52 protein-coding genes, 2 tRNA genes and 1 pseudogene (2 of these 55 only partly in view) are annotated in these 56,424 nt (G+C 64.3%); 26 read left to right on the top strand and 29 right to left on the bottom strand.

Annotation, left to right across the window (positions count from 1 at the left end; translation table 11 throughout):
* The 4 genes in view from ihpA to ACNJX8_RS19780 are tightly spaced (at most 2 nt apart) and all read left to right on the top strand, a layout consistent with a single transcriptional unit that may run on beyond the window.
* Positions 1 to 513, top strand: the 3' portion of a protein-coding gene (ihpA, locus tag ACNJX8_RS19795) for a divalent metal ion exporter subunit IhpA (protein WP_439361735.1). 762 nt of this gene lie to the left of the window's left edge; the window shows 513 of its 1,275 coding nt (coding positions 763–1,275); its start codon lies off the left edge, out of view; the stop codon is at positions 511 to 513.
* Positions 510 to 1,487, top strand: a complete 978-nt coding sequence (gene ihpB, locus ACNJX8_RS19790; protein WP_439361734.1) for a divalent metal ion exporter adaptor subunit IhpB — start codon at positions 510 to 512, stop codon at positions 1,485 to 1,487. The genes ihpA and ihpB overlap by 4 nt, the downstream gene beginning before the upstream one ends.
* Complete coding sequence (locus ACNJX8_RS19785) at positions 1,480 to 4,698, top strand: efflux RND transporter permease subunit (protein ID WP_439361732.1); 3,219 nt, start codon at positions 1,480 to 1,482, stop codon at positions 4,696 to 4,698. The genes ihpB and ACNJX8_RS19785 overlap by 8 nt, the downstream gene beginning before the upstream one ends.
* 2 nt (positions 4,699 to 4,700) lie before the next feature.
* Entirely contained in the window at positions 4,701 to 5,693 is a 993-nt protein-coding gene (locus ACNJX8_RS19780; protein ID WP_164940345.1) for a cation diffusion facilitator family transporter, read from the top strand.
* A 125-nt stretch (positions 5,694 to 5,818) separates the two neighbouring features.
* On the opposite strand, the gene ACNJX8_RS19775 is transcribed toward ACNJX8_RS19780, so the two are convergent.
* On the bottom strand, positions 5,819 to 6,679 hold the full coding sequence (locus ACNJX8_RS19775; protein ID WP_439361731.1) for a class I SAM-dependent methyltransferase: 861 nt from the start codon (positions 6,677 to 6,679) through the stop codon (positions 5,819 to 5,821).
* A gap of 169 nt (positions 6,680 to 6,848) precedes the next feature.
* On the opposite strand from ACNJX8_RS19775, the gene ACNJX8_RS19770 reads away from it, so the two are divergent.
* From ACNJX8_RS19770 to ACNJX8_RS19755, 4 genes and pseudogenes are all read left to right on the top strand, one after another.
* Entirely contained in the window at positions 6,849 to 7,940 is a 1,092-nt protein-coding gene (locus ACNJX8_RS19770) for an acyltransferase family protein (RefSeq protein ID WP_439361730.1), read from the top strand.
* A gap of 430 nt (positions 7,941 to 8,370) precedes the next feature.
* Positions 8,371 to 8,735: pseudogene (locus tag ACNJX8_RS19765) on the top strand (caspase family protein); the annotation flags it as partial.
* A gap of 231 nt (positions 8,736 to 8,966) precedes the next feature.
* Positions 8,967 to 9,323: a hypothetical protein gene (locus tag ACNJX8_RS19760; RefSeq protein ID WP_128933421.1), complete on the top strand. Its 357-nt coding sequence runs from the start codon at positions 8,967 to 8,969 to the stop codon at positions 9,321 to 9,323.
* A gap of 227 nt (positions 9,324 to 9,550) precedes the next feature.
* Positions 9,551 to 9,627 (top strand) — tRNA-Val (locus ACNJX8_RS19755).
* A 140-nt stretch (positions 9,628 to 9,767) separates the two neighbouring features.
* Here ACNJX8_RS19755 and ACNJX8_RS19750 read toward each other — a convergent pair.
* From ACNJX8_RS19750 to clpX, 3 genes are all read right to left on the bottom strand, one after another.
* Positions 9,768 to 10,172 (bottom strand): GFA family protein, encoded by a 405-nt coding sequence (locus tag ACNJX8_RS19750; protein ID WP_439361729.1) that lies wholly within the window; start codon positions 10,170 to 10,172, stop codon positions 9,768 to 9,770.
* A 70-nt stretch (positions 10,173 to 10,242) separates the two neighbouring features.
* Positions 10,243 to 12,666 (bottom strand): endopeptidase La, encoded by a 2,424-nt coding sequence (gene lon / locus ACNJX8_RS19745; RefSeq protein ID WP_091899076.1) that lies wholly within the window; start codon positions 12,664 to 12,666, stop codon positions 10,243 to 10,245.
* Between the two features lie 325 nt (positions 12,667 to 12,991).
* A complete protein-coding gene (gene clpX / locus ACNJX8_RS19740; protein WP_008547851.1) occupies positions 12,992 to 14,263 on the bottom strand; it encodes an ATP-dependent Clp protease ATP-binding subunit ClpX in 1,272 nt (423 codons plus the stop codon).
* A gap of 178 nt (positions 14,264 to 14,441) precedes the next feature.
* Between clpX and ACNJX8_RS19735 the strand changes: the two genes are divergently transcribed.
* Positions 14,442 to 14,648, top strand: coding sequence for a hypothetical protein (locus ACNJX8_RS19735; RefSeq protein WP_128933418.1), 207 nt, complete (start codon positions 14,442 to 14,444; stop codon positions 14,646 to 14,648).
* Positions 14,649 to 14,710: 62 nt separating this feature from the next.
* Here the strand turns inward: ACNJX8_RS19735 and ACNJX8_RS19730 are convergent, their stop codons facing one another.
* The 3 genes from ACNJX8_RS19730 to ACNJX8_RS19720 form a co-directional block, all read right to left on the bottom strand.
* A complete protein-coding gene (locus tag ACNJX8_RS19730) occupies positions 14,711 to 15,349 on the bottom strand; it encodes an ATP-dependent Clp protease proteolytic subunit (RefSeq protein ID WP_128946185.1) in 639 nt (212 codons plus the stop codon).
* A gap of 277 nt (positions 15,350 to 15,626) precedes the next feature.
* Positions 15,627 to 16,988, bottom strand: coding sequence for a trigger factor (tig, locus tag ACNJX8_RS19725; protein WP_128933416.1), 1,362 nt, complete (start codon positions 16,986 to 16,988; stop codon positions 15,627 to 15,629).
* A 172-nt stretch (positions 16,989 to 17,160) separates the two neighbouring features.
* A tRNA-Leu gene (locus ACNJX8_RS19720) sits at positions 17,161 to 17,245 on the bottom strand.
* Between the two features lie 153 nt (positions 17,246 to 17,398).
* Between ACNJX8_RS19720 and ACNJX8_RS19715 the strand changes: the two genes are divergently transcribed.
* Entirely contained in the window at positions 17,399 to 18,715 is a 1,317-nt protein-coding gene (locus ACNJX8_RS19715) for a multicopper oxidase family protein (RefSeq protein WP_439361728.1), read from the top strand.
* 9 nt (positions 18,716 to 18,724) lie between these two features.
* Here ACNJX8_RS19715 and ACNJX8_RS19710 read toward each other — a convergent pair whose 3' ends face one another.
* From ACNJX8_RS19710 to ACNJX8_RS19700, 3 genes are all read right to left on the bottom strand, one after another.
* The gene (locus ACNJX8_RS19710) at positions 18,725 to 19,012 is read right to left on the bottom strand and encodes an addiction module antidote protein (protein WP_007603498.1); all 288 of its coding nucleotides are present in this window, start codon (positions 19,010 to 19,012) and stop codon (positions 18,725 to 18,727) included.
* 148 nt (positions 19,013 to 19,160) lie between these two features.
* The gene (locus ACNJX8_RS19705) at positions 19,161 to 19,601 is read right to left on the bottom strand and encodes a GNAT family N-acetyltransferase (protein WP_128946187.1); all 441 of its coding nucleotides are present in this window, start codon (positions 19,599 to 19,601) and stop codon (positions 19,161 to 19,163) included.
* Positions 19,601 to 21,100 (bottom strand): NAD(P)H-hydrate dehydratase, encoded by a 1,500-nt coding sequence (locus ACNJX8_RS19700; RefSeq protein WP_439361726.1) that lies wholly within the window; start codon positions 21,098 to 21,100, stop codon positions 19,601 to 19,603. The genes ACNJX8_RS19705 and ACNJX8_RS19700 overlap by 1 nt, the downstream gene beginning before the upstream one ends.
* Positions 21,101 to 21,480: 380 nt before the next feature.
* Here ACNJX8_RS19700 and ACNJX8_RS19695 point away from each other — a divergent pair, with 380 nt between their 5' ends.
* Both ACNJX8_RS19695 and glnA read left to right on the top strand, forming a co-directional pair.
* Positions 21,481 to 21,819, top strand: coding sequence for a P-II family nitrogen regulator (locus ACNJX8_RS19695; RefSeq protein WP_091893396.1), 339 nt, complete (start codon positions 21,481 to 21,483; stop codon positions 21,817 to 21,819).
* A gap of 151 nt (positions 21,820 to 21,970) precedes the next feature.
* Positions 21,971 to 23,380 carry a type I glutamate--ammonia ligase gene (gene glnA / locus ACNJX8_RS19690; protein WP_128933412.1) on the top strand — a complete coding sequence of 470 codons (1,410 nt, stop codon included), beginning with the start codon at positions 21,971 to 21,973 and terminating at the stop codon, positions 23,378 to 23,380.
* 92 nt (positions 23,381 to 23,472) lie between these two features.
* Here glnA and ACNJX8_RS19685 read toward each other — a convergent pair whose 3' ends face one another.
* The 4 genes from ACNJX8_RS19685 to ACNJX8_RS19670 all read right to left on the bottom strand — a co-directional run bounded on the left by ACNJX8_RS19685 (position 23,473) and on the right by ACNJX8_RS19670 (position 27,270).
* Complete coding sequence (locus ACNJX8_RS19685) at positions 23,473 to 24,612, bottom strand: asparaginase (RefSeq protein WP_439361724.1); 1,140 nt, start codon at positions 24,610 to 24,612, stop codon at positions 23,473 to 23,475.
* Positions 24,613 to 24,694: 82 nt separating this feature from the next.
* Positions 24,695 to 25,456, bottom strand: a complete 762-nt coding sequence (locus ACNJX8_RS19680; protein WP_128933410.1) for a slipin family protein — start codon at positions 25,454 to 25,456, stop codon at positions 24,695 to 24,697.
* Positions 25,453 to 26,835, bottom strand: a complete 1,383-nt coding sequence (locus tag ACNJX8_RS19675) for an NfeD family protein (RefSeq protein WP_439361722.1) — start codon at positions 26,833 to 26,835, stop codon at positions 25,453 to 25,455. Before ACNJX8_RS19675 ends, ACNJX8_RS19680 begins: the two co-directional genes overlap by 4 nt.
* 180 nt (positions 26,836 to 27,015) lie before the next feature.
* On the bottom strand, positions 27,016 to 27,270 hold the full coding sequence (locus tag ACNJX8_RS19670; RefSeq protein WP_128933408.1) for a tautomerase family protein: 255 nt from the start codon (positions 27,268 to 27,270) through the stop codon (positions 27,016 to 27,018).
* Positions 27,271 to 27,419: 149 nt separating this feature from the next.
* On the opposite strand from ACNJX8_RS19670, the gene ACNJX8_RS19665 reads away from it, so the two are divergent.
* On the top strand, positions 27,420 to 28,397 hold the full coding sequence (locus ACNJX8_RS19665; protein ID WP_439361720.1) for a GlxA family transcriptional regulator: 978 nt from the start codon (positions 27,420 to 27,422) through the stop codon (positions 28,395 to 28,397).
* A gap of 830 nt (positions 28,398 to 29,227) precedes the next feature.
* On the opposite strand, the gene ACNJX8_RS19660 is transcribed toward ACNJX8_RS19665, so the two are convergent.
* A complete protein-coding gene (locus ACNJX8_RS19660; RefSeq protein WP_249756362.1) occupies positions 29,228 to 30,001 on the bottom strand; it encodes a gamma-glutamyl-gamma-aminobutyrate hydrolase family protein in 774 nt (257 codons plus the stop codon).
* Between the two features lie 260 nt (positions 30,002 to 30,261).
* Between ACNJX8_RS19660 and ACNJX8_RS19655 the strand changes: the two genes are divergently transcribed.
* Entirely contained in the window at positions 30,262 to 31,401 is a 1,140-nt protein-coding gene (locus ACNJX8_RS19655) for an AI-2E family transporter (RefSeq protein ID WP_439361718.1), read from the top strand.
* A 9-nt stretch (positions 31,402 to 31,410) separates the two neighbouring features.
* Here ACNJX8_RS19655 and ACNJX8_RS19650 read toward each other — a convergent pair whose 3' ends face one another.
* The 6 genes from ACNJX8_RS19650 to ACNJX8_RS19625 all read right to left on the bottom strand — a co-directional run bounded on the left by ACNJX8_RS19650 (position 31,411) and on the right by ACNJX8_RS19625 (position 35,100).
* Complete coding sequence (locus ACNJX8_RS19650; protein ID WP_091893338.1) at positions 31,411 to 31,707, bottom strand: antibiotic biosynthesis monooxygenase family protein; 297 nt, start codon at positions 31,705 to 31,707, stop codon at positions 31,411 to 31,413.
* Between the two features lie 116 nt (positions 31,708 to 31,823).
* Positions 31,824 to 32,060, bottom strand: coding sequence for a hypothetical protein (locus ACNJX8_RS19645; protein WP_091893392.1), 237 nt, complete (start codon positions 32,058 to 32,060; stop codon positions 31,824 to 31,826).
* A 59-nt stretch (positions 32,061 to 32,119) separates the two neighbouring features.
* Complete coding sequence (locus tag ACNJX8_RS19640; protein ID WP_439361717.1) at positions 32,120 to 33,340, bottom strand: diguanylate cyclase; 1,221 nt, start codon at positions 33,338 to 33,340, stop codon at positions 32,120 to 32,122.
* Between the two features lie 229 nt (positions 33,341 to 33,569).
* Positions 33,570 to 34,049: a 30S ribosomal protein S9 gene (gene rpsI, locus ACNJX8_RS19635; protein ID WP_027559530.1), complete on the bottom strand. Its 480-nt coding sequence runs from the start codon at positions 34,047 to 34,049 to the stop codon at positions 33,570 to 33,572.
* A gap of 1 nt (position 34,050) precedes the next feature.
* Positions 34,051 to 34,515, bottom strand: a complete 465-nt coding sequence (gene rplM, locus ACNJX8_RS19630) for a 50S ribosomal protein L13 (RefSeq protein WP_018642440.1) — start codon at positions 34,513 to 34,515, stop codon at positions 34,051 to 34,053.
* A gap of 156 nt (positions 34,516 to 34,671) precedes the next feature.
* Positions 34,672 to 35,100 (bottom strand): PaaI family thioesterase, encoded by a 429-nt coding sequence (locus ACNJX8_RS19625; RefSeq protein WP_128933403.1) that lies wholly within the window; start codon positions 35,098 to 35,100, stop codon positions 34,672 to 34,674.
* Positions 35,101 to 35,185: 85 nt separating this feature from the next.
* Between ACNJX8_RS19625 and ACNJX8_RS19620 the strand changes: the two genes are divergently transcribed.
* From ACNJX8_RS19620 to ACNJX8_RS19605, 4 genes are all read left to right on the top strand, one after another.
* Positions 35,186 to 36,010, top strand: a complete 825-nt coding sequence (locus ACNJX8_RS19620) for an enoyl-CoA hydratase (protein ID WP_176945864.1) — start codon at positions 35,186 to 35,188, stop codon at positions 36,008 to 36,010.
* Between the two features lie 19 nt (positions 36,011 to 36,029).
* The gene (locus tag ACNJX8_RS19615; protein ID WP_091893390.1) at positions 36,030 to 36,614 is read left to right on the top strand and encodes a CoA-binding protein; all 585 of its coding nucleotides are present in this window, start codon (positions 36,030 to 36,032) and stop codon (positions 36,612 to 36,614) included.
* Between the two features lie 139 nt (positions 36,615 to 36,753).
* Entirely contained in the window at positions 36,754 to 38,034 is a 1,281-nt protein-coding gene (locus ACNJX8_RS19610) for an O-acetylhomoserine aminocarboxypropyltransferase (protein WP_128933401.1), read from the top strand.
* Positions 38,035 to 38,154: 120 nt separating this feature from the next.
* Positions 38,155 to 38,499, top strand: coding sequence for a hypothetical protein (locus ACNJX8_RS19605; RefSeq protein ID WP_128933400.1), 345 nt, complete (start codon positions 38,155 to 38,157; stop codon positions 38,497 to 38,499).
* On the opposite strand, the gene ACNJX8_RS19600 is transcribed toward ACNJX8_RS19605, so the two are convergent.
* Positions 38,500 to 39,582 (bottom strand): COX15/CtaA family protein, encoded by a 1,083-nt coding sequence (locus ACNJX8_RS19600; protein ID WP_439361715.1) that lies wholly within the window; start codon positions 39,580 to 39,582, stop codon positions 38,500 to 38,502.
* Between the two features lie 93 nt (positions 39,583 to 39,675).
* On the opposite strand from ACNJX8_RS19600, the gene ACNJX8_RS19595 reads away from it, so the two are divergent.
* Entirely contained in the window at positions 39,676 to 39,897 is a 222-nt protein-coding gene (locus ACNJX8_RS19595; protein WP_027529931.1) for a DUF2842 domain-containing protein, read from the top strand.
* 17 nt (positions 39,898 to 39,914) lie between these two features.
* Here ACNJX8_RS19595 and ACNJX8_RS19590 read toward each other — a convergent pair whose 3' ends face one another.
* Entirely contained in the window at positions 39,915 to 40,958 is a 1,044-nt protein-coding gene (locus ACNJX8_RS19590) for a polysaccharide deacetylase family protein (protein ID WP_439361713.1), read from the bottom strand.
* Positions 40,959 to 41,084: 126 nt separating this feature from the next.
* Here ACNJX8_RS19590 and ACNJX8_RS19585 point away from each other — a divergent pair, with 126 nt between their 5' ends.
* Entirely contained in the window at positions 41,085 to 42,266 is a 1,182-nt protein-coding gene (locus ACNJX8_RS19585; RefSeq protein WP_439361712.1) for a GNAT family N-acetyltransferase, read from the top strand.
* A gap of 170 nt (positions 42,267 to 42,436) precedes the next feature.
* Here the strand turns inward: ACNJX8_RS19585 and ACNJX8_RS19580 are convergent, their stop codons facing one another.
* Positions 42,437 to 44,683, bottom strand: coding sequence for a GumC family protein (locus ACNJX8_RS19580; protein WP_439361711.1), 2,247 nt, complete (start codon positions 44,681 to 44,683; stop codon positions 42,437 to 42,439).
* Between the two features lie 203 nt (positions 44,684 to 44,886).
* On the opposite strand from ACNJX8_RS19580, the gene ACNJX8_RS19575 reads away from it, so the two are divergent.
* From ACNJX8_RS19575 to ACNJX8_RS19565, 3 genes are all read left to right on the top strand, one after another.
* Positions 44,887 to 46,020: a glycosyltransferase family 4 protein gene (locus ACNJX8_RS19575; RefSeq protein ID WP_439361710.1), complete on the top strand. Its 1,134-nt coding sequence runs from the start codon at positions 44,887 to 44,889 to the stop codon at positions 46,018 to 46,020.
* Positions 46,021 to 46,138: 118 nt separating this feature from the next.
* Positions 46,139 to 47,689, top strand: coding sequence for an undecaprenyl-phosphate glucose phosphotransferase (locus ACNJX8_RS19570; RefSeq protein WP_439361709.1), 1,551 nt, complete (start codon positions 46,139 to 46,141; stop codon positions 47,687 to 47,689).
* A gap of 155 nt (positions 47,690 to 47,844) precedes the next feature.
* Positions 47,845 to 49,098, top strand: coding sequence for an O-antigen ligase family protein (locus ACNJX8_RS19565; protein ID WP_439361708.1), 1,254 nt, complete (start codon positions 47,845 to 47,847; stop codon positions 49,096 to 49,098).
* On the opposite strand, the gene ACNJX8_RS19560 is transcribed toward ACNJX8_RS19565, so the two are convergent.
* Positions 49,073 to 49,543, bottom strand: coding sequence for a MarR family transcriptional regulator (locus ACNJX8_RS19560; protein WP_164935052.1), 471 nt, complete (start codon positions 49,541 to 49,543; stop codon positions 49,073 to 49,075). The genes ACNJX8_RS19565 and ACNJX8_RS19560 overlap by 26 nt on opposite strands.
* 147 nt (positions 49,544 to 49,690) lie before the next feature.
* Between ACNJX8_RS19560 and ACNJX8_RS19555 the strand changes: the two genes are divergently transcribed.
* Entirely contained in the window at positions 49,691 to 50,887 is a 1,197-nt protein-coding gene (locus ACNJX8_RS19555) for an FAD-dependent monooxygenase (RefSeq protein ID WP_439361707.1), read from the top strand.
* Between the two features lie 103 nt (positions 50,888 to 50,990).
* Here ACNJX8_RS19555 and ACNJX8_RS19550 read toward each other — a convergent pair whose 3' ends face one another.
* From ACNJX8_RS19550 to ACNJX8_RS19535, 4 genes are all read right to left on the bottom strand, one after another.
* Entirely contained in the window at positions 50,991 to 52,160 is a 1,170-nt protein-coding gene (locus ACNJX8_RS19550) for an IS481 family transposase (RefSeq protein ID WP_128936665.1), read from the bottom strand.
* A 133-nt stretch (positions 52,161 to 52,293) separates the two neighbouring features.
* Complete coding sequence (locus ACNJX8_RS19545; RefSeq protein WP_439361706.1) at positions 52,294 to 53,472, bottom strand: saccharopine dehydrogenase family protein; 1,179 nt, start codon at positions 53,470 to 53,472, stop codon at positions 52,294 to 52,296.
* Positions 53,473 to 53,481: 9 nt separating this feature from the next.
* A complete protein-coding gene (locus ACNJX8_RS19540; RefSeq protein WP_439361705.1) occupies positions 53,482 to 54,264 on the bottom strand; it encodes a DUF169 domain-containing protein in 783 nt (260 codons plus the stop codon).
* A gap of 56 nt (positions 54,265 to 54,320) precedes the next feature.
* The gene (locus tag ACNJX8_RS19535) at positions 54,321 to 55,088 is read right to left on the bottom strand and encodes a YdcF family protein (protein ID WP_439361941.1); all 768 of its coding nucleotides are present in this window, start codon (positions 55,086 to 55,088) and stop codon (positions 54,321 to 54,323) included.
* Between the two features lie 168 nt (positions 55,089 to 55,256).
* Here ACNJX8_RS19535 and ACNJX8_RS19530 point away from each other — a divergent pair, with 168 nt between their 5' ends.
* Together ACNJX8_RS19530 and ACNJX8_RS19525 are read left to right on the top strand one after the other, a co-directional pair.
* On the top strand, positions 55,257 to 56,198 hold the full coding sequence (locus ACNJX8_RS19530) for an acetamidase/formamidase family protein (RefSeq protein ID WP_130213374.1): 942 nt from the start codon (positions 55,257 to 55,259) through the stop codon (positions 56,196 to 56,198).
* A gap of 199 nt (positions 56,199 to 56,397) precedes the next feature.
* Positions 56,398 to 56,424, top strand: partial view of a hypothetical protein gene (locus ACNJX8_RS19525; RefSeq protein WP_007603456.1) — the beginning only. The gene runs 171 nt beyond the window's last position; the window shows 27 of its 198 coding nt (coding positions 1–27); the start codon lies at positions 56,398 to 56,400; its stop codon lies off the right edge, out of view.

Genomic DNA, 56,424 nt, shown 5'->3' with positions numbered 1-56,424 from the left:
ATCTATGCTCAGCGCAATGCCGAGCTGTTGCTGGCACGGCTCAAGCCCTACCCCGACGTGCGGATCGCGGCTGGCTGGCGCCATTACAACGAAACCAATGACGATGCTGTGCGCCTCACGCTCTCGGTGCCAATTCCCGTGTTCGACCAGAACCAGGGCAACATCCTCTCGGCACAGGAAAGCCTCGCCAAGACCAAAGCCGAGCGCGAGGCCAACCGCAACGCGCTGATCGTGATCGCCGGCCGGGCCCATGACTCGCTGCAAGGCTCGCTGCGCGAGCTCGCGGTCCTGCGCGAGACCGCGATTCCGAAAGCCGTTGAGGCGTCCGAGGCGATCTCGCAAGGCTACGGTCAGGGCCGCTTCACCCTGCTCGAAGTGCTGGACGCCCAGGCAAGCGTCACCCAGGCGCGGCTGCGTGAGCAGGAGGCGCTCCAGAACTTTCATGCGGGGGTGGCGACCATCGAAGGCCTGGTCGGCAATCCCTTCACGCTGGCGCGGGAGAGCGCACGATGAAGACGTCCTCCACCATTGTCGTCGCTGTCGTTGCCGCCGCTCTCGGCGCTTGTGGCTATGCCCTGCTGGCGCCGGCCAGGGTCCCGCCCGCCGAGCATGCCGCGGACAAGAAGCCGGAGAAGCCGAACGACCATGTCGAGCAGGACGAGCATGGCGCCGACCGCATCCGCATCTCCGACGTCAAGCTCGCTGCCGCCGGCGTGGTGCTGGCGGAGGCCGCGAGCGCGACGCTGACCGACACGCTCGCCTTCAACGGCATCCTGCGCGCCAACCAGGAAGCCGTGGTGCAGGTGACGCCGCGCTTTCCGGGCATCGCCAAATCGATCCTGAAGCGCATCGGCGACAAGGTCGCCAAGGACGATCTGCTCGCCGCGATCGAGAGCAACCAGAGCCTTACCGTCTACGAGCTGAAGGCGCCGATCGCCGGCACCATCATCGAGCGGCAGATCTCGCTCGGCGAATACGCTTCCGAGCAGAAGCCGGCCTTCGTCGTCGCCGACCTCTCCACCATCTGGGTCGATCTGTCGATCTACCGGCAGGATCTGCGGCGCGTCCACCTCAACGACGAGGTTCTGATCGATCTCGACGATGGCCGCGGCGAGATCAAGGGCACGATTTCCTACATGGCGCCGATCGGCAGTAGCGAGACCCAGACCGCGCTGGCCCGCGTAGTGCTGCCAAATCCGGACGGACGCCTGCGTCCCGGCTTGTTCGTCACGGCGCGGCTGATCCTTGCCGCGCGCAATGTCGCGGTTGCCGTGCGCCGCAGCGCGATCCAGACGCTGGAGAACAAGACGATCGTGTTCGTCCGCGAGGACGGCGACAAGATCGAGGCGCGCCCCGTGGAGCTTGGGGATTCCGATCCGCGCCATGTCGAGATCAAGGCGGGCCTTGCGGCCGGCGAGCATTACGTCGCCGAGAACAGTTTTGTGGTCAAGGCGGAGATGGGCAAAGGAGACGCCGAGCATGATTGAGCGTCTCATCGCCGCCTCACTGCATCAGCGCTGGCTGGTCCTGCTGCTCGCGCTTGGCGCCCTCGCCTTCGGCGGCTGGAATTTCCAACGCCTGCCGATCGACGCCGTGCCAGACATCACCAACGTTCAGGTCCAGATCAACACCCGCGCGCCCGGCTATTCGCCGCTCGAGACCGAGCAGCGCATCACCTTCCCGGTCGAGACCGCGATGGGCGGCCTGCCGAAGCTCGACTACACCCGCTCGCTGTCGCGCTACGGCCTCAGCCAGGTGACGGTCGTTTTCAAGGACGGCACCGACATCTACTTCGCCCGCCAGCTCGTCGGCGAACGCATCCAGCAGGTGAAGGACCAGCTTCCGGCCGGCGTCGAGGTCGCAATGGGCCCGGTCTCCACCGGGCTCGGCGAAATCTTCATGTACACCGTCGAGGCCAAGGCGGGCGCCAAGACGCAAGGCGGCCACGACTATTCGCTGACCGATCTACGCACCGTGCAGGACTGGATCATCCGGCCGCAGCTTCGCAACGTGCCGGGCGTGATCGAAGTCAACACCATCGGCGGCTTCGAGCGCCAATTCCACGTGCTGCCGGACCCCGGCAAGCTGATGGCCTACCGGCTCGGCTTTCGCGACGTCATGACCGCGCTTGCCGCCAACAACGCCAATGTCGGCGCCGGCTATATCGAGCGCAACGGCGAGCAGTATCTGGTTCGCTCCCCAGGCCAGGTCGGCAACGTCAACGAGATCCAGGACATCGTCATTGGCTCGCGCGGCGGCAATCCGGTCAGGATCAGGGACGTCGCGACCGTAACCGAAGGCCGCGATCTGCGCACGGGCGCCGCGACGTGGAACGGCGAGGAAACCGTGCTCGGCACCGCGATGCTGCTGATCGGCGAGAACAGCCGGACCGTGGCGCGCCGCGTCGCGGCCCGTCTCGAGGACATCGCCAAGTCGCTGCCCGAAGGCGTCATGACGCGGACGGTCTACGACCGCACCGATCTGGTCGAAGCCACCATCCGCACCGTCCGGAATAACCTGCTGGAAGGCGCGGCGCTGGTGGTGGCCGTGTTGTTCCTGATTCTCGGCAACATCCGTGCCGCCCTCGTCACCGCCTGCGTCATTCCGCTGTCCATGGCCATGACCATCACCGGCATGGTCGCGACCAAGGTCAGCGCGAACCTGATGAGTCTCGGCGCAATCGACTTTGGCATCATCGTCGATGGCGCCGTGATCATCGTCGAGAATTGCCTGCGCATGCTGGCCGCGGCCCAGCGCGACAAAGGCGGGCTGTTGACGACGTCCGAGCGCCTGCGTGCGATTCTGCGCGGCTCGCGCGACGTCATCAAGCCGAGCCTGTTCGGAACGCTGATCATTGCGGTGGTCTATCTGCCCGTGCTGACGCTGACCGGCGTCGAAGGCAAGATGTTCACGCCGATGGCGCTGACCGTGCTGATGGCGCTGGGCGCTGCCGTGCTGTTCTCAATCACCTTCGTGCCGGCTGCCATTGCCATCTTCGTCACCGGCAGGGTGTCGGAGCACGAAAACCTGTTCATGCGGGCAGCGAAACGCGCCTATCTTCCCCTGCTCCGATTTGCCATCGACAACCGGCTCGCCGTCGCAATCATGGCCGTCGTCATCGTGGTCGCCAGCGGTATCGCCGCCGCGCGCATGGGCGGCGAGTTCATTCCGAGCCTCGACGAAGGCGACGTCGCGCTGGCCTCGATCCGGATTCCCGGCACCAGTCTCACGCAGTCGCTTGAGCTTCAGAAAGCGCTGGAGAAACGCATCAAGCAGATCCCTGAAGTGAAGGAGTTCTTCACCCGCATCGGCACCGCCGAGATCGCAACCGACCCGATGTCGCCCGCACAGACCGATGGCTACATCATGCTGAAGCCGCGCGCCGAATGGCCCGACCCGGACAAGCCGAAATCGGAGGTGATCGAGGCCATCGATCACGCCGCTGACGACATTCCCGGCAGCGCCTATGAAATCTCCCAGCCGATCCAGTTCCGGGTCAACGAGCTGATCTCCGGCGTGCGCAGCGACGTCGGCGTCAAGATCTTCGGCGATGACCTCGACATCCTGCAAGGCGCGGCCAAACAGGTGGAGGCCGCGATCCGCGGCATCCGCGGCGCCAGCGACGTCAAGATCGAACAGGTCGCAGGCCTGCCGATCCTCACCGTCCGGCTCGACCGTCAGGCGCTCGCCCGCTACGGCCTCAGCGTCGGTGAGGTGCAGGGCATCGTCGAGATCGCGGTGGGCGGCAAGTCGGCCGGCAAGCTGTTCGAGGGCGACCGCCGCTTCGACATCGTCGTGCGCCTGCCGGAGCATCTGCGCGGCAATCTCGAAGCGATCCGGGCGATCCCGATCCCGCTGCCGCCCGGTGAGGAGGCCGGCTCCGGCACGGCCATTCGGACCGCGCTGGCCGCCTCCCCGCTCACCCAGATGCGTTATGTGCCGCTGTCGTCGGTCGCCACCGTCGATGCGACGCCCGGTCCCAACCAGATCAGCCGCGAAAATGGCAAGCGGCGCATCGTCGTCACCGCCAATGTCCGCGCGCGCGACCTCGGCTCCTTCGTCGCCGAGGCCGAGGCGGCCGTAGCCGAGAAGGTCAAGCTGCCGCCCGGCTACTGGATCGGCTGGGGCGGACAGTTCGAGCAGCTGGTCTCCGCGACCAAGCGGTTGACGATCGTGGTGCCGGTGGCGCTGCTGCTGGTGTTCCTGCTGCTCTTCATGGGCATGGGATCGGCTGCGGATGCGGCGCTGGTGTTCTCCGGCGTGCCGCTGGCGCTGACCGGCGGCGTTGCGGCACTGCTGCTGCGCGACATTCCTTTATCCATCAGCGCCAGCGTCGGCTTCATCGCGCTGTCGGGCGTGGCCGTGCTCAATGGGCTCGTCATCATCGCGTTCATCGAGCGGTTGCGCCGCGAGGGACGGTCTGTCGTCGATGCCGTACACGAGGGCGCGCTGACGCGGCTGCGGCCGGTGCTGATGACGGCCCTCGTCGCCTCCCTCGGCTTCGTGCCGATGGCGCTTGCAACCGGCGCCGGCGCCGAGGTGCAGCGGCCGCTCGCAACCGTGGTGATCGGCGGCATCATCTCCTCGACCGTGCTGACGCTTTTGGTGCTGCCGGCGCTCTACGTGCTGTTCCGCCGTGACGCAGGCGCCGAAACGCTTACAATGGCGCCTGATTTGACAGCGTCAGCGGAGCGCTAGAGGTGGCCGGCCACGACCATCACGGACATCACCACCATGATCATGCCGGCCATTCGCATGATCATGGTCACGACCATGGCCATGCTCATGGCCACAGCCACGGACACGCGCATGTCCATGCGCCGGCCAGCTTTGGCAAGGCGTTCGCGATCGGAATTTCGCTCAACACCGCGCTGGTGGTGGCCGAGGCGGTCTATGGCTATATCGGCAACTCCACCGCCCTGCTCGCGGACGCCGGCCATAACCTGTCCGACGTGCTCGGCCTGGTCGTGGCCTGGGGCGCGTCGATTGCGGCAAGGCGCGCGCCGAGCGGCCGCTTCACCTATGGCCTGCGTGCCTCCACGATTCTTGCCGCGCTGGCGAATGCGGTGTTCCTGCTGGTCGCAACCGGTGCCATTGGTTGGGAGGCGATTTTGCGCCTGCGCGCGCCGGAGCCGGTCGCCGGCGTCACGGTGATGGTGGTGGCCGGCATCGGCATCCTCATCAACGGCTTCACCGCCATGCTGTTCGCGCGCGGGCGCAAGGACGACATCAACATCGAAGGCGCGTACTTGCACATGGCCGCCGATGCCGCGGTCTCGCTCGGCGTGGTGGTCTCGGCGGCGCTGATCATCTGGACCGGCTGGCTCTGGCTCGATCCCTTAACCAGCCTCGTCATCTGCGCCACCATCCTCTGGAGCACGACCAGCCTGTTGCGCGGCTCCATCGACATGTCGATGGCAGCCGCACCCAAGGGCACCGACCTTGCCGCGATCAGGACATTCCTGCTGGCGCGACCGGGTGTCTCCGGGATCCACGATCTCCACGTCTGGCCGATCTCGACCACCGAGACGGCGCTCACCTGCCATCTCGTGATGCCCACTGGGGCCGGCGACGCATTCCTGATGGAGACCGCGCAGCTGCTCAAGACCTCATTCCGCATCGGCCACACCACGCTTCAGGTCGAGACGCATCCCGAAAATGGCTGCGCGCTGGCGCCGGATGATGTGGTGTAGAATTCACACGCCCATCCACATCGTCATTGCGAGGAGCACTTGCGACGAAGCAATCCAGACTGTCTCTGCTGAGACAGCCTGGATTGCTTCGCTGCGCTCGCAATGACGATGGGGAAGCAACGCGCCTACGCCGCCTTCGCCGTCACGATCCAGATCGCGCCCTGCAACGTCACTGACTGCCCCTTCAGGAACGGGGCGAGCATGTCGCGGATCGAAGCCTTGGCTGCGTCATAGGTCTCCGGCGGATGCCCTTGCAGCGCGCGGCTGGCGGGGCCGATCTGGAGCGCGCCGTCGACGGCGGCATCGAGGCCACCGCCGATCGCGATGTCCATCGCAAGATTATGCGGCTGCATCGCCGCGTCCACGAAGCCGGCACCCTTCAGGATGCGCATCACGCGCTCTTCTGATGCAAAGGCGAACGGGCCCGGCTCCTCCGGTCCGACCGGCGGCATTTTCGGCACGTGCTTGTAGACCGCCATCAGCGGCGCCATCATCCACGGATTTTCCTTCGGCTCGCGCCAGCAGGCGAAGGCAAGCCGCCCGGACGGCTTCAGCGCACGGCGGAGATTGGTGAAGGACGCGATGGGATCGGCGAAGAACATCACGCCAAAGCGCGAGGCGAGCAGATCAAAGCTCGCCGACTCGAACGGATGAACCGTCGCATCCGCCAGCACGAAATCGAGCGGCAGCCCCTTCGGCGCCGACGCGCGCGCCTGCGACAGCATGGGCTCGGACACGTCGAGGCCGAGCGCAAAGCCACCAGGCGCCACCGCCTTCGCGAACGCGACCGTCGTTGCACCCGAGCCGCAGCCGACGTCGATCACGCGCTCGCCCGGCTTCGGCTTGGCGCGATCGATCAGCACGTCCGCGATTGGCCCGAGCAGCGTCTCCTGCACCGCATGACGATCAGCCCAGCGCTGTCCACTTGGGCCGTTCCAATAGGCGATCTGGTCGGCGTTGAGCTCGTGTCCGCTAGGCTGTTCCATCACCCTCTCCGCGACAGGGCCGAGCGTCCGCGCCCGGCCCAAGACGCTTATCCACATGTCCTTCCCTGCTGCAAGGCCGATTTCAACGCTGCGGCCGAGGCTGATGTGCCAAGCCAAGTTGACACAGCCAAGCGGCCCTGCGCTAACTCAGGGAACAGGAGAACACCCCTTGAAGTCGGAACGATCAGTCGGCATCGATTGCCTGCGCGCCATCTCGATCATCTGGGTGCTGCTCTATCATTTCGTCCCGGGTCAGGCTTTCAGCCGGGGCACGTTCGGTGTCCTGCTGTTCTTCATCATCAGCGGCTATTGCATCGCGTTCAGCGTCGAGACGTCGCAATCGGCATGGCACTTCTATGCCAAGAGGCTCGGCCGCCTGCTGCCGGCGTTGATTATCTGCGGCCTGCTGACGACGCTGTTCAAGAATCTCATGCCCGAGCTGGTCGAAGCGGGCCGCGAGGTGAACTGGTTCGACTACGCCTATACGCTGGTAGCTCTTCCGACGCTCAACGTCCTCCACGTCGACCACCATCTGCCCGACGGCGCCTATTGGTCATTGCAGATCGAGTTTCAGTTCTACCTCTTCTGCTTCATGATGATGGCGCTGGGGCTCAAGCAACGTCTGCTGGCATTGCTCTGCGTGGTGACCATCTTCCGGACCCTGACCACCAGCACGGACTATTCCACGTCCAACGATTTCTTCCCGTTCTTCATTGCCGGCATGAGCGTGGCGGCCCTCGTCAGGGGGCGCAGCGGGGAAGCGATCATGGGAATAGTCGTGGCGTTCTCGCTCGAGCTCTATCATCTTTATTTCAACGTCAAGCAGCCGTCGGTCGCGATCGAGATGTACCGGTCGCTGTTGCTGTGGTCCGGCACCGCCGCGGTCTATCTTGCCGCGCGGTATGACCATGTTCTGCTTCGATCGTTTCGCGCCTTGGCCGTTCCCTTGGCCTTCATCGGCGTCATCAGCTATCCGCTCTACCTGCTGCACCAGGACATCGGGAACATGATCCTGCATTGGGCTCACATTGGCCGGGACTACAGGTCGGCCCTGCTGGTTCGAGCTTTCGTGCTGCCGGGTTTCCTCGCCGGCATAGCCTGGCTGGTCTATGCACTTGTCGAGAGGCCAACGATCAAGCCGCTGACCGCCTTCCTGACCCACCCGCTCGCCTGGCTTCGCCAATGGCAGCCCGCGGCAGTCAAATCCTCCGCCGCTGCCAACGCCGGCGACGTCATGCCCCAGGACTTGCCAATCCGATAGCGTCCTTGCCAGTCCGATAGCGTCGGCTTTCGCGCAGGCAGGCGCGGCAGCAATCTCGATAGATGAGATCCAGCAGAGTACGCATCGGCCGACCCTCCGTTGTCGCTAGCGGCTTGATATGGCCCACCTCGACGGAGGCTCCTGTGACATTGGTCACATAGGAGGCTTTGCCTTGGTGGCATGCTCCGACTACTCTGATCATATTGCGATTTGGGGCTGCAATGCGCATCGAAGCTCGCCAGCTTGGCGTCGAGCTTCGTGCCGGCGTACTTGTTGAACAGCGTCAGCGAGCGCTGTGACGAAGCGTTCCAGTCGCCGCCCGCCGAAGCCGTCAGACAGCCGACGCGGCGGAGTTCTGACTGCACCAGCTTCGTCATTTCCTGCGGCGACAAGCTCGGCTGCGACGAAATCGGGGCGACGGCGGCGACCGCTGGACGCGATCAAGGCCAAGCCGGGCCGCGTCTGCCCGCTGGTTTGCGATCACGGCTTCAAGGCCGACGGCGACGCCTGCGTGAAGATCGCCTGCCGCGCGGGCTATCGCGTCAATGACGAGAACGAGTGCGAGAAGGTGCAGGAGAAAAGCCGATAGCGACGCGCGATAATTCGAAAGGGCGGGATAGCGAGCGGAAACAAACGGAGGCTGCGCCACCATCTCCGCAAGCCAAATCGTCAGGACAGATAATTTGCAATGCAGCCGGTTGCCGTCCAATTCGATCGGGCTGCAGGCTCGAGGCAAATAGAGCCGGGGTACGTGGCTACGGCAGTGGACCTGGCGACGTCGAAGTTTGCAACTGACAGCGGTGTAACCGTCCAGCAGTACTGCTTAACTTGAAGCTAGCCCCAACGAGAACGACGCTGCCTCGCTCGACCTGCGAGCGCAGACTGGTGGGCGGTCACGGATTCGAACCGCGGACCCTCTGTGCGCATTGCGGCCGCATTGGTTTCACCGAACGGCCACATCGGAATCAGATGCCAACCAGATTTCCTCGATAGCTTCGCCGTTCCTCAAACTGGAAAGGCAAGACCATGCGCAGCTTCACGGCATCCGTCATCGTTGCAGCTCTCTCGCTCGGAACACCTACTCTGGTGCAGGCACAGGGCGCATCGTCGCAACCCGGCGCGGAACAGCCGTCCACTCAGTCGAGCACGGTGATCCGGAGCATACAGGTCGTGGACGTCAAGGAATTGCAGCCGGCGGTGCGCGCGAAAGTCGATGAACTCGTGGCGCACACAAGCGATAAAGACATCCAGTCGCTTCGGCAGTCCATCGACGCTACACCGGAGGCAGCCTCCGTGCTCAAGGCCAAGGGCTTGAGTTCGTCCCAAGTCGTTGCGATCAACATCGCCGACGGAGTCCTGACGATGTTCACCAAGACCGCCTGATATCGGACGGGAGTTGAGACGCCGCCCGGCGGCCGCGAGCACGATCGCCGCCTCCTCGGCCGGACGACGAGATCCACGCGACGATAGAGGGTCGCCCTGCGGCGGGCCTGCTGCAGGGCTGCTCGTGTCCAGCATGAAAACCCGGACCAGGCCGCAAATTGCGACGCGCTCGGCCCTTGCTTCGGCACCCGCCGGGGCGCTAAAGAGGCGCACTTGAAGGCGCACTTGGGCGGTTAGCTCAGCTGGTTAGAGCATCTCGTTTACACCGAGAGGGTCCGCGGTTCGAATCCGTGACCGCCCACCAGCCTTCGCTCGCTTCGCGAGCTACGGCTCGGCAGGCCAGCACAGCACGTCATGAGCGCGAAGTGAGCGAAGGCTGCCGCGCCGAAACCCATCGGGCGAAGGCGGGCCCTCAGACGCGAGCCACGGCTCGGCAAGCCAACCTCAATCCTTCGGCCTTCCTGGCAGCCCCGGCACCGCATCGATCCAGACCACCGCCGACTGGCACCAGATCTGCCGGACCGGCCTAAGAGCGTTGCGCTGGCGGATGCTGCCCCAGCGGATACCCCAATCGTCGGCGTCATCGCCCTCGCCGCTCGTGAACAGCGGGGAACCGCAATCGGCGCAGAAATGCTGGAAGCGCATGCGGCCGTTGTCGCCGCGCTTGCCGTAGATCTTGGGCGTGCCGCCGGTCAGGCGGACGTCCGCTCCGGAACAGACGGCCGTCACCCGAAACGGCGAGCCGGTCAGCGTCTGGCAGTCGGTGCAGTGGCAGACCGAAACCTCCTCGGGGTCGATGTCGGCCTCGAAGGTGATCTTCCCGCAATGGCATTGCCCATCGATCTGCATCGCCCTCTCCCCTCGGCCCGAAAACAAAAACGGCGCCCGAAGGCGCCGTTCTATCATCTTTCGTTGAGCCTTAGTGAGCGGTCAGGCCGCCGGCGGCCTCATCCCCATCCGGCTTCACCGTCACCTTGGTGTCTTCTTCCCAGACGATCGGCACCGGCTTCTTCACCAGCGCCTTGGCGACGACGTCGTCGAGGCGCGAGACCGGGATGATCTCCATGCCGCCCTTGATCGCATCGGAAATCTCCGTGAGATCCTTGGCGTTGTCCTCGGGGATCAGCACCGTCTTGATGCCGCCGCGGGCAGCTGCCAGCAGCTTCTCCTTCAGACCACCGATCGGCAGCACGCGGCCGCGTAGCGTGATCTCGCCGGTCATCGCGACATCGTGGCGGACCGGAATGCCGGTCATGACCGAGATGATCGCGGTGGCCATGGCGACGCCAGCGGACGGACCGTCCTTCGGCGTCGCGCCCTCCGGCACGTGCACGTGGATGTCGCGCTTGTCGAACAGCGGCGGCTCGACGCCGTAGTTGATCGCACGCGAGCGGACGTAGGACGCCGCCGCCGAGATCGACTCCTTCATGACGTCGCGCAGATTGCCCGTGACCGTCATCTTGCCCTTGCCGGGCATCATGACGCCTTCGATGGTCAGCAGCTCGCCGCCGACATCGGTCCAGGCAAGGCCGGTGACGATGCCGACCTGCGGCTCGCTCTCGATCTCGCCGAAGCGGTATTTCGGAACGCCGAGCAGCTCTTCCAGAGTCTTCTCGGTGACCTTGACCGACTTCTTCTTGGAGATCATCAGCTCCTTCACCGCCTTGCGGGCGAGTGTGGAGAGCTCACGCTCCAGATTGCGCACGCCCGCTTCGCGAGTGTAGCGGCGGATCAAAAGCAGCAGCGCGTCGTCGTCGATCGAGAACTCCTTGGAGTCCAGGCCGTGCTTGGACACCGCGTTCGGGATCAGATGCTTGCGCGCGATCTCGACCTTCTCGTTCTCGGTGTAGCCCGCGATCCGGATGATCTCCATGCGGTCCATCAACGGCCCCGGAATATTGAGCGTATTCGCGGTCGTGATGAACATCACGTTGGACAGATCGTAGTCGACCTCGAGATAGTGGTCGTTGAAGGTCGCGTTCTGCTCGGGATCGAGAACCTCGAGCAGCGCCGAGGACGGATCGCCGCGGAAATCGGCGCCCATCTTGTCGATCTCGTCCAAGAGGAACAGCGGATTGGACGACTTCGCCTTGCGCATCGACTGGATGATCTTGCCGGGCATCGAGCCGATATAGGTGCGGCGGTGACCGCGGATCTCGGCCTCGTCGCGCACGCCGCCGAGCGAGACGCGCACGAATTCGCGCCCCGTCGCCTTCGCGATCGACTTGCCGAGCGAGGTCTTGCCGACGCCGGGAGGCCCGACGAGGCACAGGATCGGACCCGTCAGCTTGTTGGCGCGCGACTGCACCGCGAGATACTCGACGATACGTTCCTTGACCTTCTCGAGCCCGTAATGATCGGAGTCCAGGATGGCTTGCGCCGCTTCCAGGTCCTTCTTGACCTTGGACTTCTTGTTCCACGGGATCGACAGCAGCCAATCCAGATAGTTGCGCACGACGGTCGCTTCCGCGGACATCGGCGACATCTGGCGCAGCTTCTTCAATTCGTGCTGCGCCTTCTCGCGCGCTTCCTTGGAGAGCTTGGTTTTGGAGATCTTCTCTTCGAGATCGGCGAGCTCGTCGCGACCATCGTCGTCGCCGAGCTCCTTCTGGATCGCCTTCATCTGCTCGTTGAGATAATACTCGCGCTGGGTCTTCTCCATCTGGCGCTTGACGCGCGAGCGGATGCGCTTCTCGACCTGGAGCACCGAGATCTCGCTCTCCATCAGGCCCAGCACCTTCTCCAGGCGCGTGGTGACGGACAGCGTTTCCAGGATACCCTGGCGGTCCGCGATCTTGACCGCGAGATGCGAGGCGACCGTGTCGGCGAGCTTGGCGAAATCAGTGATCGCCTGCACGACGCCGACGACCTCGGCCGAGATCTTCTTGTTGAGCTTCACATAGCTCTCGAAGTCGGACACGACCGAGCGCGCCAGCGCCTCGGCCTCGACCGACTTCGCGTCGGTGTCGGCGAGCGCGACGGCGGTCGCTTCGTAATAGTCGGCGCGATCGGTGTATTTCTGCACGCGCGCACGCTCGAGCCCTTCGACCAGCACCTTCACGGTGCCGTCGGGAAGCTTCAGGAGCTGGAGCACGCTGGCAAGCGTACCGGTCTCGTAAATCGCATCGGGCGCCGGATCATCGTCGGACGCGTTCTTCTGCGTCGCCAGCATGATCAGCGCATCGTTCTTCATCACCTCTTCGAGCGCGCGGATCGATTTCTCGCGGCCGACGAAGAGCGGCACGATCATGTGCGGGAAGACGACGATATCGCGCAGCGGCAGCACGGGATAAGCGTGCGTTGCGCCATGAACGATGGTTGGCCGGGGTTTGGGATTAGTCATGGCCTTTTCCTTTTGCTTTGCCCCCTCGCACGCAGCCCGCTGATCATGCGCAACCGCCACGAGGTGCCGAGGTGATCCGCAGAACCGGTCGGTCCTTTTGCGAGTTGGACCGGCTTGCCGGATCGGAACTGAGGCGAATCTTGAAGAGAATTTTCGCTCGCCCGCCGACATTAGGTGGCTATCGACCCGGGGGGTGTCAAGTCATCGAAAAACGCGCGCCATCAGGCGCTTACGCACGCAGGTAAGCGACGCAACACCGGCTGCGGAGATACATTTCCGCAGCCCTCCTTGATCAGACAATTGGAGCGTTCCAGCGCCGAAAAAATCAGGCGCTGGCATTCTCGACGGCGCGATCGGACCGATCGGCGTAGATGTAGAGCGGACGCGCCGTGCCTTCCACGACTTCTCGCGAAATCACGACCTCTTCCACACCTTCCAGGCCCGGCAAGTCGAACATGGTCTCGAGCAGGATCGCCTCGAGGATCGAGCGCAGGCCGCGCGCGCCGGTCTTGCGCTCGATCGCCTTGCGGGCGACCGCGCCAAGCGCCTCGTCAGCGAAGGTCAGCTCGATGTTCTCCATCTCGAACAACCGCTGGTACTGTTTCACCAGCGCGTTCTTCGGCTCGGTGAGGATCTTCTTCAGCGACGTCTCGTCCAGGTCCTCGAGCGTCGCCACGACCGGCAGACGACCGACGAACTCAGGAATGAGGCCGTACTTCAGGAGGTCCTCAGGCTCGACGTGACGGAAGATCTCGCCGGTACGGCGGTCCTCCGGCGCGAGCACCTGGGCACCGAAGCCGATCGAGGTCGACCGTCCGCGCGCCGAGATGATCTTCTCGAGGCCGGCGAAGGCGCCGCCGCAGATGAACAGGATGTTGGTGGTATCCACCTGCAGGAACTCCTGCTGCGGATGCTTGCGGCCGCCCTGCGGCGGGACCGAAGCCACCGTGCCTTCCATGATCTTGAGCAGCGCCTGCTGCACGCCCTCACCCGACACGTCGCGCGTGATCGACGGATTGTCGGACTTGCGGCTGATCTTGTCGATTTCGTCGATGTAGACGATGCCGCGCTGGGCGCGCTCGACATTGTAGTCGGCGGCCTGAAGCAGCTTCAGGATGATATTCTCGACGTCCTCGCCGACATAGCCGGCTTCGGTCAGCGTCGTCGCGTCGGCCATCGTGAACGGCACGTCCAGGATGCGGGCGAGCGTCTGCGCGAGCAGCGTCTTGCCCGAACCGGTCGGACCGATCAGCAGGATGTTCGACTTCGCGAGCTCGACGTCGTTGTGCTTGGTCTGGTGGTTGAGGCGCTTGTAGTGGTTGTGCACCGCGACCGACAGGACCTTCTTCGCATGGCTCTGGCCGATCACGTAGTCGTCCAGCACCTTGCAGATTTCCTTCGGCGTCGGAATGCCGTCGCGCGACTTAACCAGCGAGGATTTGTTCTCCTCGCGGATGATGTCCATGCAGAGCTCAACGCACTCGTCGCAGATGAAGACCGTGGGACCCGCGATCAGTTTGCGGACTTCGTGCTGGCTCTTGCCGCAGAACGAGCAATATAGCGTGTTCTTGGAGTCGCTCGTGCCGACCTTACTCATTCATGTCTCCGTCCGCGGTTCGATCCCGTTCCGCTCGATCGCTCCACTCCGACACGATGGCCGGCATGAAGCTTAAGTAGAGCAAATTCCGTACCAAAAAAGACCCTACGCGTTACATCCCGTGCGAATCACGGTCGCTCGATTCTCCGCGATCATAGCCGATCAATCGTAGCCAACCATGCTGTCACCCGACTATCAAGAATTCGCTAATCGGGGCTCGCCGGCTACCCGTGACAATACCGTGATTTCCGGTCTTGGCACGAGCGAAGTGATCGAAATCACCCCGGCGTTGCTGGATTGCCACGAAAAACAAGCACGAAAGCGGAACTTTCCGCCTGCCGCAGGGCGCAAAACCGCGTTGTGCGGCGCGCGCACGCGCCCTTAACGTGAACACCGCCCTGACGCTACGCGGCGATCCCGAGGGATCGCCGTAACGCCCCGGTAGTGCTACAATGGCGCTTTCGCCGGCGTCGGCTCCTCGGCGCGCTTGTCAATGACCTTGTCGACCAGACCGAACTCCTTGGCGTCGTTCGCAGTCAGGAACTTGTCGCGTTCCAGCGCGTCCTCGATCGACTTGTAGGTCTGGCCGGTGTGCTTCACGTAGATCTCGTTCAGCCGCTTCTTCAGGTTCAGGATTTCCTGAGCGTGCAGCATGATGTCGGTGGCTTGGCCCTGGAAGCCGCCGGAGGGCTGGTGGACCATGATGCGCGCGTTCGGCAGCGAGAAGCGCATGTCCTTCTCGCCGGCGGCAAGCAGCAGCGAGCCCATCGAGGCCGCCTGCCCCGTGCACAGCGTCGAGACCGGCGGACGGATGAACTGCATGGTGTCGTAGATGGCAAGGCCCGACGTCACCACGCCGCCCGGCGAGTTGATGTACATCGAGATTTCCTTCTTCGGATTTTCCGCCTCAAGGAACAACAGCTGCGCGACGATCAGCGTCGACATGCCGTCCTCGACCGGACCGGTCACGAAGATGATGCGCTCCTTCAACAGGCGCGAGAAAATGTCGTAGGCGCGCTCGCCACGGTTGGTCTGCTCGACCACCATGGGCACGAGGTTCATGTAGGTTTCAACCGGATCGCGCATGAGTCACCTAGGGTTTCGGAGACGGACATCGCCAGTTTGGCTGGATTTGCCGGAAGGCGGATGGACGTCCTGTGATGCAGGAACTTGGTAGAGGTAGAACATTGAGTACAGGGTGTACCGACAGATATAGCCCAATTCGCGCCTGACAAGTGCGGAGCGCATTAAGGCTTAACCCGTCGGGCAGTTGAAGCTGATTCGCGCAAAGAGGCCCAGCCGGCCATCTGGCTAGCTGAGCCCCTTCGCTGATCATCCTTAATGAAGGGCTTTCTCAACGCCTTCAGGCAGCGCTCTTTTCCGCCTCGTCATCCTTGTAGAGCTCCTCGCGCGAGACCTTCTTCTCGGTCACCTTGGCGAGCTCGAGGATGAAGTCGACGACCTTGTCCTCATAGATCGGTGCACGAAGCTGGGCCAGCGCCTGGGCGTTGTTGCGGTAATAGTCCCACACTTCCTTCTCACGGCCAGGCATCTGGCGCGCCCGCTCGATCACGGCGCGGCCGACCTCGTCGTCGGTCACGGTGATCTTGTTCTTCTCGCCGATCTCGGAGAGCACGAGGCCGAGGCGCACGCGGCGGTCGGCGATCTTGCGGTACTCTTCCTTGGCGGCGTCTTCAGTGGTGTTCTCGTCGGCAAAGGTCTTGCCGGCCGAAGCCATCTCGGCCTTGACCGAGTTCCACATCAGATTGAACTCCTCGTCGACCAGCGAGGGCGGCGCATCGAAGCGATGCGCTTCGTCGAGGCGATCAAGCAGCGCGCGCTTGACGCGCTGACGCGTCGCGGTCGCGAATTCGGCGGCCAGCCGCTCGCGCGCGGCTTCCTTGAGCTTGTCGAGCGATTCGAGGCCGAGCGTCTTGGCGAACTCGTCGTCGATCGCGAGATCCTGCGGCGCCTCGATCAAGGTCGCTGTGGTCTCGAACTCGGCCGGCTGGCCGGCAAGCTTGTCGTTCATGTAGTTCTTCGGGAACGACACTTTCAGCGTGCGCGACTCGTTGGCGCCGATGCCCGTCAGCTGCTCCTCGAAGCCCGGGATGAAGGTGTTGGACCCGATCAGGACCTGGATGCCCTCGCCGGTGCCGCCCTCGAAGGCTTCGCCGTTGATGGTGCCCTTGAAGTTGATGGTGACACGATCGCCGGAGGCGGCCTTGGCGCCCTCGCCTTTGGCGGCAAAGGTGCGGTTGGAATCGGCGATGCGCTTGATCGCCTCGTCGACGTCGGATTCGGTGACGTCGACGACGGGCTTCTCGACCTCGAAGGTCTTGAAATCGGCGAGCGCAATGGCCGGCACCACCTCGATCGCGACCGTGTAGGTCAGATCGGTCTTGCCGCTCAGCAGCTCCTCGACCTCGGCCTGCTCGGTCGGCATGGTGATCTTCGGCTCGGTCGCGAGGCGGAAGCCGCGCTCGGAGAACAGCTGCGTGTTGGTGTCGCGGATGGTCTGGTCGATGGTCTCGGCCATCACCGAGCGGCCATAGACCTTCTTCAGGTGACCGACCGGCACCTTGCCGGGACGGAAGCCGTTGAGACGGACCTTGTCCTTGAGATCGACGAGCTTGGCATCGGCCTTGGCGTCGAGATCTGACGCAGGGACGCTGATCTTGAACTCGTGCTTCAAACCTTCCGAGAGGGTCTCTGTGACCTGCATGGCGTCCAATCTTCTTCTCGTTCGGTCCCGGCGCGCATGCGTCGGGACGCTGTCATTAATCGATCCGACGCGAGGCAAACGCCTCAACGCCGGTGGTTCATTGGACCGGCTCCAAGCGGACAACATCCGCGCGGAAGCAGGTCTCGTAATCCGTGCAAACGCTGAAAGCGCTTGGTGCGGGCGGAGGGACTCGAACCCCCACAACTTTCGTCACTGGAACCTAAATCCAGCGCGTCTACCAGTTCCGCCACGCCCGCGTGAATTTGCATCAAGACCGGCCGCGATGCCGCGGGCGGCCGGGCTTATAGCATGTGCCTGACTGTTCGCAGCAAAAAAATGGCCGGTTGGAGGCAAGCTTCAAGTAGGCACGACGGCTGGACTTATCCAGCGCGGCGTGGTCCGGATCGGCCATGACAACGCGGATTTTTGACCCGAGCCGACGCGAGGTTTTGGCCGGACTTTTGACTGGACTTGGCGCCTCGGCGGCCGGGCTGCTCGGCGGTGGCGCAGGCCCGCTCGTGACCGCCCAGCTCGCGCTCCAGGCACGACCGGCCACGTTGGCCTTGAAGCCGGGTCAGCCGCCGACACCAATCTGGGAGCTGGCCGCCGTAAGCCACCTGGGAAACGTCCGTCTCAAGCGCGGCAACCGCTGCGAGGTGGTGTTCCGGAACGAGCTGCCTGTGCCGCTTGCACCAGTCTGGTACGGCCTGACCGGCCCGGCCACTTCCGACCCGCTCCGGGGGCGCGCGCCGACGGCCCCGGACGCGACTGAAACATCAATTATTTCAATACCTAATGCAGGAACCCTGCTGGCCGACTTCCGCCTCTTCGAGGACGGCCTGAAGCAACCCGCGCGCCCGCTTCCGATCATCGCCGAGGAGACAGACCGGGTCGCTGTCGATCGTGACGAGGTTTTGCTGATCGAGGAATGGCGCGTGCGGCCGGATGGGACCGCGCTTCCCCCGGGGCGCGATCCCAAGGACACGACGCCGCTCTATACGATCAACGGACAGACTTCATTCGAACTCTCAGCCGCGGCCAATGAGCGGCTGCGGCTGCGCTTCATCAACGGCTCCCAACGTACTGTTCTGGCGATCAAATTGGAAAGCCACGACGTCCGCGTGATGGCCCTGGACGGACAACCCGCCGAGCCGTTTTCGGCGCGCAGCGGGGCGCTGGTGCTAGCCCCGGGCGCGCGGGTCGATGTCTTTGTAGACGCGGCCACGTCGGCCCCATTCCTGCTGCATGACGGCAAGGAGGCCCGCCAGGTCGGCAGCCTCTCGGTCACAGGCAGGCTGGAGCGGCGCGCGCCGCCAGTGCCGCCACAGCCGCTCCCTTCCAATGACCTGCCCGATCAACTCGATCTGAGAGGCGCCCTGCGGTTCGATGTCGCGCTCGGCGCAGCCGACGCCGGCTGGACCCGGCCGGCAAATTTCTCCACCGCCTCCGCCCCGACCTTCCGCGCCAAGGCCGGCCGCACGATCGTGCTGGCCCTGAAGAACCCAGCCCCCATCACGACCGTGTTCCACCTGCACGGCCACCATTTCCGCCTGCTCGACAAGCTCGACGACGGCTGGAAGCCCTACTGGCTTGATACGCTCGCGATCGAGCCCGGCCAGACCCAGCGCATCGCATTCGCCGCAACCTCACCCGGACGATGGCTGATCGAATCGGTTCTGACTGACTGGGCGGCCCCGCGGCTGGTGCGCTGGTACGCGGTGGAGTGAGCGCTCCGGCTAAGCGTGCGGTTTGGCCGTCAGTTCGATTCCGAGGGCCTTCATCACCGCGATCGTCGTTTTGAGCGTCGGATTGCCGTTGGTGCTGAACGAGCGATAAAGCTGCTCGCGAGAAAGACCGGTCTCCTTGGCGATCTGCGTCATCCCCTTGGCACGGGCAACGACGCCAAGCGCGTGCGCGATGTAGGCGGCGTCCTCAGTCTTGAACGCCTCTTCCATGAACACGGCAATGGCTTCGTCGGACTGAAGGTCTTCGGCCGGATCGTAAGTCGTCAGCTTCTCGCCCATCTCATTCGCTCCAGATCTCGGCAAGGCGCTTGGCCGCCGAAATGTCTTTGGCCTGCGTGCTCTTGTCGCCGCCACACAGCAAAACAATGCTCGTGTTGCCCCGCTTCTGAAAAACCACATGTAGTTTATAAACTACTATAATCGTGGATCAATGCCTGCGCGTCCAGAGGTACCGAGCGTCGGGCTCCCGTTCCTCGTTCCGCACCCCATCGGTCTGCTCGACCAGCGCAAATCCGCGAGCTTCATAGAAGCGCCGGGCCGACGCATTGCGCTGGAAGGTCCAGAGCTCGAGCCGATCGCAAGCACCTTTGGCGATGTCGAGGAGTTCAGTGCCAACGCCGCGCCCCTGCGCCGTAGGAAGCACATAGAGCTGCTCGATCCAGCCCTTACGGAACGCAATGATCCCGCTGAGCACTGCGTCGTCGAAGCGTCCCCACACGCGGCAGGTCGGAAAAACACGCTCGCGATAGAACCAGCGGTCCTCGTCCGGCCTGTGCAACCCGGCGAGCCACGGCATCGCCTGGTCGAACGCAATCCGATGGACCTGGGCGGCCGCATCCATGTCCGCGAGCGCGAGCTGCCGCAGCACTAGTACTCCACCCCGAGCGCGTCATAGACACGCCGGTGCACGGCCGGCAGCGTCTCGGTGAGGTCTTCCGCGATCAGCCCCGGCCCCGCTTCGCTTCCTGCCTCGCCGTGCATCCAGACGCCGATGCTGGCGGCCTCAAAGGCCGGCACGCCTTGCGCCAGGAGGCCAGCGATGATGCCCGAGAGCACGTCGCCGGCACCGGCGGTGGCGAGCCAGGGCGGCGCGTTGGCGGCGATGGTGGCGCGGCCGTCAGGGGCCGCGACCGTCGTGTCCGGTCCCTTCAGCAGCACGACAGCGCCGCAGCGCCCGGCGGCGGCGCGCACGCGCTCGAGCTTGGACCGGCCGGGATGCTTGTTGCTGAGATCCGAGAACAGCCGCGGAAACTCGCCCTCGTGCGGGGTCAGCACCACCGCATTGTCCTGCGAGGACTTGATCGATTCGAACAGCCGCTCGGGCTTTGCGGCAAAGCTCGTCAGCGCGTCCGCGTCCAGCACCAGATGCCGCTGCGCCGTCAGCGCGGTATGAACGAGATCGCAGGTGCGCTCGCCAATGCCCGCGCCGGGGCCGATCATGCAGGTGTTATAGCGCTTGTCGCCGAGGATCTCGCCGAACTCGATTGCGGTGTCGACCGGGCGAACCATCACCGCAGTCAGCGCGCCCGCATTGATCGCGAGCGCATCGCGCGGGGTCGCCAGCGTCACGAGGCCCGCGCCGGCCCGCAGCGCCCCGCGCGCGGCGAGCCGCGCAGCGCCGGTCGCGGCTGCGTCACCGGAGACGGCCAGCACATGGCCTCGCGCGAATTTGTGGCCGTCGATGCGCGGCACCGGAAAGGCGGCGCCCCAGAAATCCGGATCGTTCTCGAAGAGCTGCGGGGCGATCTCGTCCAGTACGCGCGCGTCGATGCCGATGTCGGCGACGCGCACGCGGCCGCAATGCATGCGGCCGGGCAGCAACAGATGCGCCGGCTTCTTGCGGAAGAAGGTCACGGTCTCGGTGGCATTCACGGCCGCGCCCATCACGGCGGCGCTGGTTCCGTTGATGCCGCTCGGCAGGTCGACGGCCAGCACCAAGGCGCCGTTGGCGTTGATCGCCTCGATCATGGCGCGCGCCTCGCCGTCGACGGGACGGCCGAGGCCCGCGCCGAACAGGGCATCGATGATCAGCGCCGGCCTTCCGATCGCCTGCGGATTGAACGGGAGCACCGGGTGCTTCCAGCCGCGTGCGGCGGAAGCGGCGTCACCCTGGAGCTGGTCGCGCTCGCACATCAGGATCACCGAGACCTCGCGGCCCTGGGCGGCGAGCTCGGCGGCTGCGACAAAACCGTCGCCGCCATTGTTGCCCGGGCCGGCGACGATCAGGATCGGCCCCTCCTCGACCAGCGCATTGGCCGCCTCGGCGACCGCCTGGCCGGCGCTGAGCATCAGCTTGAAGCCGGGCGTGCCTGCCGCGATACTGAGCTGATCGGCGCGCTGCATTTCAGTGTTGGTCAGAACTTCCATGCCACTTCCCTGGTCCAAACGCCCGTTCAACGGGCACGTTCCGTGCCGACCCATCCCACGGAACAATGATCTGCACACATATTGAACCGTTTGCCTATTTCGTAGTCTTCGGTATTTTGGGCCGGTCGGCGCCACCTATCAGATTGTGCTCGTTAAAAGGCTGATAACGCTCCAATAATCAGGGCATTTGCAACTTGGCATAGACCCTGCTTTCGAGGAAGCCGCTTCGGTTTGTCGTGCTCACTGGCATTCATCAGGGTGTGGCCGGCCGTCGTTGCCGGGCTGGTCAGGCATCCCGGCATAGCGAAGACAAGATCGTGCGTGACAAAGCGCATCCTGACGAAGACGTTGCTATTTGATCGAGAGGCCGGAGGCGCGCAGTGAAGAAAATCGAAGCCATCATCAAGCCATTCAAGCTCGACGAGGTGAAGGAAGCGCTTCAGGAAGTCGGCCTTCAGGGCATCACCGTCACCGAGGCCAAGGGCTTTGGCCGGCAGAAGGGTCACGCCGAACTCTACCGCGGCGCAGAATACATCGTCGACTTCCTGCCCAAGGTGAAGATCGAGATCGTGATCGGCGACGATCTGGTCGAGCGCGCCATCGAGGCGATCCGCCGCGCCGCGCAGACCGGGCGCATCGGGGACGGCAAGATCTTCGTCTCCAACGTCGAAGAGGCGATCCGCATCCGAACCGGCGAATCCGGGCTGGACGCTATCTGAGCCGGGTGCTATCCCGCGTTTTGCGACACTCTGACAGGAAATAAGGCTGCTTCGGCGGCCTGATTTCGTTTGTGCGGTCGCGCCAAACTCGCCCAAGCGAGAATAATCTTGCTCATCTGGAAACCGACCCGCAGAGCCAAAAGGGGTATGCATGAAGACCGCCAAAGACGTCCTGAAATCGATCAAGGACAACGACGTCAAATACGTCGACCTGCGCTTCACCGATCCGCGCGGCAAGTGGCAGCATGTGACGTTCGACGTCAGCATGATCGATGAGGACATTTTCGCCGAAGGGACGATGTTCGACGGCTCCTCGATCGCCGGCTGGAAGGCGATCAACGAGTCCGACATGTGCCTGATGCCCGATCCGGTGACTGCGACGATCGATCCGTTCTTCGCCGAGACCACGATGGTCATCACCTGCGACGTGCTCGAGCCGACCACCGGCGAGCCCTACAACCGCGACCCCCGCGGCATCGCCAAGAAGGCCGAGGCGATGGTGAAGTCGATGGGCGTGGGCGACACCGTCTTCGTCGGACCCGAGGCCGAGTTCTTCGTGTTCGACGACGTGCGCTTCTCCTCGACCCCCTACAACACCGGTTTCCGCCTCGACTCCTCGGAGCTGCCGACCAACTCCGACACCGAATATGAAGGCGGCAATCTCGGCCACCGCGTCCGCACCAAGGGCGGCTACTTCCCGGTTCCGCCGCAGGACTCCGTGCAGGACATGCGCTCGGAGATGCTCGGGGCCATGGCCAAGATGGGCGTCAAGGTCGAGAAGCATCACCACGAGGTCGCCTCCGCCCAGCACGAACTCGGCATGAAGTTCGACACGCTGACGCTGATGGCCGACCACCTCCAGATCTACAAGTACTGCATCCACCAGGTTGCGCACATCTACGGCAAGACCGCCACCTTCATGCCGAAGCCGGTCTATGGCGACAACGGTTCGGGCATGCACGTGCACCAGTCGATCTGGAAGGAAGGCAAGCCGGTGTTCGCCGGCAACAAATACGCCGACCTGTCGGAGACCTGCCTCCACTACATCGGCGGCATCATCAAGCACGCCAAGGCGATCAACGCCTTCACCAATCCCTCGACCAACTCCTACAAGCGCCTGGTCCCGGGCTATGAGGCCCCCGTGCTGCTCGCCTACTCCGCGCGCAACCGCTCGGCCTCCTGCCGCATCCCCTACACCGCTTCGCCGAAGGCCAAGCGCGTCGAGGTGCGCTTCCCCGATCCGCTCGCCAACCCCTATCTCGGCTTCGCCGCGATGCTGATGGCCGGTCTCGACGGCATCAAGAACAAGATCGATCCGGGCCCGGCGATGGACAAGGATCTCTACGACTTGCCGAAGGAAGAGCTGAAGCAGATCCCGACGGTGTGCGGCAGCTTGCGTGAAGCCCTCGAGAATCTCGACAAGGACCGCGCGTTCCTCAAGGCCGGCGGCGTGTTCGACGACGATTTCATCGACGCCTATATCGAGCTGAAGATGACCGAAGTCGAGCGCTTCGAGATGACCCCGCACCCGATCGAGTTCGACATGTACTATTCGGGCTGATCAGCTCGAACAGAATACGACAAGCAAAAGGCGCTCCGAAAGGAGCGCCTTTTCGTTTGGGCCGTTGGGCCCTACAAGATACGAGCCAGCCGCTACCACGTTGCCGTGAACGCCCGCTGCAGCTCAGCCGGCGCCGTCACACCGCTCGCGATCAGCAATTGGGTGAGAACGCGCGCCTTCTGGGGATTGAGGTCCTCGGACACGACGAATCCGTTCTTGTCGTCGTCGACCTCGACGTTTCGCGTCACGAAGCCGGATCGAACCCGCGTGGAGCGCACCACGATGATGCCCTTCTTCGCCGCCGCTTCGAGCGCTTCGAGCGCCGGCTTCGACGTGTTGCCATCGCCGACGCCGGCGAGCACGATGCCCTTGGCGCCGTGCGAGATGGCGTCCTCGATCGGAACGGCATCCATATTGGCGTGCGAGTAGACGATCGCGACGCGCGGCAATTGCTCGCCTGCCGGCAGCTGATAGGTCGCGCGCTTGAAGCCGGCAGCCTGGGTCATGAAGCGGATGCCGCCGGCGGTGTCGACATAACCGATCGGCCCGTCATTGGACGTATTGAACGTCTCGATGCTCGTGGTGTTGGTCTTGGTGACCGAGCGGGCGCCCTGAATCTTGTCGTTCAGCACGGCCATGACGCCCCGCCCGCGCGAGCGCGGATCGGCGGCCACCTGCACCGCCTCGTAGAGATTGCCGGGGCCGTCCGCGCTCACCGCCGTGGCCGGCCGCATCGAGCCGACGATCACCACCGGCTTGTCGCCGCGCACCACGTTGTCGAGAAAGAACGCGGTCTCCTCCAGCGTATCGGTGCCATGGGTGATGACGACGCCGTCGGCTTCATTCTTGTCGAAGGCCTCCTGGATGCGGCGGGCCAGCGCAAACCAGACCTTGTCGTTCATGTCCTGGGATCCGATCGACGAAATCTGCTCGGCGTTCAGCTTCGCCAGCTTGTCCAGGCCCGGCACTGACTGCATCAGCTGCTCGCCCGTGATCTGGCCGGATTTGTACGCACCCGTCGCGCGCGGGTCGGCCTGGCCCGCGATGGTGCCGCCCGTCGCCAGCACGAGAATGCGGGGCAGATTGGCGGCAGGGGTGTCCTTACCGGGCTCTGCGGCCTGCGCCGCTCCGCCGATCGGCCACGAACAAAGTGCGAAGGCGACCAGCGGAACGGCAAGCATGAATGTCCGACGTTGGTGGCGGCTTGGTGGGCTGACGGCGTGCTTGGTCATCGAATGTTGCTCCCGTTTAAGTAGGCATCAACATTCGACACGCCCATTTGGGCCGAAGATGGGTCATCTTCGCGGCTTACGGCTACGGGTTGTTAGGCCGCGGCATCAAATGGTCGAGCAAGCCCGTCGGCAGCGGAAACACGACAGTCGACGATCGTTCGCCGGCTATGTCGTGCAGAGCCGCGAAGTAACGCAGCTGCATGGCCTGAGGCTCCTGCGCGAGGATCCGGCCGGCTTCGACGAGCTTTTCGGCGGCCTGCTGCTCGCCCATCGCATTGATCACCTTGGCCCGCCGCAAGCGCTCGGCCTCGGCCTGTTTGGCAATCGCGCGAACCATGGTTTCGTTGATATCGACGTCCTTGATCTCTATGCCGGTGACCTTGATGCCCCAGACGTCAGTCTGCTTGTCGAGGATCTCCTGGATGTCGGCGTTCAACCTGTCGCGCTCGGCAAGCATCTCGTCGAGCTCGTGCTTGCCGAGCACCGAACGCAACGTGGTCTGGGCGAGCTGGCTGGTGGCCGCCATGTAATCACCGACCTTGATGATGGCGCGCTCGGGGTCGACGATCCGGAAGTACAGAACAGCGTTGACCTTGACGGACACGTTGTCTCGCGAAATCACGTCCTGCGGCGGCACGACCTGCACCATCACCCGGAGGTCGACCTTGACGAGTTGCTGCACGATCGGAATGAGGATGATGAGGCCAGGGCCCTTCACACCGGTAAAGCGGCCGAGCGTAAAGACGACGCCGCGCTCGTATTCGCGGAGGATTCGAATGGCCTGGGACAGAAATATGACGACTAGCAGCGCGAGCGCCGCATAGGTCAGATATTCCAGCATCATGATGTACCTCCCTCACCGGTCCTCGCCGGTGCGCGCCGTATCAGCAGCGTCAGGTCGACGACGCTGGTAACTTCGACCGTCTCTCCGGGCTCGAACGCGTCGGCGCTGCGCGCCTGCCAGCGTTCACCATGGGCGAACACATGACCCTCGTTCCCGTTCCAGTCGAGAATTTCGGCGGACAAGCCTCGCATGGCCTGCGCGCCGACCCGTTCAGGAGCCTTGGCGGCCCGCCGAAGCGAACCAAGCACGACCAGAGCGAAGCCGACGAACACAGCTGTAGTGATGCCGATCACCCACCACGACAGCTGGTAGCCGGGCGCCTCGACCCTGAACAGCATCAGCGCACCCAGCACGAAAGCGATGATCCCTCCGAGACCGATCACCACCGTTGGATTGAAGGCTTCGACGGTGAGAAGCACGAGTCCGACCAGCATCAGGGCGAGGCCGGCATAGTTGATCGGCAGCAAATTGAGCGCATAGAGGCCGATCAGCAGGCAGATCGCGCCGACGACTCCGGGAGCGACGGCTCCGGGAGACATGAACTCGAAGATCAGACCGTAGATGCCGACCATCAGGAGAATGAACGCCACGTTCGGATCGGTGATGACCGCCAGGAAGCGGGATATCCGTCCCGGCTCGATGGCTTCGACGACCGCATCCTTCGTGGCGAGGCGCTGCGTCTTGCCGCCTGCAACCTCCACCACACGGCCATCGAGCTGCCGCAGCAATTCAGCCTGGTCCCGCGCGACGAGATCGATGGCATGGGCCTCTAGCGCGCCGTTGGCAGAGAGAGTGGCGGCCTCACGGACCGCCTTCTCCGCCCAGTCCGCATTGCGGCTGCGCAGCTCGGCGAGGCTGCGGATAAATGCGACGGCATCGTTCGTGGCCTTCGCCGTCATCGCATCCTTCGGCTCGTCCTTCTTGTCTTTGCCATCCTTCTCGGGTGTGCCGCTCGGCAGGCCCGGCAACGGCCCGCCAATCTGGACCGGCGTCGCCGCACCGATATTGGTGCCTGGTGCCATCGCCGCGATATGGGTCGCATAAAGGATATAGGTCCCGGCACTCGCCGCGTGGGCGCCGGAGGGAGCGACGTAGCCGATGACGGGGATGGGCGAGGCGAGCACATCCGCGATGATCTCGCGCATGCTGGAATTGAGACCGCCGGGCGTGTTCATTCTCAGAAGCACGACCTCGGCGCGCCGTTCGCTCGCCTTGGCCAAAGCCTCCCGCACGTAGCTGGCTGACGCAGGGCCGATGGCCCCGTCGATCGAAACAACCAGTGCAAGGCGGCCGCTCTCCTCCGCTGAGCTGGGAAGGAGGCAGCAGGTCAATGCCACGACGGTGATCGCCGCAACGAGGGCCGCCTTCATGGTTTGCACGGCAAGGGCTCCCTTGCAGAGCATATGGTGTTCCCCTTGTGAACCTCAATGCTGCGCGTGGAGGCCAACGTTGCGATTGTGCAACGCAATGCAAATGGCCATGCAGGGTGGCGATGTGATCGGTTGAGCAGAGGCAGTGGCGGACCTGCGTACGGCTGATCCGCCCTGCACCAGGCGCTGCTACCGTGCCACCCTCACGCCGTCCGCGCCGATCGGTCCGAACGTGCTCGCGATGATCTCGCTCGTCGGCTGCATGCCGCCGAGCGACCAGTGCGAGGGCTCCTGCTCCTCGATCCTCACCCAGACGTTGCGGCGGAAATCGGGGTTGCCCTGCCCTTCGACCTCGACCAGGAGGTCGGTGACGCGTTCGAGCAGCGTCTTCTTCTGCGCGGCGTCCAGGATGCCGCGGACGGTGGAAATGGTGACGTAAGGCATGTCTTTCTCCAATCATGTCGTGTGACGACGGCGGCAGATTGGACCGGACACTGGCGGCCAGGCAGTGGCGGATGAGACAGAGATCGGGCAATTTCCGCCACGCGCCCGTACGCCGATCGGATAGGATCGTCGCATCGCCCGGAGGTCCTATGAAGCTCGCAATTCTGGCGCTGGAAGGCTGCATGCATTCGGCGATCGCCGGCGTCGCCGACATCCTGTCGCTCGCCAACCACGTGATGCAGCTGAGCGGAGCAAAATCCCGCTTCGCCTGCCAGACGCTCTCGCTCGATGGCAAGGCCGTGCGCGCCGGCGGCGGCCAGTTGGTTTCGGTCGATGGCGCGATCACGAGCCGCGGCAGCTTCGACGCGATCATCGTCCCCGGCAATCTCATCGACCACGTCACGGCCGCGCGGCTGCAACCGCAATATGCCCGCGCCGGCGCCTGGCTCCGGCAGCAGCACGCAAATGGCCGGCTGATCGGGGCATTTTGCAGCGGCGTCTTCCTGCTGGCCGGCGCCGGCCTGCTCGACAACCGCCGCGCCACCATCACCTGGTGGCTGCAAAACGAGCTGCGGCAACGCCATCCCGCGATCGACCTCGCCCCGGACGCCGTCATCACCTGCGCGGACCGCCTCGTCTGCGCGGCCGGACCGATGTCGTGGGTCGACCTCCTGCTCAGACTGATCGAGATGGTCGACGGCAAGGAGATCGCAAAGTTGTGCGCCGATTACGTCGTCATCGACACCGCGCAGCGCAGCCAGTCGATCTTCATGCCCGTCGGTTACCTGCTGTCGCAGGATCCGCTGCTGACCAGGGCCGACCTGCTGGTACGGCGCGCGGGCAAGCGTCCGATGACGGTCAAGCGCCTCGCTGACGCACTCGGCCTCAGCGAGCGCACGCTGAACCGGAAGTTTCAGGAGCTCACGCACGAGCCGCCTCAGGCCTTCATCACGCGCCGCCGCGTCGAGCACGCGCGCACGCTGCTGGAGACGACGGCTCAGCCGGTCAAGACCATCGCGCGGGCGGCCGGCTACGAGGACGAAAGCAGCTTTCGCAAGGCATTCCGCAAGCTGACCCTGATGTCGCCGCAGGCCTACCGCACCCGGCGGATGGAGCGGACGGTGTGAGGCTAACACCAGACGACCAACTGAGCGCGTCTACGATTCAACCGCACTGGAAAGCTGAACTTTGCACCTCACCGTCAGCTTTCGTTCTGCATCTGACTCCACTTCGTTCTCAAAGAACAAATCAGAGCCGCAAAAGTCGGAGCGGACCAATTCCTACTGATTGGTTTATGCCGCCCGAGATTTGGAAGGCGCATGGGCGAAACACGGGCCGCCCACCTTTGCCGCGCCCTCAATTGGGATCGCAATTCATCGTGCGGGAGCCGCAGGCGGCCGGAAAAGCCAGTCGACGTTCCATTGCGGAGGAGCAGATCGAAGCCGACAACCTGTTTGCGCGGAGGCCTGCTTCGGTGTGCTCGGCCCGGCACTTCCAAGTGTGTTTTCCATCGCAAGATGAAATGGGCCCGGAATAGAAGCCGCGATGCCTGACAAAATGGGCTCACCAAACGATGTCGCTGCAATCGTGATTGTCACCACCGATATGACGACTACGAACACATCAGTCACGATCCGTTTCGAAAAGTGCTTCGTCATGAGTTAAGCCCTCACAACCGAATTAAGCTACGTGGGGCAGTTACAATCTAGTTCTATGAAAATGGGTGGTACGCACGGGCGCTCACCGCGCGCGGCGGTCCAGCCCCCTTTATAGGCCCGCAGCGATCGATGGTGTAGCAGCCATGCAGACCTAATGGAGCTCGTTCCGGCAGATCGAATTGATCGGCTCCTCAGCGTACATGCCTAGCATGAGCTCGATGAATTGAATTTGTCGGACCCGTTGGCTCGCAATGACGGCGTGCCGAGAGTCGGCCCCAAAGCCTCGACGTGTGCTTAGCCTACGCCACCGCCTTCTGCCGCGCCACGAGCGCCTCGCCAAAGGCCTCGAACAGCTTGCGATTGATCGGATTGTGCTGCGGATCGTATTCGGCGTGCCATTGCACGCCGAGCGCGAAGGTCGGGGCTTCCGCGATGCGGATCGCTTCGATGGTGCCGTCCTCGGCGACCCCCTCGATCAGCACGCGCTTGCCGAGCTCGAGGATGCCCTGGCCATGCAGCGAATTCACCCGGATCTTCTCGCAGCCGAGGATCTTCGCGAACGCCCCGCCCGGCGTCAGGTCGACGTCGTGACGGTCGGCGAACACCACGGTCGGATCGGGATGGATCTCGCCGTTCTCGAGCCGGGGCATGCGGTGGTTCATGCGGCCGGGGATTTCGCGGATCTCGGGGTGGAGCGAGCCGCCGAAGGCGACGTTCATCTCCTGGAGGCCGCGGCAGATGCCGAACAGGGGGATGCCGCGGGCGACGCAGGCAACCGAGAGCGCCAGCGCGACCTCGTCGCGGTGGATGTCGTAGGGCTCGTGCTTCTCGCAGGGATCGACGTTGAAACGCGTCGGGTGCACGTTGGCCCGGGCGCCGGTGAGGATGACGCCGTCGACGGTATCGAGCAGCGCCCCGATATCGGTGATGTCGGGCGAGCCCGCGAACATCACCGGCAAGCCACCGGAGACCTCGGCCACGGCGCGCAGATTTCGCTCGCCGACCATCTGGACCTGAAATCGATTTTCGACGCGATGGGCATTCCCGATCACGCCGACGACCGGCTTTCTCATCTCCCGTTCCGACCTCCTCCGTAAGAAGATTCTCCAAACATGCCCTTGGGGTGGAACAAATTCAACAGAAGGGATCGCGGGACGGCAATGCTATTTTCGCGCAAATGCCCGATCGGAGGGCGGCCGCGGCACCGTTCACGCCGGTGGCGTTCGCCCGACGAGAGCGTGGACAACGTCAAACCGGCGGTTATCGGCCGGCTTGATCCAAGGCGGGATTTCGCGAAAGAGTGCCTCCCCCGCAGCCGCCGAAAGGACCCGATGTGACCATCCCCGCAGATGAACGGCCCCGCCCCCGTGCCGATCTCGCCTGGGCGATCTCGGTCGGGGGCATCGGCGTTGTGCTGTTCACGGCGATGCTGGTCTTCACCTGGTATTTTGCCGCCACCTTGCTGCTGATCTTCACCGGCATGCTGCTCGGCCTCGGCCTCAATGCGCTGACGGGCGCGCTCGGCCGCCGCATGCACCTGCCGCATCCCGTCCGGCTCGCGATCGTCTGCATCGCCCTCGCCCTGATGCTCGCGGGCGTCGCCTATCTCGGCGGTGCCACCATCGCCGAGCAGGCCTCGCTGCTGAGCAACACCATCAAGTCGCAGATCACCAACGTCCGGTCCTTCCTCGAAGGCCACGGCATCGACACCAGCTTCTTCGATCTCGGCAACGCGGCGCCTGACGCCACGGCGGCGACAACATCGGACTCGACGCCCTCACCAGCAACGCCCCCGCGCGGTGCATTGCCCGGCGCCGGCGCGCTCGCCTCCAGCGGCGGAGCGATCGTGAGCCAGACCTTCAAGCTGCTGCTTGGCACCATCCACGGTGTCGGAAACATTTTTATCGTGCTGTTCCTGGGTCTCGCCTTCGCCGCCCAGCCCAGCGTCTATCACGACGGCCTATTGTTCCTCGCGCCGGCCAAACATCGCACGCGCATCACCCTCATCATCGACCGCATCAGCGAGACGCTGGAGCGCTGGCTGATCGCGCAGATTACGGTCATGCTCGCGGTCGGCGCAGTGACCTGGATCGGCCTTGCCGTCATCGGCATCCCCGGCGCGTTCATCCTGGGAATCCAGGCAGGCCTGCTCGCCTTTGTCCCGACCGTCGGCGCCATCATCGCCGGGGTCATCGTGGTGCTGGCGAGCCTTGCGTCGGGCTGGATCGCGGCGCTGTCCGCGCTGCTGCTGTTCCTCGGCGTCCACGCCATGGAAAGCTACGTGCTGACGCCGATCCTCCAGCGCCAGGCACTGGACATTCCGCCGGCCACGCTGTTCGCGTTCCAGATCCTGCTCGGCGTCGTGTTCGGAATCTGGGGCCTCGCGCTGGCGCTGCCGCTGGTCGCCATCGCCAAGGTCATGATCGACCATTTCAAGACGTATGAGGCGCCGTCTCTAGCCGAGGTGGCCTGAGCCTGCTCATCAGGTCGTCAGCACGGTCTCGGTGTGCTCGACCTCGGGCGGCGAAGCAAAGTACTGGCCGACGAGGCCGCGCCATTCGGTGAAGTTTTCGGAGCCGCGAAAATCGACGGTGTGGCTCTCCAGGGTCGCCCACTTCACCATCAGCCGGTAGCGCTGCGGCTTCTCGATCGACTTGTGCAGTTCGAAGCCGTGAAAGCCCTTGGAGCGGCCGAAGGCGGCCTTGGCCTTGGCGACGGCCGCCTCAAAATCCTTTTCGCTGCCCGGCTTGACGTCGATTTGCGCGATCTCTGTGATCATCGGTTTCCACCCATTCTTGTTCGATGGGCGTGTCTACCGCAGCCGGCGCAAAAGAAAAAGGCGCCGAAACGACGCCTGGACGGCTGGAAAGTGCAGGTCTCTTGAATGCAAGCCTCTCAGGCAAGCAGCAGCACGGTGCCCGCCACGATGAACGCGCAGCCGACGAACAGCACGAACGGCCAGTAGCTGCGGGCTTGGCCGTATCGTCCTTGCGCACGACGCTCCGTGATCAGCGCGCTCTCGTATTCGTCCGCCGTCGAGAACAGACAGGCGAAACCGCCGCGTGCCGAGGCAGCTTGGGCTTCGAGTGACATCAGGGCGGCCTGCGGGGTCTGTCGACGGATCGATTCCATGACCATGATGGTAGGGATCGAATGGTAAACAGAGGATTACCGCCAGGCCGCCTGTCGTCTCAGGCGGTAGCCGGACGCGCCTGCTGCGCACCGGGCCGCGCAGCGCTCTGGCGACGCCAGTTCTCCAGCGACAGCGGCAGCTCCTCCGCCGCCTCGACGCGGTTACGGCCGCCGCGCTTGGCCTGGTAGAGCGCGGTATCGGCCGAAGCCAGCAGCACCTCGAGCTCGGTGCCGGCCGGACCGCCGGCGACGCCGATGCTGACGGTAGTATCGACTGGACCTTCATCGACCACGACGCCGGAGGTCTCGAACGCTTCGCGCACACGCTCGGCGACCAGCACCCCCTCTTCCAGCGAGCACGGCAGCAAGGCCGCAAACTCCTCGCCGCCGATGCGGCCCGAGAGATCGGAGATGCGCAAGTTGCTGACGACGACGGTCGAGAACAGTCTCAGCATCTCGTCGCCCGCGGGATGACCGAACCGATCGTTGATCGACTTGAAGTGGTCGATGTCGAAGATCATGACGGTCACCGGCCGCCCGGCCTTGGCCTCGCGCTCGATCACGCGGCTGCAGGCCTCGGAGAAGCCGCGCCGGTTGAGCATGCCGGTCAGGGGATCGGTCGACGCGGCGGTCCGGTGCGCGGTCACCGTGCGCTCGGACACCAGCATGAAGATCACGAACACGGTGCCGACGGCATAAAGCACGAGCTCGACCGCGAACACGGTGACCCAGATGCTCGACGAGAAGGTCGCATCGTGCGGGCGCAGGAAGCTGCCGAGCACGATCGGCAGCATCAATGCGCAACCGTGCATCACTGGCATCACGAAGGCCGGCCAGCGCCGTTGCATGCTCTTGCGCCGTTCGGTCCAGAGCTCGCTCGCGGTCAGCGCCGCATAGACCGAGACGATGCCGGCACCGACGATCATCCGCAGCATGGACGCCTCAGGGGCGAGCAGCGTGACGGCGGCGACCCAGGCGAGCGCGCCGAGCACGAGGCCGGGCCAGTTCGGCTTGCGGCCATGGAAGACGCGCGCCGCATTCCACACCATGCCGCAGGCGACGAAGCCGACGGCATTTAACGCCAGATAGAGATGCGGCCCCAGCCTGTCGCCGGCCGCAGTCCATAGCGCAACGGAGACGGCGCCGAGGAGATAGGCGGTGCCCCACCATTTCAGCGCGAGGCTGTTCTCCTGCCTGCCGAAAAACACCATCATGGCGCCGAGCAGTGCGGCAACCATGGTGGCGACCAAATAGAGCGTGATGCTATCGAGCGACATCATGTCGGCCCCCTCTAAAACATAGCAGTTACGCGATCGGCCAAGCCGATTTGCGCGCCCTTCCGAATGTGACGCTATGTCTCCCGGGTTCCATTCAGGTTTTCGCGTGGACCCAAGTTTTCGGGAAACACGTCATCAATTTGCGTACAAACGAACAACAAAAAGGGCGCTGAAAACAGCGCCCTTTTGCATCTCATTGAAACCGCTTTCGCGGCGAATGTGATCGAAGCGATTAACGCTTCGAGAACTGGAAGGACCGGCGGGCCTTGGCCTTGCCGTACTTCTTGCGCTCGACCACGCGCGAGTCGCGGGTGAGGAAGCCGCCCTTCTTGAGCACGCTGCGCAGCTCCGGCTCGAAATAGGTGAGCGCCTTGGAGATGCCGTGACGGACGGCGCCAGCCTGGCCGGACAGGCCACCGCCGGCGACCGTGCAGATCACGTCGTACTGGCCGGAACGCTGGGCCACGGAGAACGGCTGCTCGATCATCATGCGCAGCACGGGACGGGCGAAATAGACCTCGACCTCGCGCGCGTTGACGGTGACCTTGCCGGCGCCCGGCTTGATCCAGACACGGGCGACCGCGTCCTTGCGCTTGCCGGTGGCATAGGCGCGATTGAACTTGTCGACCTTCTTCTCGTGCTTGGGCGCCTCGGGCGCGGCCGCCGTCTTGAGCTGCGAGAGCTGGTCGAGCGACTGGATGGATTCGGCCATGTTATGCGGCCCTCGTGTTCTTGCGGTTCAACTTGGCGATGTCGATCTTCTCGGGCTGCTGCGCCTCGTGCGGATGATCGGCGCCGCCGTAGACACGCAGGTTGCCCATCTGCACGCGGCCGAGCGGACCACGCGGGATCATGCGCTCGACGGCCTTCTCGAGCACGCGCTCGGGATGACGGCCTTCGAGGATCTGGCGCGCGGTGCGCTCCTTGACGTGGCCGACGTAGCCGGTGTGCTTGTAGTAGGTCTTCTGCTCGCGCTTGCGGCCGGTGAGGACCGCATGCTGCGCGTTGATGATGATGACGTTGTCGCCGCAATCGACGTGCGGGGTGTAGGTCGGGAGGTGCTTGCCGCGGAGCCGCATGGCGACGATGGTGGCGAGACGGCCGACGACCAGACCCTTGGCGTCGATCAGCACCCACTTCTTCGTCACCTCGGCCGGCTTTGCCGAAAAGGTTTTCATGTCAGAATTTCCGTGAGGGAGACATCGGCGCGAACACCGCACCGGACTGGGCGGGTTTCTAGAGAAGAGAGGCGCAGCGGTCAATGCCCCAAGACGGAATTTATATTCGTAGAATCAATAACTTAAAAATATGGTGCTATATTACCTGCAAAAAGCTCAAACATTTGGAATGGAATAGGTCGAGGTGACATGCGCGATTGGGTCGGCTGATGTGCCCGACAGGAGATTCACCTCCCCCACTGCCAGGCGCTTGCCGAGCTTGAGCAGTCGGGCCTCGGCCAGCACGTCCTGCCCGGGCTGGCCCTTGCGCAGGAAGTTGATGTTGAGATTGGTGGTGACCGCCAGCCCGATCGGCCCGATCGCCGACAGAAGCACCACGTACATGGCGAAATCGGCCAGCGCCATCAGCGTCGGTCCGGACACGGTTCCACCCGGTCGCAGCATCCTTTCGCTGTAGCGCTGGCGCAAAAGGCAGGTCTGGCCATCGGCGCTTTCGATCGTGATGTCATCGCCGCTGAAGGCCTGGGGAAACTCGTCACGCAGAAACTGCTCGACCTCCGCCACGCTCATTTTCGCCAATGCCATGCTGTTCCCACCCTCGCTTCGCTTGCCCTGTTACATTAAGTTATCTGCATCATCCAATTGCAATAATCCAACTGGAAACGCTTCGATGTCCGCCCAGGCCGCCCGTGCCCCCTCCCCGCAACCGCCGATCCTGCTGCGCGAGATCGTCGGCAGCGTCGCCGTTCTCACGCTGAACCGACCAGCCGCGCGCAACAGCCTTTCGGAGGCGATGATCGGACAGCTGCATGCGAGCCTCAATGCGATCGCGGAAGACAAGCACATCCGTGCGGCCGTCATCGCAGCCAACGGCCCGGCTTTTTCCGCCGGCCACGACCTGAAGGAACTGACCGCGCGCCGCACCGATCCGGATCGCGGCCGGGCTTATTTTGCGCAGATCATGACGGCGTGCAGCGCCATGATGCAGGCGATTGTGCGCCTGCCCAAGCCCGTGGTCGCTGCCGTCCAAGGCATCGCCACCGCGGCGGGCTGCCAGCTCGTGGCAAGCTGCGATCTGGCGATCGCCTCGGAGGCGGCGAGCTTCGCCACGCCCGGCGTCGACATCGGCCTGTTCTGCTCGACACCGATGGTGGCGCTGTCGCGCAACGTGCCGCGCAAGCAGGCGATGGAGATGCTGCTGACGGGCGAGCCGATCCCGGCCGCGCGCGCCCGCGAGATCGGCCTCGTCAATCGCATCGTCCCCGCCGGCACCGAGCGCGAGGCCGCGATTGCGCTCGCGCAGCAGGTCGCACTGAAATCTGCCTACACCGTCAAGCTCGGCAAGGAGGCATTCTATCGCCAGGCCGAGATGAGCCTTGCCGAGGCCTATCGCCATGCGGCAGAGGTGATGACCGAGAACATGATGGCGCGCGACGCCGAGGAAGGCATTGGCGCCTTCATCGCAAAGCGTACGCCGACATGGCGGGATGAATGACAACAAGAAAAGATATGAGATGAACCACGACGCCTATCCCGACAATTACATCCGCGGCATCCTCAACAGCGTGAAGTCGATCGCGATGGTCGGCGCCTCGCCGGTCAACGTGCGGCCGAGCTACTTTGCGTTCAAATATCTGGCGCAGCGCGGCTACGACATGATCCCGGTCAATCCCGGACACGTCGGCAAAGAGCTGCTCGGAAAGCCCTTCGTCGCCTCGCTCTCAGACATCGGCCGTCCGATCGACATGATCGACATTTTTCGCAACTCCAGCCACATCATGCCTGTGGTCGAAGAGGCGCTCACGCTCGATCCACTGCCGAAGGTGATCTGGATGCAGCTTGGCGCGCGCGACGACGCTGCGGCGGCGAAGGCAGAGTCCGTCGGTATCAAGGTGGTGATGAACCGCTGTCCCAAGATCGAATACGGCCGCTTGTCGTCTGAGATATCCTGGATGGGCGTGAATTCACGCACGCTCAGCTCCAAGCGCGCTCCGGTACCGACGCAAGGCATGCGGCTATCCCTCAATCGGATGAGTGTCGGCGGTGGCGACACCGCGGCATCAGATCGCGCCGCCAAAAACAAGACCGAGCAAAGCTGACGCGATCGCGTAGGATTCATTTCGCGATCGCGACAATGCGTAGCACGATCGTTTTCGATGTGAAGCCGCAGCTTGACGGCGGACGCCGTGCCGATCAGCATGCCGCGCGAATTCAGACCAAGAGAACAGGACGCCCTCAATGAGCGATCGCCTTCCGGGATTTTCCACGCTCGCCGTGCATGCCGGTGCACAGCCCGACCCCACCACCGGTGCGCGCGCAACTCCGATTTATCAAACGACGTCTTTCGTGTTCAACGATGCCGACCACGCCGCCTCGCTGTTCGGCTTGCAGGCGTTCGGCAACATCTATACCCGCATCGGCAATCCCACCAACGCGGTGCTGGAGGAGCGTGTCGCTGCGCTCGAAGGCGGCACGGCCGCGCTCGCGGTGGCCTCGGGCCATGCCGCACAGGTCGTGGTGCTGCAGCAATTGCTCCAGCCCGGCGATGAATTCATCGCAGCGCGAAAGCTCTATGGCGGCTCGATCAACCAGTTCACGCATGCGTTCAAGAGCTTTGGCTGGAACGTGGTGTGGGCCGACCCCGATGACATCGTAAGCTTCGAGCGCGCGGTGACGCCGCGCACGAAGGCGATCTTCATCGAGTCCATCGCCAATCCCGCCGGCAGCATCACCGACATCGAGGCGATCTCGACGGTGGCGCGCAAGGCCGGCGTGCCGCTGATCGTCGACAACACGCTCGCCTCGCCCTATCTGATCCGCCCGATCGATCATGGCGCGGACATCGTCGTGCACTCGCTGACGAAATTCTTGGGCGGCCATGGCAATTCGCTCGGCGGCATCATCGTCGATGCCGGCACCTTCGACTGGTCCATAGGCGGCAAATATCCGATGCTGTCGGAGCCGCGGCCGGAATATCACGGCATTCGCCTCCAGGAGACCTTTGGCAATTTCGCCTTCGCGATCGCCTGCCGCGTGCTGGGCTTGCGCGACCTCGGACCGGCGCTCTCCCCGTTCAACGCCTTCATGATCCTGACCGGCATCGAGACGCTGCCGCTGCGCATGCAGAAGCACTGCGACAATGCCAAGGCGGTCGCCGAATTCCTCGCCGGCCATCCGGCGGTGGCCTCGGTCAGCTATGCAGGCCTTCCGAGCGACAAGTACAATCAGCTCGCGCGCAAATACGCGCCGAAGGGCGCGGGCGCCGTGTTCACCTTCAGCCTCAAGGGAGGCTATGACGCCGGTGTCAGCCTGGTGTCGAAGTTGCAGCTGTTTTCGCATCTGGCAAACGTCGGCGACACCCGCTCGCTGGTGATCCACCCGGCCTCGACCACGCATAGCCAGCTCGACGACGCCGCCAAAGTCAGGTCCGGCGCCGGCCCTGACGTGGTGCGGCTCTCGATCGGCATCGAGGACAAGGAAGACCTGATCGCGGATCTGGAACAGGCGCTGGGCGCTTAGTTCTTGTCATTCCGGGGCGGAGTACAAAGCCGCCCCGGATTGATCGCTTCAGTTAATAGTCATTAACCACATCTGCCGCATACATCGTCTTTGGATCGCCCCTTTGATTCGGAGCCGACGATGCTGCGCTGGATGGTGCCTGCCCTTGCGGCGATGCTGACGGTTTCAACGGCGCTGGCTGCCGATCTGCCGGCCACGCCGAAGCGGCGCGCCGCTGTTCCGCCGCAGGAAGCACCAAGAGTCTATGTCGAGACCGATCCGGATGCGCTGATCTCACCGGCCTATGGCATCGGCAGCTACATCCGCAACCTGCCGGGCACCCCGCTGCTGCCCGGCTCGCACACATTGCCGGGCTATTACGGTCGCCCCTGGGATTACGATTATCAGGGCTCGTATTACGGCGGGAAGCAGGTCGACTATTTCTGGCGCCTGCCTTACGCGTGCGGAGTCTACGGCTATTGTTGATCAGCTGGCCTGACCCAGCGGAACACCGCGCGGCCGCACCTCAGTCAACTGCCGCGAGGCCAGCCGCTCCGTCTGCATCACCGCGAGTGTCAACACGACGATCGCGACCGCCTGATGCGCCAGCGCCAGTCCAATCGGAACCTGGTTGAGCAGCGTCAGGATGCCGAGCACCGCCTGCAGGCTCACCGCAGCAAGCAACCAGAGCGCGCCGCTTGCCGCCGCACCTGCGCGCGAGCGCACCGCGTCGATCGCGTGCAGCGCCGCCAGCACGAACAGCGCATAGGCGGTCACACGATGCTCGAACTGCACCGTCAGCACATTGTCGAACAGGTTGCGCCACCACGGCGTCTCGAACCACAGCCGATCCGCCGAGGGAATGAACGCACCATCAATCTGCGGCCAGGTGTTGTAGGCGCGCCCGGCCCGCAGACCCGCGACCAGGGCACCGAAATAAATCTGCACGAAGGTCACAACGAGGAGCAGCGCGCTCGTGAACCTCAACCGCGCCGGCACGGCGATCTGCGGCCGCTCCTTGAGCCGCCGCACCGTCCAGACGATGCCGGCGAAGATCAGAAGCGCGAGCATCAAATGGGTCGCCAGCCGATATTGCGACACCTCGATGCGTTCCGACAGGCCCGAGGCTACCATCCACCAGCCGACCGCGCCCTGGAGGCCGCCGAGCGCGAACAACAGCCACAGCCGCCGCTTCAGCTCACCCGGCAGCCCGCCGCGCCACAGGAAGAACAGGAACGGCAGCAGATAGGCGACGCCGATGAAACGGCCGAGCAGCCGGTGGCTCCATTCCCACCAGAAGATCTCCTTGAACTCGGACAGGCTCATGCCGGCGTTGAGCTCGCGATATTGCGGGATCCTCTTGTAGGCCTCGAACGCCTCGGTCCACTGCGCCTCGGTCAGCGGCGGCACGCTGCCCGTGACTGGCTTCCATTCGACGATCGAGAGGCCGGATTCCGTCAACCGCGTCGCGCCGCCGACCAGCACCATCAGCGCGATCAGCGCGGCCACGGCGATCAGCCACATGCGCACGGCGCGATGCGGTTGGGACGGGGCGGAAATCGTCGTCATTGGGAGCAAAAACCAGGCTTGAACCAGACTGCGCGCCCCTTATAGTCCCCCGCTCCCGCAGCGCAAGTTACGCGAAAGCCGCAACATTCCGCCATGACGATCCGCACCCGCAAGTTCCTCGGCGCCATCCTGCTCCTGGTGCTGGCCACGGTCTGGGCTCTGCTCGGCATGGCGCTGGCGCAGATGCCGTGGATCGCCGAGTCCGGCTGGCGGCAGGCGATCTACTACGTAGTCGTCGGCATGGGTTGGGTGCTGCCGGCGATGCCGATCGTGAGCTGGATGCAGCGTCCCGATCGCGCCAAATCCAGCTCGTAGCGGCTAGCTCGTAACGTCTAGCTCCTGGCGCTTCCCGTCGGTTTCACCGGCGCAAAGGCAACGCCTGACATCAGCACGCGCATCCTGCGCAACGATTGGATCCGGCCGTCCCAGGAGATCCGCGGCAGCGCGCGCAAATTGGTGCGTCCCTCCGCATCCACGATACCAGGGATCGTCGACACGGCGCTGGCAAAGCCGGCCTCCTCCGCCATCACGACGTGGCTGCGCCGAAACGAAGAGCGATCGCCGAACGGAAAGGCGAGATGCCTGATCTCGCGGCGGAAGGCCGCTTCCGCGACCGCCTTGCCCATCGTCATCTCGCGGAGCGCGGCCGCATCCTTCATGTTGGCGAGAACGGGATAGTTTACGGTCGCGCTACCGATCGTGACGAGCGGATCGGCGGCGAGCTTGGTCAGGTCTTCCCAATCCATCGACGCTTCGCGTGAGAGCGCGGCGAGGTCTATTCGGTAGCGCGTGCAGAGATCGGCGATCGCCGCTGACAGATCCGCCGGCGGCAGCGAACGCAGCCAGCCCTCGAGATACGAAAACACGGTCTGCTTCTCGGCATTGTCAGTGATGGTGAAGCGCTGCTCCTGGTTGTCCATGATCAGGCTGATGCGGCTCTCGCGCGCGATCATCCGTTCGAGCGCGAGCCACCAGGCTTCGCCGACGCCATCGGGGAACGCGGTCGGCACATAGATCGTGAACGGCACAGCGTGGCGCGACAGCACCGGATAAGCGAAGTTGATGAGATCCTTAGTGGCGCCATCGAAGGTCAGTGCCACGAAGCGCCGCTTCTCCGGCAGCGTCACCGCGCGGCGGCAGACCTCGTCCATGCCAAGGAAATCGTACTTCCACTGCTTCAGCGCGCGAATGGCGCGATCGAGGAACTGCGGCGTGATCTCGTGCTGGCCTAGCGGCTGAAATCGGCCACGCCGCCGCGGCCGCACATGCGCGAAGCGCAGGATGGCGCCGGCACCACGGCTGCGCAGCGCAGCCTGACCGCTGAACCAGGCCAGCTCGAGCCGCAGACGCGCCGGCCATCTCTCGTCGGATGCCAAGGTCTACACCTCCCTCCGGCGCCTGTTCCCCCCGCCTATTATCATTACCCTTTGTTGACACTTCTTTGCAAAGGTCGGCCACGGGCCGAAATACGCATATTTTTGATTTCTCGACAGGTTTCGCGAATGACCATGGCTGCGGCGATGCAAAGCCGGACGGCAGATGCGCCAGCGCGGTCGAAAACGAGCCGCATCGCCCAGGTCGACATCGTCACCGATCTCGGCGAGGCCGAGGCGGCCTGGCGCGCCTTCGAGGAGAGCGGCCACCTCTTCACACCCTATCAGCGCTTTGACCTGCTCGCTCCCTGGCAGCAGCTGGTCGGCGAACGCGAGGGCGCCCGCCCCTTCATCGTGATCGCCCGCGACCCCGAGCAACGGCCGCTCCTACTGCTGCCGTTGTCACTGCGCCAAAGCCATGGCGTGCGCACGGCCTGCTTCATGGGCGGCAAGCATACCACCTACAACATGGGCCTGTGGAGCGCCGAATTCGCGGCTCACGTCGTCCTCGCGGATCTCGATGCGCTGCTTGCGCCGCTGCACGAGCATGTCGACGTCCTCTCGCTGACGCAGCAACCCAAGCGCTGGAACGACCAGCAGAACCCGTTTGCGCTGCTGCCGAAGCAGAGCTCCGTCAACGGCTGCCCGTTGCTGGCGATGGAGCCGGCCGGACCGCCCACATCGCGGATCAGCAATTCCTTCCGTCGCCGCCTCAAGAGCAAGGAGAAGAAGCTCCAGGCCCTCGCCGGCTACCGCTACCACCTTGCGACCGAGGATGCGGACATCGTGCGCCTGCTCGACTGGTTCTTCCGCGTCAAGCCGGCGCGGATGGCGGAGCAGAAGCTGCCGAACGTCTTCGCCGAACCGGGCATCGAACAGTTCATCCGCAGCGCCTGCCTTGCCCGGCGCGGAGACGGACGCGTGATCGACATCCACGCGCTCGAATGCGACGAGGACGTGATCGCGATTTTCGCCGGCGTCGCCGACGGCCAGCGCCTCTCGATGATGTTCAACACCTACACGATGTCGGAGCACGCCCGCTACAGCCCGGGCCTGATCCTGATGCGCTACATCATCGATGGCTGCGCCGAGCGCGGTTATTGCTCGCTCGACCTCGGCATCGGTTCGGACGACTACAAGCGGATGTTCTGCAAGAACGACGAAGACATTTTCGACAGCTTTGTCCCGCTGACCTCACGCGGAAAGCTCGCGGCGATGGCGATGTCCTCACTGAGCCGCGGCAAGCGAATGGTCAAGCAGAACCAGATGCTGTTCGACTTGGCGCGTACGTTGCGGCAGGCGTTCGGGTAGCAATTCTCCGCTTGCGAGCTGCCCTGCTCCCGCAAAGGAAAGTATCGTAGGGTGGGCAAAGCGAAGCGTGCCCACCACTTCTGTTGCGGTATTGGATCGATGGTGGGCACGGCGCAAGCGCGCCTTTGCCCACCCTACGATTCCGAGCGCGCGGAGAGAGAAAGAAAAGCCTATGCCGCCACGACGCGCGGCGTCTCCATCGCATCCGACGGCTGCACCGGCTTGCTCAGCATCGTCACGTCGCTGAAGCCGACCGCCCTCAGCTGTTCGCACATCAACGTACGCGCATCCGCTGCCATCGACGCCTCAGGCACCACGACGGCGCGGGCATGGGTCGTCAGCAATTCTGCCGGCAGGTCGGAGGCGCTGCCGGCATCGAGCAGCACGTGGTCGTAAGCGCGGAGCAGCGCATCGATCGCGAGCGTCACCCGCGGCGACTGCAGCAAGCTGCGATCGAAGCCGGGGCGGCCGGCCATGACCAGATGCAGCCGCGACAGCTTGTCCCGGGTGATGATTTGCGCGAAAGACGCTTCGCCCTGCATCAGCTCGGCAAGGCCAGACGCAGAGGCATCGACAGCCACCGCGGCAACGGTCGGCGAGGACGCGGCAAGATCGACCACGACGACGCGAGCGTCACGCGCGAGATGCCGGGCGAGCGTCAGCGCCGTGAGCGTGATCGATGCGCCGGCCGCGGTGCCCAGCACCGTGATCTTCTTCGCCGCCGCGCCCGCTGCGCGCAGGCGCTCGGCCAACTGCTCGATCTCGGTGAATTCGGTGATGTCGGCCTCAGCCGTCATCGCTGGCTGAAGCGGCCCCGGCTCGTCGACGACCGGATCGACCATCGGCTCGACCACCGGCTCATGACGCACCGCCACCCGCGACGGCAGGATCGCACCCACCGCGCGCGGCGCGGTCTGGCGCAACAGCTCGCCGGTGACGACGACACCGGACGACAGCAGCAGCGTCGCGATGGTCGCGATCAGCACGATCGGCAGCTTCTTCGGATAGGCCGGCGTGTTCGAGACGATGGCGCGCGAAATGATGCGGCCATCCGTCGGCGCGGTATCGATGGTCTCGCGGGTGTTGGCCTCGCGGTACTTGGCGAGATAGGTTTCCAAGAGGTCGCGCTGCGCCTTGGCTTCGCGCTCGAGCGCGCGGAGCTGCACGTCCTGGCCGTTGGTGGATGCCGCCTGCTTCTTGAGCTGCTCGAGACTCGTCGTCAGCCCGTCGACCCGGCCGCTGGCGATTCGAGCGTCGTTTTCGAGCGAACGCGAAATCTTGCCCGCTTCGTCGCGGATCTGGTTGTCGAGATCGCCAAGCTGCGCCTTCAACTCCTTGATCCGCGGGTGATTGCCGAGCAGCGTGGACGACTGCTCGGCGAGCTGCGCGCGCAGCGTCACCCGCTGCTCCGACAGCCGCCGCATCAATTCGGAGTTCACCACCTCCGATGCCTCGATCGGCTTTCCGCTCTGGAGCATTTCGCGGATCAGCCGCGCCTTGGACTCTGCGTCGGCCTTGATCGAGCGCGCGTTGTTGAGCTGGGTATTGATCTCGCCCATCTGCTGGTTCGACAGCGTGGTGTTGTTGGTGCCGACGAACAGGCTCGACTTGGAACGAAAATCCTCGACCCTGGCCTCGGCGTCGGAGACCTTCTTACGCAAATTCTCGATCTCGCCGGCGAGCCACTGGCTGGCGTTCTTGGCCTGCTCCTGGCGCACACCCTGCTGGAGCACGAGATAGCCGTCGGCGATGGAGTTGGCGACACGCGCGGCGAGCTCGGGATCGGCGGACTGGAATTCGACCACGATCACGCGCGACTTGTCGACGGCGTAAGCCTGGAGGCGCTCGTAATAGGCATCCAGCACGCGCTCTTCCGGCGTCATCGAGAACGGATCGCGGCCGATGCCGACCAGCGCCGCCAGCGATTTCAGCGGCGAGATGCCTTGCAGCACCGGATCGAATTCGGGTCGCTCCGCGAGCTTGTTCTTCTTGATGATCTCGCGCGCGAGATCGCGCGACAGCACGAGCTGCACCTGGCTGGTGACGGCTTCGGCGTCGAGCGCCTGCCGCTCCTCGGTGCGATCGCTGTTCGGGCGCAGGAACACGTTCTCGCGGCCGTCGATCAGGATGCGGGCTTCGGACTTATAGCGCGGCGTGACGAGATTCACGACGGCGATGGATGCGACGAGCACCAGCACCGTCGGCACGACGATCCAGCCGCGTTTGCGCGTCAATGCCGCGCCGAGCGCGTGCAGGTCGATGTCGCCGGATTGGATTTGCGCCTGCTTCACGACAACGGGCGCAGGCCCTGCTTCAATCTTGGCTTCGATCTTGGGCGCGACTTCGGCTTTGGACTTCGAGACAGCCCGCTCGATCACAGCCTTGTCCTTGCCGGCACGCCAGAACGCTAAACGCATCGAACACTCCCGCAGGGCAACGCTGCGACTCTATCTCAACCGGAGCGATTACACTCCATTAAGGTTGCCGCTGGGTTAATCGCAACGTCCGGCGACCGGCGCACGCGCGCTCGTCACCGTTTGTTAACCACGAGGCCCCTTAATCCATCTCGATTATTTCGCGAGAATTGTTCGGTAGCCGCCGTCGAGCGCTGGTTTTGATCATGCCCCCCTCTCCCGACCGGCCGCTTCGCATCCTGCACGCCGTGCGCGCACCCGTTGGCGGCATCTTCCGCCATATCCTCGACGTCGCCAATGGCCAGGTCGACCGCGGCCATCATGTCGGCATCCTCGCCGACAGCCTCACCGGCGGCGAGCGCGCCGACAAGGCGCTTGCCGAGTTCGCGCCGCGGCTGAAGCTCGGCGTGCACCGGCTGGCGATCCACCGCGAACCGTCACCTGGCGATGTTCTGGTGTGGCTTCGCATGCGGCGCCTGATCGCGACGCTCAAGCCTGACGTCATGCACGGCCACGGCGCCAAGGCCGGCGCCTTCATCCGCATGCGGCGGCGCTCGGACGATACCATCCGCATCTACACCCCGCACGGCGGCTCGCTGCACTATCCTCTCAACACCTTCAAGGGCGAGTTCTACGCGCGGCTCGAACGCACGCTGATGGACGCGACCGACCTGTTTCTGTTCGAGAGCGCCTTTGCCCGCGACACCTATCAACGCATCGTTGGCGCGCCCAAGGGTGTGGTGCATTGCGTCTTCAACGGTGTCACGCCGGAAGAGTTCGAGCCCGTCGTGATCGCCGACGATGCCACCGACCTCGCCTATGTCGGCGAGTTCAGGCACATCAAGGGCGCGGATCTGCTGGTCGATGCCGTGGCGCGCCTGCACGAGGGCGGCAAGAAGGTCACGCTGACGCTCGGCGGCGATGGCGAGGAAACCGCGGCGCTGAAGGCTCAGGTCGAGAGACTCGGCCTCTCCAGCGCGATCCGCTTCATCGGCCACGTCAAGGCGCGCTACGGCTTCTCCAAGGGGCGGCTGCTGGTCGTCCCCTCGCGCGGCGATTCCATGCCCTATGTCGTGATCGAGGCGGGCGCGGCCGGCATTCCCATGATCGCGTCCCGCATCGGCGGCATTCCCGAGATCTTCGGGGCGGAGAGTCCGGCCCTGTTCGCGCCGAGCAATTCCGAGGCCATGGCCGAGGCGATCGCTGCCGCACTCGACGATCCCCAAGCAACGGCGCAGCGCGCGGCCGCCTTGCGCGCGCGCATCTCGGCGCATTTCTCGCAAGCCGCGATGGTCGACGGCGTGCTCGCCGCCTATCGCGACGCATTTGCCAATCATTAACCATCCTTAAGCCCGCTTTAGAAAATCTTCCGATTTGTTCGATAATCGAAGGCCCAGGGGATGCTTGCCCGGGCGCGCAAGGCCGCGCCGCGGGGCTTTGGAATGGACGTGGACGCCCGTGGAACCGCTCAACGCACGCTCGATGCTCGATGCCGCGGCCAGCGCCGCGGCGACGCCCGCTGCCCAACCCTTTGTGGAGCGCCGCCGCCGGCTCTCGCCCGCTGCGCTCGAGGTCGTCAATCAGAAGGTCGCCCGCGCCTATTCGCCGATCGTGATCGCCGGCTTCGTCCGCCTGGCTGACTTCGCGCTGCTCAGCCTCGTCGGCATTGCGCTCTATGTCGGCTATGTCATGCCGCTCGCCGGTGCCTTCAGCTGGGTCTATCCTGCGGAGATCATCGCGGTGGCGGTCGCTGCCGTGGTTTGCTTCCAGGCCGCCGACATCTATCAGGTGCAGTTGTTCCGCCGGCAGCTCCGGCAGATGACGCGGATGATCTGGTCGTGGTCGGTCGTCTTCCTGCTGTTCATCGGCATCTCGTTCTTCGCCAAGTTCGGCAGCGAAGTGTCGCGGCTGTGGCTTGCCGCCTTTTACTTCCTCGGGCTCGCCGCCCTTATGGCCGAGCGTCTCGTCCTGCGCTCGCTGGTGCGCGCCTGGGCGCGCGAAGGTCGGCTCGACCGCCGTACAATCATCGTCGGCTCCGACAGGAACGGCGAGCAGCTCGTCGAGGCGTTGAAGGCGCAGGAGGATTCCGACATCCACGTGCTCGGCGTATTCGACGACCGCAACGACAGCCGCGCGCTCGACACCTGCGCCGGCGCGCGCAAGCTGGGCAAGGTCGACGACATCGTCGAGTTCGCCCGCCGCACCCGCGTCGACCTCGTGTTGTTCGCACTGCCAATCTCGGCGGAGACGCGCATCCTGGAGATGCTGAAGAAGCTCTGGGTGCTGCCGGTCGACATTCGCCTCTCCGCACACACCAACAAGCTGCGCTTCCGTCCCCGCTCCTATTCCTATCTCGGCGAGGTGCCGACGCTGGACGTGTTCGAGGCACCGATCACCGACTGGGATCTGGTGATGAAATGGCTGTTCGACCGCGTCGTCGGCAGTCTCGCGCTGCTCGCCGCCCTGCCGGTGATGGGATTGGTGGCGCTGGCGGTGAAGCTCGACAGCCCCGGCCCGGTGCTGTTCCGCCAGAAGCGTTTCGGCTTCAACAACGAACGGATCGACGTCTACAAGTTCCGCTCGATGTACCACCATCAGGCCGATCCGACCGCCTCGAAGGTCGTGACCAAGAACGATCCACGCGTCACTCGCGTCGGCCGCTTCATCCGCAAGACCAGCCTCGACGAGCTGCCGCAGCTCTTCAACGTGGTGTTCTCCGGCAATCTCTCGCTGGTCGGCCCGCGTCCGCATGCGGTGCAGGGCAAGCTGCAGAGCCGCCTGTTCGACGAAGCCGTCGACGGCTATTTCGCCCGCCACCGGGTCAAGCCCGGCATCACCGGCTGGGCCCAGATCAACGGCTGGCGCGGCGAGATCGACAATGAAGAGAAGATCCAGAAGCGCGTCGAGTTTGACCTCTATTACATCGAGAACTGGTCGGTGCTGTTCGACCTCTACATTCTCCTGAAGACGCCGATCTCGCTGCTGACCAAGAACGAGAACGCGTATTGAGTTGTGGTCATGCCCCGGTTTGACCGGGGCATCCAGTACTCCGCAGCGCCATTCGTTTTCCGCAATAGGCGCCGCGGAGTACTGGATCGCCGGTCGAGCCGGGCGACGACAGCGGTATTTGTGGCGTACCAGTAGCGTAAGCGTATGAGCGTGTGATGGCCTATGCGGCGACAGCCGATGAAGTGAAATTAGCCGCACCGGCTGCGCCCGGCGTGCTGGCCCTGCAGCGCGCGCTGGTGTGGCTGGTCGGCGCGTCCGGCGCGATCGTGTTCATCGAGCCGAGCCCCTACGAGATCGCGACGCTGCTCGCGACCGTCTTCTTCTTCGCCACCGGCCTGCGGCTGAGGCTCGCGCTGATGCCGCTGGTCGCGCTGCTGGTCCTGCTCAATGTCGGTTACACGATCAGCGCGATCCCGCTGTTCGAGCAGTCCGAGGTGGTGAGCTGGATCGCGACATCCTGGTACATGGCGGTGACCGTGGTGTTCTTCGCGATGGTCACCTCCGAGGATACGGCGGTCCGGCTCGACATGCTCCGCCGCGGGCTCGTGGTCGGCGCCATGGTCGCCTCGCTATTGGCGGTCGCCGGCTACTTCCACCTGGTTCCCGGCGGCAACGACCTCCTCACGCTCTACGGACGCGCACGCGGCACGTTCAAGGACCCGAACGTGCTCGGCGCCTTCCTGATCCTGCCGGCACTGTTTGCGCTCCAGAGCGTGGTCTCCGACAAGCTCGGCAAGGCCTTCCGCAACGTCATCGCCTTCGGCATCATGTCGCTGGCGATCCTGCTCGCCTTCTCCCGAGCCGCCTGGGGCGGGCTGGTGCTGACCTCCGCCTTTATGCTGGCGCTGATGGTGCTGACCAGCCGCACCAACGCGCAGCGCTCGCGCATCATCATCATGGCGATCGTCGCCGCGGTGCTGGGGCTGGCGCTGATCGCAGCACTGCTGTCATTCGACTCCACTGCCGAAATGTTCAAGCAGCGCGCCAGCTTCGACCAGAGCTACGACGAGGGCCGCTTCGGCAGGTTCGGCCGCCACATCCTCGGTGCGGAGATGGCGCTCGACCTGCCGTTCGGCATCGGCCCCCTGCAATTCCATCGCTACTTCCCCGAGGACACCCACAACTCCTACCTCAACGCCTTCATGTCCGGCGGCTGGCTCTCCGGCGTGTGCTATCCCGCGCTGGTCTTCACCACCCTCATCATGGGCTTCCGCCACATCTTCGTCCGTGTGCCCTGGCAGCGCGCCTATCTCGCGATATTTTCAGCCTTCGTCGGCACTGTCGGCGAAAGTTTTGTGATCGACACCGACCACTGGCGGCACTTCTGGATGATGCTGGGCGCGATGTGGGGCATGATCGCGGCCGCGCAGGTCTACAAGACGGCTAGCGACGAAGCTTCTTCAGCTTGAGAGCGGGCCGCTTTTCCGGCGGCGTGTCGAGCAGGCTCTTGAGCGCCTCTGTGGCCGCGAGCACGCCCTTGTAGCCATCATTGGCGAAGCGTAGCAGCAAGCGCAATTCCTCGTCGGAATAGCCGCCGAACACCTTCTCCATCGCCTGCTGCATCGGCACGTAGAACTGACCGATCTTCATCGCCGCGTCCGGCACGACCGCGATGAAAACCTTCCGGCGATCGGTCTCGTCCCGCTCGCGGCGCACCAGCCCTGCCTTCTCGAGCCGGTCGACCACGCCCGTGATGGCGCCCGTCGTGAGGCCCGTGACCTCGGCGAGCCGGCCCGCGGTGACGCGGCCTTCGAGATAGAGGATGTCCATGCATTCGAGGTCGGAATTGGCAATTCCGGCAACGTTCGCAACGGTCTGACCATAGAGCACGCCCTGCGCGGACGACCTGCGCATCGCCGCCTCGAGCTCCTGCAACAACGCCGTGCGCGCCTTCGTCCTTGACAAGGTCGGCCTCTTCTCTTACTCGATGTACATCTTAGTTGCTAAGAGATTTAGCAACCGTAATTTCTCCTAGCACCACGGAAACCTCGGGAGCAAGCCATGTCCAGCCGTCCCCGCAAGGCCTTGATCATCGGCGCCGGTATCGCCGGGCCCGTGGCCGCCATCCTGCTGCGCCGCGCCGGCATCGAATCCGCGATCTATGAGGCTTGGCCCTATTCAAAAGGCATCGGCGGCGGCCTCCAGATCGCGCCGAACGGCATGCACGTCATGGACGAGATCGGCCTCGCGAACGAACTGATCAGCCGCGGCTCGGTCGCGGAATCCTTCGACTTCTATTCGCAGCGCGGAGAACGGCTCGGCTCGATCAACCGCGACTTGGCGCGGCGCTTCGGCCAACCGGCCGTGAACGTCTGTCGCGCCACGCTGAACGAGATCCTGATCGACAAGGCCTGGTGCGCCTGCGTCTCGCTCTATTTCGAGAAGCGCCTGATCAAGATCGAGGACCGCGGCGACCAGCCGATCATCGCCTACTTCGCCGACGGCACCACGGCCGAAGGCGACTTCCTGATCGGCGCCGACGGGGTGCACTCGGTGGCGCGCCGTCAGGTGCTGCCGGACGGACCGCAACCGTTCAACACCGGACTGATCGGCTTCGGCGGCTTCGTCCCGCACGCGGTGCTCGACGGCAGGCCGATCGGCCGTCACGTCGAGACCACGTTCGGACAAAGCGGCTTCTTCGGCTACGGCTATTGCAGCCCCAATCCGAACGACGGCGTGATGTGGTGGAGCACGCAGCCGGCGCACGGCATGGACGCCACGATGTTCCGCGCGCTCGACCCAGCGACGCTGAAGCAGCATCTGCGCGGTTTCCACCGCGGCTGGCACGATCCGATTCCCGACATCATCGAAGCGGCCGAGAACATCGTCGTCACCGATACGCTCGACGTCGCGACCTTGCCGACCTGGTCGCGCAAGCGCTCGCTCTTGATCGGCGATGCCGCGCATGCGACCAGCCCCCATGCCGGCCAGGGCGCCTCGCTGGCGCTCGAGGATGCGATGCGGCTCGCGCGGCTGATGCACGAGGGCCAGGAGCTCAGCGCCACCTTCCAGGCTTTCGAGGCCGAGCGGCGCCCGCGCACCGAAAAGATCGTCGCCATGGCCCGCCGCAACGGCAACAGCAAGCGCGAGTTCAGCGCGACCGGTGCGTGGATCAGAAATCAGATGCTGAAATGGCTGCTACCGCTGGGCGCCAAGGGCATGGACTTCATGTACGCCTATGACGCGCGGGCGGTGTGACGGCGGACGTTGTCATGCCCCGCGCAGGCGGGGCATCCAGTACGCCGCGGCCTCTCGATTCAATCACACCGTCTCTGGAATACTGGATCGTCCGGTCAAGTGTTCAGCCCGGGGACATGACCGACGGGTGTTCGGGGACATAGCCGACACTTTCTCCGCTCGCCAAGTCGATGATAGCGATTTGGTGGGCGGCAAAGAAGATCCCGTATTGCGCATCGTTTGCCGAGGGGCGGATGGCGAGGCGCTCGCCACGGAAGGCCTGTGGCACTTTCCACAGACGTCCCTTGAAGCTGACATAGGCCTTGGTCGTGGAGACGCGGCGCACGATCTCATGGCTGTCGTATTCGACCTGTGGCAATCGATCGGGCATTGGTCGCTGGCTGGGCCGATATCGACTGGCCGGGACCTGTTGTCCGAGCGCCTCGTGTGGCCGTTCGAAGTTGTAGACTTCCCGCCAGGCGTCGAAGGCACGCTGCGTCTCTGCGAGATCGCGGAACTGTCGCAGTGCGAACACCTCAGCCGCGAGGGTGCGGTGGAATCGTTCATTCTTGCCGCGGCTTTGCGGGTGATATGGGCGGCTGCGGATGACGGCGACGCCAAGCTTGAGCAGCCACACCGAGAACCGTGTCCATCGCTCGCCGGAAGGATCACCCCAGGGCGAACCATTGTCGACGAAGAAGGCCTCCGGGAGCCCGTAGTGGCGAAAGGTCTTCTCCAGGCGGCTGCGCACGGTATCTGTGCGTTGATCGGCACAGGCCTGCAGACACAGATCATAGCGGGAGTGGTCATCCACCACCGTCAGAGGATGGCACTGGGTATCATTGCCGAGCCGAACCCAGCCTTTGAAGTCCATCTGCCACAACAGATTGGGGGCCGGCATCTCGAAACGCTGGCTTGCCATCGGGCCGCCGATCGGAGGCTTGATGCGGCCAGACCGACGCAAGATCTGATGAACTGTTGAGACTGCTGGCGAACGCAAACCATTGCGCTCCAGGCAGTGAGCTATCTTGCGAGCTCCCCATGCCGGATGGGCATCGCGCACCGCGAGAATACGTGCCTCGAGCTCGCAATCGGTCTGTCCCGGGCTCGCATGCGGTCGGCGCGAGCGGTCGTTGACATTCTGATCCGCTTGCCATCGGGCAAGCCACTTGTAGCCCGTGTCGGGATGGATATTGAACCGCCGGCAGAGCTCCCGCCGGTTCGCTCCCTCCTGCATCGCAAGCCGCACGAACTCCCGCCGCTGATCCATCACCGACACCTCTCGCCAGGGCATGGACTTGGCCTCCTTTACCGCCAAATCCCTGCACTATGATGTGTCGGCTATGTCCCCGAACACCCGTCGGTCATGTCCCCGGGCTGAACATCAAGCCGGACGATGACACCGTGGTTGTGATGCGCACCCGCGCTCACGCTTCCACCTCGAACGTCAGCCCCGCATTGTCACGCAGCCGCTTGATCAGCTTGTGCTGCATCGCTGCGCCCGGGGTCCAGAAGCCGGCCGGAACGTCGGCCGCATCGCGCAGCAGGCAGATCGCACATTCGGAGATCATCTTCGAGGTCGAGCCGTAGCCGGGATCGCGGTCGCCGGTGACGCCGGCGCGCACCTGTCGGCCGTCCGGTGCGATGGCAACATAGAGCAGATTGAAGAGACCGTTCTCGCGCTCCTCTTTCGATGGCCCCTCACCCGGCTTCGGCGCGTTCGGCCCGGTCTTCTCGGCATTGGCCGCCATCACGCGCTTCGCGTTGGCCTCGCCCTTCTCGCCGGGACCGGTCAGAACCATCTCGTCGTAGACGAAGTCCTTGCCGTAGGGAAAGCCCATCAGCATGTTGGAACGATGCACATTGCGGGTGTTGATCAGCGCCATCATGAACGGCGCGGCCCAGGATTGCAGATCCTCCTCATAGGATGCCCTGTTACCCTTCGGCTGCTTCGGACCGGTGAAGCCCGGCGTCAGCGCAAAATGATCGTTGAGAATGGCGACAAGACTGAGGTCCTTGGCAACCGCATCGAAGGTCGCTTTCGCACTCGCCGCGGTGCCGCCTGACAGCGTGCCCCGCATGTCGCGCACGCGGCCCTTCACGCGCGCGGCCGGCGCGCCGAACACGCGTTTGGCCTCTTCCTGCACAAAGAAGGTGCCAAGCTCGAACGGTACGGAATCATAGCCGCAGGAAAACACGATGCGCGCGCCGCTCGCCTTGGCCGCCGCATCGTACTTGTCGATCATCTGCCGCATCCAGACCGGCTCGCCGCAGAGATCGAAATAATCGGTGCCGCCGGCGACGCAGGCCGCAAGCAAACCCTCGCCATAGAATTGGTACGGACCGACCGTCGTGATCACCGACTTGGTCTGCGCCGTCATCGCCTTCAGCGATGCTGGATCGGCCGCATCCGCCACGATCAGCGGCGTATCCACGGGCGCGCCGATCGCCTCGCGCACGGACTTCAGCTTGTCGAGGCTGCGGCCCGCCATCGCCCATTTCAGCGCCTTGTCGTCCTTGTAGTGCGCCGCCAGATATTCGGCGACGAGCTGGCCGGTGAAACCGGTCGCGCCATAGACGACGATGTCGAATTTCGCAGAGCTCATGATCGGCCTTTACTTTTTCGCGTAGCTCACGCCCATGCCGGCGCGGACGTCGCTTTGAATGCCATAGGGCGGGATCGGATAGCGCAGGCCGTTCTTAGCCAGCGCCTTCATGCCCTCAATCGCCTTCGCAAGATGCGAGGGCTTCAAGGCCATCAGCATCTCCTCGTCCGGCACGCCGCCATAGCGCCGTTCGGCATAGCATGGCAAGGACAGGCTGGGCTCGCCGGACTTGAGCGCCCGCCCCCAGGAATCCGCGCAGGCGGTCTCCCCGACTACGCCCCATTCGAACTTCTTGTAGCCGGTATATTGCAGCCCGTTGATCAGGATGATCATCTGCCCGGGCGTCGCATAGACGAGGCAGATGTCGGGCGGATCGAGCCGGCCGCTCGCCAGCGGACTGACGGCGAGCGCCTGATACTGCCCGAACGGCACCACGTCCAGCGCCTCCTGGCGCTTGCGCGCATCTTCCGCCGTGCCGTGCCACACGCCGACGTAATTTTCGCCGGCGAGCCATTTTTCATCCTGCGGCGCAAGGCCGATCACCGCGCGGCATTGCGCGCCCACGAGATCGTCGGCCGTGATGCCGACGGTCCATCCCAGACGCGCGGCCATGCTGACGATCTGATCGGTGGTGTGGATCGCGTTCGGCCGCCGGATTTTTGGGATCGCCTCCATGTCCGCGGCACGCGCGAACAGTTTCATGCCGATCACCGTCGTCTTCAGCCGCAGCAGGCTGTTGAGATCGGCGACGAGGCCGGCAAGATCGATCCTGTCCGCACTCTGCTGTTGCATGGCGTCCTCCGAGCCGGCGATCGCGCGCCGTCTGTTCTTGTTCTACGGCTTTCGTTCTAGTCCTTGGCGGGCCCCGGAAGCAACTCGCCGGTCCTGCCCATCAGGCGGTAGGCCACGAGGCCAATCCACTCGCGCACGGCGACGTCGGTTCGGCCAAGGCCGTCCGCACCCATATTGGTGAAGGAGAAGAGATCGTCACGCCCGCCCATTCGCCAGTCTACCGGATAGGCTTCGACGTCAAATCCGGCCTTGCGGAAGATTCCCATCGAGCGCGGCATGTGAAAGGCCGACGTCACCAGGAGCCAGCGTTCGCCCGGCTTCGGTGACACCAATTGCTTCGTGAAGATGGCATTCTCCCAGGTGTTGCGGGAGTCCCGCTCGAGGATCAGGCGTTCCTTCGCAATGCCGGCATTCTCCAGGACTGGCGCGGAATAATCAGCTTCCCTCGCGTTGGTCGAGACCAGGTTCGACGTGCCCCCGGTGAAGACGATGCGCGCATTGGGATAGCGGCGGGCGAGCTCGGCCGGCGCAAACAGACGATCGGCCGCGTGGGCGACGACCGGCGTGCGATGCGCCGCCGACAGATCGGTGTCGACCGAGCCGCCGAGCACGATGATGCCATCGGGCGCACCGCGCGACGGATCCCAGGGCGCAAAGCGCGACTCCAGCGGATAGATCAGGAGATTGCCCAGCGGCGAGAACGCGGCGAGCGCGAGCAGAACCAGCGTCGTCACGGCGAGCTTGCGGCCGAGCGCGGCAAAGCGCGTCGCCATCAGCATGACAGACAGGATTCCGAGCTCGGCCAGGAGATTGATCGGCAGCAGCGCGACGCCGAGGGTCTTGGAAAGAGCGAAAAACAGGGGAGCCTCGCTGAAATGATCGTGCCTGTCATGCGCGGGCTTGACCGGCCCGGCCTTCTTCAGAAATCTTCTTGAAAGAGGATCGATCGTCGGGTCAAGCCCGCGGCCGATGAAACCAACCGGACGCGGCAAATGACCCATCATCACCTGCATTCCAGCCCCGAAACCTGTCATTGGGGCTTCTTCGAAGCCGCGCTCAAGCCCGTGCTCACCATCGCCAGCGGCGATGAGGTGACGGTCGACACCATCAGCGGCGGTCCGGACATGCTGCCCGACCGCAACAAGTTTCACATTCCGCCGGAGATGTTCGAGGTTCATGCCAGGAACGAGCGCATGCTGCCCGGCCACATCCTCACCGGCCCCATCGCGGTCGAAGGCGCCGAGCCCGGCGACGTGCTCGCGGTCGAGATCCTCGACGTCCAGCTCCGGCAGGATTGGGGCTGGAACATGATCAAGCCGCTGTCCGGCACCCTGCCCGACGATTTCCACGAGACGCGTATCCTGAATATTCCGCTCGACCGGTCGCGGATGGTCGGCCGCATGCCGTGGGGCCTGGACCTGCCGCTCAAACCGTTCTTTGGCGTGATGGGCGTGTCGCCGCCACCTAGCTGGGGCCGCATCTCCTCGCTGATCCCGCGTGCGATGGGCGGCAATCTCGACAACAAGGAGTTAGGTGCAGGTGCGACGCTCTATTTGCCGGTGTTCGTGCCGGGCGCATTGTTCTCCTGTGGCGACGGCCACGGCGTGCAAGGCGACGGCGAGGTCTGCGTCACCGCGATCGAGACCGCACTCCGGGGCCGCTTCCGCCTGACACTGCGCAAGGATCTCAAGTTCGACTATCCCCGCGCCGAGACGGCGACGCACTACATGACCATGGCGATGGACCCCGACCTCGACCAGTGCGTGGTGCGCGCGCTGCGCGACATGATCGCGCTGCTCGGCGAGACGCGAAACTTGTCGCGCGAGGACGCCTATACGCTGTGCAGCCTAGCCGCCGATTTGCGGGTGACCCAGACCGTCAACGGCGCCAAGGGCATCCATTGCATGATCGAAAAGGCGATCGTGCACGGCTGAGCCGGCCACCCTTCCCTGATGTGTCGATGCATCCCGCCGCCCGGCTTTCCGGCGGCGCGCCGCGCCATGCCCGAACTTCTCCAGCGATTCCAATGGGCTGATGCACCGGCATGGCCCGGATTTGACTTCCACCCCTGAACCTAAATAGAGTCTTAATCGTTACTTTTATGTACCCGAGTAAGAGGCTAGCGTTCGGGCCATGGCCACCGAAAAAGCCGAGACTGAC

This window comes from Bradyrhizobium sp. SPXBL-04 (genome assembly GCF_051853035.1).
GTDB lineage: Bacteria > Pseudomonadota > Alphaproteobacteria > Rhizobiales > Xanthobacteraceae > Bradyrhizobium > Bradyrhizobium zhanjiangense.
This window is presented reverse-complemented; position numbering and strand designations above follow the sequence as displayed.

Excerpts from the sequence above, each read along its gene's own strand:
- ihpB (WP_439361734.1), top strand. The coding sequence starts at position 510 with ATGAAGACGTCCTCCACCATTGTCGTCGCTGTCGTTGCCGCCGCTCTC.
- ACNJX8_RS19785 (WP_439361732.1), top strand. The coding sequence starts at position 1,480 with ATGATTGAGCGTCTCATCGCCGCCTCACTGCATCAGCGCTGGCTGGTC.
- ACNJX8_RS19775 (WP_439361731.1), bottom strand. The coding sequence starts at position 6,679 with ATGGAACAGCCTAGCGGACACGAGCTCAACGCCGACCAGATCGCCTAT.
- ACNJX8_RS19760 (WP_128933421.1), top strand. The coding sequence starts at position 8,967 with ATGCGCAGCTTCACGGCATCCGTCATCGTTGCAGCTCTCTCGCTCGGA.
- ACNJX8_RS19750 (WP_439361729.1), bottom strand. The coding sequence starts at position 10,172 with ATGCAGATCGATGGGCAATGCCATTGCGGGAAGATCACCTTCGAGGCC.
- lon (WP_091899076.1), bottom strand. The coding sequence starts at position 12,666 with ATGACTAATCCCAAACCCCGGCCAACCATCGTTCATGGCGCAACGCAC.
- clpX (WP_008547851.1), bottom strand. The coding sequence starts at position 14,263 with ATGAGTAAGGTCGGCACGAGCGACTCCAAGAACACGCTATATTGCTCG.
- ACNJX8_RS19735 (WP_128933418.1), top strand. The coding sequence starts at position 14,442 with ATGCTGTCACCCGACTATCAAGAATTCGCTAATCGGGGCTCGCCGGCT.
- ACNJX8_RS19730 (WP_128946185.1), bottom strand. The coding sequence starts at position 15,349 with ATGCGCGATCCGGTTGAAACCTACATGAACCTCGTGCCCATGGTGGTC.
- tig (WP_128933416.1), bottom strand. The coding sequence starts at position 16,988 with ATGCAGGTCACAGAGACCCTCTCGGAAGGTTTGAAGCACGAGTTCAAG.
- ACNJX8_RS19715 (WP_439361728.1), top strand. The coding sequence starts at position 17,399 with ATGACAACGCGGATTTTTGACCCGAGCCGACGCGAGGTTTTGGCCGGA.
- ACNJX8_RS19710 (WP_007603498.1), bottom strand. The coding sequence starts at position 19,012 with ATGGGCGAGAAGCTGACGACTTACGATCCGGCCGAAGACCTTCAGTCC.
- ACNJX8_RS19700 (WP_439361726.1), bottom strand. The coding sequence starts at position 21,100 with ATGGAAGTTCTGACCAACACTGAAATGCAGCGCGCCGATCAGCTCAGT.
- glnA (WP_128933412.1), top strand. The coding sequence starts at position 21,971 with ATGAAGACCGCCAAAGACGTCCTGAAATCGATCAAGGACAACGACGTC.
- ACNJX8_RS19685 (WP_439361724.1), bottom strand. The coding sequence starts at position 24,612 with ATGACCAAGCACGCCGTCAGCCCACCAAGCCGCCACCAACGTCGGACA.
- ACNJX8_RS19680 (WP_128933410.1), bottom strand. The coding sequence starts at position 25,456 with ATGATGCTGGAATATCTGACCTATGCGGCGCTCGCGCTGCTAGTCGTC.
- ACNJX8_RS19670 (WP_128933408.1), bottom strand. The coding sequence starts at position 27,270 with ATGCCTTACGTCACCATTTCCACCGTCCGCGGCATCCTGGACGCCGCG.
- ACNJX8_RS19665 (WP_439361720.1), top strand. The coding sequence starts at position 27,420 with ATGAAGCTCGCAATTCTGGCGCTGGAAGGCTGCATGCATTCGGCGATC.
- ACNJX8_RS19660 (WP_249756362.1), bottom strand. The coding sequence starts at position 30,001 with ATGAGAAAGCCGGTCGTCGGCGTGATCGGGAATGCCCATCGCGTCGAA.
- ACNJX8_RS19650 (WP_091893338.1), bottom strand. The coding sequence starts at position 31,707 with ATGATCACAGAGATCGCGCAAATCGACGTCAAGCCGGGCAGCGAAAAG.
- ACNJX8_RS19645 (WP_091893392.1), bottom strand. The coding sequence starts at position 32,060 with ATGGAATCGATCCGTCGACAGACCCCGCAGGCCGCCCTGATGTCACTC.
- ACNJX8_RS19640 (WP_439361717.1), bottom strand. The coding sequence starts at position 33,340 with ATGATGTCGCTCGATAGCATCACGCTCTATTTGGTCGCCACCATGGTT.
- rpsI (WP_027559530.1), bottom strand. The coding sequence starts at position 34,049 with ATGGCCGAATCCATCCAGTCGCTCGACCAGCTCTCGCAGCTCAAGACG.
- rplM (WP_018642440.1), bottom strand. The coding sequence starts at position 34,515 with ATGAAAACCTTTTCGGCAAAGCCGGCCGAGGTGACGAAGAAGTGGGTG.
- ACNJX8_RS19625 (WP_128933403.1), bottom strand. The coding sequence starts at position 35,100 with ATGGCATTGGCGAAAATGAGCGTGGCGGAGGTCGAGCAGTTTCTGCGT.
- ACNJX8_RS19620 (WP_176945864.1), top strand. The coding sequence starts at position 35,186 with ATGTCCGCCCAGGCCGCCCGTGCCCCCTCCCCGCAACCGCCGATCCTG.
- ACNJX8_RS19615 (WP_091893390.1), top strand. The coding sequence starts at position 36,030 with ATGAACCACGACGCCTATCCCGACAATTACATCCGCGGCATCCTCAAC.
- ACNJX8_RS19610 (WP_128933401.1), top strand. The coding sequence starts at position 36,754 with ATGAGCGATCGCCTTCCGGGATTTTCCACGCTCGCCGTGCATGCCGGT.
- ACNJX8_RS19605 (WP_128933400.1), top strand. The coding sequence starts at position 38,155 with ATGCTGCGCTGGATGGTGCCTGCCCTTGCGGCGATGCTGACGGTTTCA.
- ACNJX8_RS19600 (WP_439361715.1), bottom strand. The coding sequence starts at position 39,582 with ATGACGACGATTTCCGCCCCGTCCCAACCGCATCGCGCCGTGCGCATG.
- ACNJX8_RS19595 (WP_027529931.1), top strand. The coding sequence starts at position 39,676 with ATGACGATCCGCACCCGCAAGTTCCTCGGCGCCATCCTGCTCCTGGTG.
- ACNJX8_RS19585 (WP_439361712.1), top strand. The coding sequence starts at position 41,085 with ATGACCATGGCTGCGGCGATGCAAAGCCGGACGGCAGATGCGCCAGCG.
- ACNJX8_RS19580 (WP_439361711.1), bottom strand. The coding sequence starts at position 44,683 with ATGCGTTTAGCGTTCTGGCGTGCCGGCAAGGACAAGGCTGTGATCGAG.
- ACNJX8_RS19575 (WP_439361710.1), top strand. The coding sequence starts at position 44,887 with ATGCCCCCCTCTCCCGACCGGCCGCTTCGCATCCTGCACGCCGTGCGC.
- ACNJX8_RS19565 (WP_439361708.1), top strand. The coding sequence starts at position 47,845 with ATGGCCTATGCGGCGACAGCCGATGAAGTGAAATTAGCCGCACCGGCT.
- ACNJX8_RS19560 (WP_164935052.1), bottom strand. The coding sequence starts at position 49,543 with ATGCGCAGGTCGTCCGCGCAGGGCGTGCTCTATGGTCAGACCGTTGCG.
- ACNJX8_RS19555 (WP_439361707.1), top strand. The coding sequence starts at position 49,691 with ATGTCCAGCCGTCCCCGCAAGGCCTTGATCATCGGCGCCGGTATCGCC.
- ACNJX8_RS19550 (WP_128936665.1), bottom strand. The coding sequence starts at position 52,160 with ATGCCCTGGCGAGAGGTGTCGGTGATGGATCAGCGGCGGGAGTTCGTG.
- ACNJX8_RS19545 (WP_439361706.1), bottom strand. The coding sequence starts at position 53,472 with ATGAGCTCTGCGAAATTCGACATCGTCGTCTATGGCGCGACCGGTTTC.
- ACNJX8_RS19540 (WP_439361705.1), bottom strand. The coding sequence starts at position 54,264 with ATGCAACAGCAGAGTGCGGACAGGATCGATCTTGCCGGCCTCGTCGCC.
- ACNJX8_RS19530 (WP_130213374.1), top strand. The coding sequence starts at position 55,257 with ATGACCCATCATCACCTGCATTCCAGCCCCGAAACCTGTCATTGGGGC.